The organism is Escherichia sp. WS3227_2, assembly GCF_046486495.1.
Lineage (GTDB): Bacteria > Pseudomonadota > Gammaproteobacteria > Enterobacterales > Enterobacteriaceae > Escherichia > Escherichia coli.
The window spans coordinates 1-53,783 of sequence record NZ_JBJQLG010000020.1 but is presented as its reverse complement, the minus strand read 5'-3'; the positions used below and the strand labels follow the sequence as shown (position 1 = coordinate 53,783).

Below are 53,783 nucleotides of genomic sequence, written 5' to 3'. Positions count from 1 at the left end.
TTCTTCGAGTTGTTTCTGTAGCTGTGCGCCCTGAACTTTTGCCTGTAAAAGAATATTCCGGTTTTGTTGTGCTTCAAGTTCTCCTATTGTGACAAGAGGTTGTGTTGTTGCAAATGAAAAACCAGAGAAGAAAAATATGGATGGAATAATGAGTAATTTACCTGGACGCATATATATGACCTTCTGAGGAATAACTGAAAGTACCGCCGTTTAATTCAAAATGGATATTGCTCAGACGAACGCCGGTATCCTGAAATAAAGGGAACAACTCATCAGGATTTACAGGCGTTGATAAACTGAACTGATATTCTTTCCATTTCTGAACAGGGGCTGGTTCACCATCGTTACCTGGTAATGGTTCCTGTATGGCTATTTCATTAATGGCCGGCGTTAACTGTTTTTTCTGAAACCACGTGAACACCCGCATCAGTTGTTCTGAGGGGGCAGGGACTGCCTCATCCCTGCGGGGCAGGGAAGGCAGTGGCCGGGTTACAGAAGCCAGGCGTGCACCATCTTTAAGGTTAAAGTCAGGAATAACATTAAAGATTTCTTTGCTTCTTGCCAGAAAGCCTTCAATAGTTCCTCCTGGCTGTCGTTCGTAAATCAGTGTGAATGTCTCGGGAGTACATGTTCCACCGGTAAGTTTCCAGCCTTCTAGCGCGACCGGTGATGGTTTTCGAAGGTCCGCGCAGGCTTTCAGAAAATCACTGATTACAGGTTGTGACGCCCATGGATGCGGGAGCTCCGGTGGTGGTTCGGGCTTTTTAAACTGTAATCTTGCCCGTGCAGCTATCTCCTCGGCGGTCGGTCCTACATCAGGCTCTGGCTGAGTCATCCAGAATACTGTGCCTGCGCCGGCTGCTACTAAAAACAGTACGGCAGGAAGTGTGAATTTGCTGCGATTGCCGACAGTAAGTTTGCAACGGCGGAGGTCTGCTGATGATAACCGGGTAATAATACTTTCCCAGTTATCAGGATGTTCCAGAGACGATACAACCTGCCATTTTTCGGGGGGCTCTTCGTTCATCGCCAGAAAAAGGCTGACCTTTTGGGCAACGTCGGCATCATTTCCTGATAAGTCAGCCATAACGGCAGGCTGGCCATTAATGGAAGCAAGGAATAAGAGCTCCTTATCGCTGTACCGGAAGACACCGTATCCATTTCTGACCCATGAGCAGAAAGCCAGTGCCAGGGAAAAATAATGATTGCGTTCTGGCCTGGTCAGTATTCCTGTGCCGGTAAGGCGGCTGATCTCTCCACGGGAATTTCTGCTGCCTACAGTCACTTTCAGGGAGGTAAGCCGTCTGGGTTTTACATGAGACTTGTGTTTATGATGTGAGGGGACGCGCTGTTTTTTTACGACAGGAGTCCATTTAAGACAGGCAGCCCACACGCGATGATTTACTTTAGGATCTGCGAGAAGCACTACCGGGTTGATATCTTCATCAGCCATTATTGCCTCCTGACGGGAAAGTCGGGGTAATGATGATCACAAGCGTGCTGCGTTCATTTTTCCCGGTTTGTGAACCACCAAATAATGGATTTGCTGGCGTAAACGTACCGGCTTTACTTGTCGTCGTATTGTTCTGATCGAAACCAGTAACGACAAGTGATTGCCCTTCTTTCAGATTGACCTTCTGGCTCAGTGAACGCAGTTTGGTATATGGCATTTCGATGTAACTGTTTCCGTCTTTTGACGTAAAGCTACGGATAGTTGGGGGATCAGACAGATTAAAGTTCATCTGCAACTGGAGATTGCCTGTTTTCTGAATTAAAGGCAGCAGGGTCATATTGAATCCAGTGGTGATCATGCCCGGTGTTAATGTTGTTGTTGCTCCTACATCCGTAGTCGTAGTTGTTGCTGACTGGGCGACGTAAACTGTCTGATCTGCCATCTGGATAGGTACCGGCGTCAGGTTTGTGACCGTGCTTTCTTGTGAAGTTACAACGCTGACATCGCCTTGTTCACTCAGTGCTTTAATCAGAAGGCTGGAACCGCTGAATTTGGCGGCATTCCCTGTTGCCGTATCCAGAATTGATACGCCTGCAGATGTAGCGCCTGTAAAATCTCCGCTTGCATTGTTCAACGTTGCTCCGGCGGAATGTAGCGATTTGTAAACAAGGTTCCAGTCCAGACCGAACTGCTCGTTTCTGGTATTGCTGACGCTCAGAACCTGTACGTTCAGGGCTACCTGGCGGTTCATAATACTGTTTTGTTCGTCCACATATCGTGCGACGGCTTCCTGGACAGCAGGAGTATCAGTGACTGTTAGCGTTGAGCTCGATGCAGATAACCAGTAACGGCCTTTTTCTGGTGTCAGCATCGCTTCAATAGTTTTCCGGATGTCTTCATACAGGTCGTATTCCTGACCGACGGTTGTGCTCTGAGAGGACGTAGCATCACCGGATGCTGAGTTATCCTGGCCTCCTGTTGCCCCCATTGTGCTTGTTGAGCCAGAGCTGACGCTGGAACTGCTGCTGGTTTTGGTGTTCAGCATATGAAGTGGATACGTTCTGGTTTCAGTCAGATAGAATACAATCCGACCATTATCCATGCGCCAGTACAGACCGCTTCGGCTGGCCATCAAATCCAGAAGACCATTGATATCTCCCTGCCACATGAGGTTATTCAGCGTTAATGGCTGAGTGGAGGTAGTCATTGTTGTGCTGCCCAGGCTGCTTAACGGCAGACGACCATTTTCATCAGGTGCTGGTAGTGTCCCAGTCATCTGGCGGGTAGCGCCTCCTTCAAGAGTTGAATTGGCTGCGTCAGGGGTGATGATTACGGGGATGCCGCATACGGCAGTAATACGTTGCCCCAGTTCCTGTAGAGTGATCTCTCCTTTTCTTGCCTGCGTGATGTAGCAGGCCGGAGCTGTTTGTTTTTTCTCTCTTGATACCTGAGCGACCGGAACAGGGTTTATCCATTGATTATCGAGCCAGGTAAGAGCCTGTGATTTGCGGGCAGAAAGGGCTGATACCTTTTCCCGTGCATGTGCTGAGTCCTCCTGTGCTTTTTTCTGCATTTTATTGATTTCGCTGAAAGTACATCCGGAGATGGAAAGAGCGACGGCGATCATGCAGGGGAGCACCGCCAGCTTCATTGAACGCTGGTGTGATTTTTTCATGAATATATCCAGATTAGTTAACGTAGACGACAGAACCAGCAGTAATGCCTGCCGGGGGTGTCAGACCGGTTGCAGTTCCTGATAGCCAGGTGAGTTGCCCGTTTTGGAAGATCCCTATTAGTGCAGAACCACGACTTTTTGAACGCAAAGTTTCAACAAGTCCTGGTTGTTCAGGCATCCATACCCACAGACGTCCCTGTTGTAACTGATGTTTAATTCGGGAGTCCGGAGTGACAGGGAGAGCCAGTTTATCTGAAGAAATTACTCCGTCCTGCTGGCCTGATACGTATCTGATATCATTGATTCTGTTAGCAATCATTAGTATCTGACTTGCCCATACAGACGCACTTGCATATTGCTGGGCGTTCGTGGTTTCAGACATCTGCTGATTCTGGTAGCTTCCAGTGATAATCAGAATGGTCAGGCCGACGGCCATGACCAGCCATCCCATTAGCGACCATCCCTTGTATCAGAAACTGTAATGATGCACTGCATGCGGGAGGCCTGTGCGTATAAAGGTTTTTGCGCGGTCCGATATAACTCAAATACCTGCTCCATGGCTGATTCAAATGATCCCCGGAACATCAAAGGCGCATCAAGACGGTAATCGGTTACAGAAAGTGGCCATATGACCATCCAGTGCGTTGATGCCATGCTTTCGCATTTTGTTTCTTCTGCCCACTTAATAATGTTTTCCCTTAATGTAGTGCCTGCCGGCGCACGCCACTCTTTACCCTGAGATACCGGTTTGACAGGTGTCCCGGTCATGAGTGGGATAGACTTGACTGTGGAGCCGGTCGGAGTCGGGATTGCAGCGGGCGTAGACGGAGATACGCTGTTTCCCCTGAATGGGTTTCGTGGTTTGTTCTGGCTATTTGCTGTCGTTGAAGACTCCGGGGAAGTGGATGTGGTTACCATGGCTGCTGGCGAGATAGTGGTTGCCGTGTCCTGTGCCGGTGCAGTAGCCGATGTTGTGACGGTCAACGTTTTATTATCCCAGTCCAGATGGCCCCAGAGGTGTTGTTCTTCCAGCAACCGGTTCAGAGAACGGGTCCACTGATCATTGGCAGACCATGAAACCAGTTTGGTATTCAGTTTGGGCGTGGCTGCATTCTCTTGTCTGAATTTCCATCCTTCCGGTAGTAATGTTTTTATCCACTGACTGACGGTCCGGTTACGGGCCGTCGGCGATAGTGTTACAGGGGCGCTACCAGGCTTGCCTGTAATGATTAACCGGGAGAAATTCTGACTTATTGTTGGTGAAGGTAACGGTCGGGATTCGCTTACTGGCTGTGCTGTTTTTACTGTCTCTGGCACGCTGACTCTCGGGGGCGGAGTTATTTTAGGTGGAGAAAGTCGTTGTTGCGTAAGTGCCAGGACGCCAGCACTCTCACTGATTTGTCCGTCAACAAAAACCAGAGCAGGCGTATCTGATGGTGCCACGTTATTGCCGCCGGAAATTCCGGCACAGCCGGACAATAATGACGGCAGTATAAGTGTCAGACAGTTTTTTTTCATAACGGAGACTCCGTGTTCGTATATACGAGTTTGTTAATTGATGTGAGGCGGCTGGAGAGGACGAATGACGACTGTCATTCCGTCCGAATGCAAATGCGGGAAAGACCACTGAAATAAGAGATATATAAAAGGAATTGATAATTTTTCGTACAGACTTGTTTTCCGTGGGTATGTAATAACTGAAAAACTCAAATCATAAGATTTCAGTCTCTTTATAAGTTTATTTATTCTTGCTGGAGTAAAGAGATGTGAATGCATGACAATGATTTCATCATTATTAATTGCTTTTGATATCAGAGAAAGCAATACATCCCAGTGTTTCCTCATTGACTTCGGGCAACGTGTGTCAGCATAGGGGCTAAGATGTATAGTTGATTTCTTGCTTCCCTTTTTCTTCTTCACAAAGAATGTGAAGTCGTATTTAGATGCAGACCTTACAATAAGAAGTACACATCTGAAAAGTAGTGGGAAAATGCAAATCACAACCACCACACAGAAATATAACATATAAGGCAATGATAAGTTGTCAGTGTATGGATAACGTAAGTATTGCCATGGGGTAGTGATGTACAGACAAAGCGTACACCAAAGCAACCAGAGATATAATGGTACGTTATTATTTTTCATGTTGGCTGAGGCAGGCGACTAAAATAACAGACTAAGGAGGATTAACTGTTTAATTCTTTGGAACAAAAAAATGCAGTTCCTGATCATCACACACCATTGAATAAACATTTTGCTTCGGTTGCGTTCATGATAGCCAGTCCTGTAGATGCTGATGGCGGGAGCTGCTGCCCTTGTGCCAGCGGCAGTGGCTGCCGGGAGCACGCTCCAGTCGGAACAGAAATCGGTTGTCGCGTAGTACCACCACGAGACAGTTATCCGGCGTGCAGAAACGTCGGGCAAGCTCATCGGGGTCTGTCGGTGTTTTCGTTGAAAACAGCCTGCGTTTGCAGTGTGCGTCGACGACCAGTATTTGCAGTCGTCCGGGATGTTGCTGTGGCATCAAAGACTCCTTCCGGAACGGGAAAAGAAGCAGCTGTACCGTCATAACTGCACGTACCGGTTGCGAAAAAACGGCACAAGCGAGTAGTGACAGAAAGAATGTCGGAAACGGCAGGAAGGGCGGTACAGGCTGCGAAGACTGGAAACGGGGTATGCCGGGGATTACACATCCTCAGTGTAATGTGATAGTCGTCTGCTCCTGTGTTGCACCCCAGACATCTTCTGGCAAGCTGGGCAGCCCGATAAATAGGGTGTGAAAGAGGGTTTCTCTGCGTTCGATCCCGAATTGATGTTCGTATCCTCTCACCACCTGAAATCCTTCGTCGGAGAATATTAACTCTGCCGTTTCCAGAAGCTGCATAGTTTTGCGGTGTAGTGGAGTGATCAGCTGCAACGTAACTGGTGCCCTCATATCGCCTGTCGGTAGAAAACACTCTTCGGTGCGACTTAGTTGTAGCAGATGGCGTTTCCCGGAACAGGCCCGTTCAATGGATTCATTGAACACCCTCTCAGGCCATGGGCAGACATAAGTGCGCCAGCCTGCTTTCTGTAATTTACCCAGCGCAGCCCGAAAACGAAACAACGGACATTCCCCGACAGTGGCAGAGCTGAGAAAGAGCGTATTCAGCGTTCCGATGATGGGAATATTGCGATCTTTTTCGGTCAATGCTTTTAACGCCATGATTTCGCCAGGGAGACTACTGAACTCAGGATGTCTGCTGGCACCAGAAAGCCATTCAAGCAGGTAATGCCGTAATCCGGTTTCACTGGTTATATTGTGGTTTTCCTGTGCCGTTTTCAGGGCATTCAGTGCACACCAGAGCAACTGGCGCACGGGATGTTCTGTCGTGGTCATGCGAATGTCCTACTGTGAGATGAAAAGAAGACCGGTATCCGTTCTCTCCGCCACACGTGATGGCACGGGCCGGCCTTTGATAAAACGAATCAATACTCTGGGGTGAAGCCTTTTATTTCTTTCGCCATTAAGAAATACACGGTTCCATCAAAAGACAGGGGGAGTCCATGGTGGGGATGGCTTCGTGCAGGCTTCACTCCGGAATATTCTCTTGAATTGAAAAAAGCCCGGCCCGAAGGCCGGGAAATACTGGCTATGGGATGTTTACAAGGCGCTCCATAAAGCCGTGATGTTCGGCATTTGATACCAGTTCCAGGAGCAGGGATATCCTCGACTCAGGCTGGAGAGTATTTTCCATTCTGAGGAGATACTGATATTGTGCTTTTGTCAGCCATATGCTGGAAGCCGCATTCAGCTCTTCCCTGGCTCCCGGATTTAGCACAGGGTCCGGGTAAATCTTCATTAATCCATCAACAATATCTTTATTGACGGGTTTTATTTCACCGCCAAACTTCACGAAATCAATGAAGGCGCTATGGCGACGTAATGCCGATACTGGTTGAATGTCAAAATTAGCCAGAATAAAAAAGTACCCTGGAAAAATAGCGAATATTCTTTCACGGTAACAGCACCTGGAGTCTGCCCGTCTTATCTTTCTTGTTATTAATGGAGTCCATGGTACGACGTTTTGCTCATTCAGCCATGAGAATAAAGATTCTCTGTTTTTGCCGGCTGTATTATATTGCGCAAGATACCAGTTCCGGTTATTCAGGTGTTCTATATTCACGAAGTTCAACGCTCCGCGCAAAACCGATCCATGATGGACGATTTTGCGATGTCAGGCGAATATGCTAAATCATATGTCTGAAGCAGTGTCCAGCCCATATCTGGATAAACTGCAGTTCTGACAGGCATATAACCAGCAGACTCTAGTACGTTCTGTATCGGTGATTTGGCGAACTCACAGATAAAGAACGGCTAAGCACTAATATCAGCAATACAGTGGCACAGTATTGTGATACGCGAAATAAAACATCAGCACGTCAGTTCAGAGTAAGGTCGCCATATATCGGGCATGAGCCAGATACAAATAATTGGGACACCGTCTGAAGTGATTTGCTTTATTAAAGTAACTTGTGCTTGGTGTTTATGTTTATCAATTTGGGATCGCCTGTAAAGTGCAAAATGCAATTTCCATGAAAGTGTCCCCTTTAATGGGGACACCTGTTCACATTTTTTCGTTTTCTTTAGCTGTATTGCTAATCATGAAAACGAACGTTCGCATCAGCACAGCAGAGCGAAGTGCATCATATCCTTCCAGATTTAAGTTCTTCAGGCTTCGCTTCAGGTAGGTTCGTACCGTTTCGGGAGAAAGCCGACAGTTCTGAGCAATGGCGTCGTAAGGAACACCCATTGCGTAAAAAACGCAGACTTTAAGCTGGTTTGTTGATAGCTCGGGAAACATGCCTTCCAACAGAGTGATGGCCGGGAGTTTCTGTATCAGTTGAGGTGACATAGCAAAGGTCTCCGATGACAACTAAAAACGCTATCACTGAGTTCCTACGCTCATTGGTGATAGCCCAGACGGGGGTAGGAATACCGGCGTCATCGGAAACCGGCCAGGCTAATGCCTGCCCCGCCTGAGCTACCATAGATGACGACAAGAAATACAAGTTCCTGTCTTTATGGTATGGCAAAAAACGACGCCAAATGAAGAAATTAACTTCTGCGCCGACGATGACTACGCGGGTTCCTACGCCCGATCACAGTTTTGCCTGTGACCAGTAAAGGGTACTTAGTATAACGCACCGAGTCAACTAACAGCTTAAAAAACATACAAAAAAGCGTCAAAACTTAACGCTCCGCGCCGAAGCGATCCAGGCGTGATGCTTCTGCTTTGTGGCGTTCGAACATGCTGGTCCATATGCACGAAACGGTGTCTGACCCTCGTCCAGACAATCCGCAGTTCTGACGAACATATGAACAAATATGCTCTTGTAGAGGCTGTTGTTACACAATTGGCGGGTTGTGTAACAAATGGTTTTATCATCTAAGAATTATTCTATTTACGATCGAATGATCTACAAAATGATTTTTTAAAGGTTTTTTAGATCGTTTAATTGCATTAAAACAGAATATTATTCTGTTAGGTGGATCGGTTGTAAGATAAATGATCGCGAGTAGGACAAAAGTCGATCTTTTAATCCAAAAGAAGGATCTAAAGCAGAAAAATCTGCTTTTAAAAATAGATTTTATTTTTTTGACGCAGGTCAAGATTAACTTATTAGAGGTATCAGTGAGGAGGCACTGGAAGAGAAGAGATCGTTGTAATGCTTTTCAAATTAACGTAAAGCGGGTATATTTCGGCTGTTATTAGCTGTGCAGAGGGTGGCACTCTGTGGAGCAAAGCGGCGAAAGTCGGACGGCAGAATGCGCCATAAGGCATTCAGGAGAGATGGCATGTACGGGCAGTAAGTCAGAAGACTGAAGATGTTCCGGAAGCCATAAAAGGAAAACCCCCACTATCTTTCTTACGAACTTGGCGGAACGACGAAAGATAGTGGGGGCCTCACAGAATACGGGTAAAGTATAATGAAACCGTACCAGAGATTCAACCCTGTGCAGTGTATAAATACACGGCACAATCGCTCCGCCATAAGCGACAGCTTGTGGCAGGTCTGAAGAATACTCCATATAACGCAGTACACTGGTGTCAGTTAGCACCCGAAGAGCAGATCCGTTTCTGGGAAGACTATGAAGCGGGAAGGGCGACCACTTTCCTGGTTGAACCGGAAAGGAAGCGCACGAAGCGTCGTCGTGGTGAGCACTCCACCAAACCCAAATGCGAAAATCCGTCCTGGTATCGTCCTGAGCGCTATAAGGCGCTGAGCGGGCAGCTCGGGCACGCCTACAACCGTCTGGTGAAAAAGGACCCGGTGACCGGCGAGCAGAGCCTGCGCATGCACATGTCTCTGCATCCTTTTTACGTGCAGAAACGAACGTATGCCGGTCGCAAATATGCTTTCCGTCCGGAAAAACAACGCCTCCTCGATGCCGTCTGGCCGGTTCTGGTCAGCTTCAGTGATGCGGGCACACATACCGTAGGCATGAGTGTTTCCCGTCTGGCCAGAGAAATCAGCCCGAAAGACAGCAAGGGGAAGGTTATTCCGGAACTGGAAGTGACGGTCTCCCGCCTTTCCCGTTTGCTGGCCGAACAGGTACGTTTTGGTGTGCTGGGTGTTTCAGAGGAAACCCTGTGGGACCGTGAAACCCGCCAGCGTCTGCCACGTTACGTCTGGATAACACCGGCAGGCTGGCAGATGCTGGGCGTCGACATGGTGAAACTTCACGAACAGCAGCAGAAGCGGTTGCGTGAAAGTGAAATCCGCCAGCAACTCATCCGGGAAGGCGTACTGCGTGAGGATGAAGATATCTCCGTACATGCGGCCAGAAAACGCTGGTATCTGCAGCGCAGCCAGGATGCACTGAAACACCGTCGTGCAAAAGCGGCAGCCAGTAAGCGCGCCAGACGTCTGAAGAAACTGCCTGCCGACCAGCAGATTCATGAGATGGCAGAGTATCTCAGGAAGCGTCTGCCGCCGGATGAAGCCTATTTTTGTTCCGATGACCATCTGAAGCGACTGGCCATCAGGGAGTTGCGTCAGCTTGAACTGACGCTGGCTGCGCCACCGCCGCACTAGACAGCACCATTCCTTCAGCACTGAATCATCGCCAGCCCCTCCGGGGCTTTCGGCGCTGATTCCGCTCAGCCCAAAATCTGCAGTAATCACCTTAAATCCCCTCAGAGGGGCATATCTGCCCATAAAACCACGTATCAGTCATCAGAACATGGCCACGTTGTTTCAGTTATCCACATAAATCCGCAAACAAAGAACTTTAAAAAGCTGCAAACCTGAAACAGCAAACCTGCAATATAGTCCTAACCCCTTATTTAATCCCCTGCGTTGCTTCGCCGCAGGGAAAGTCTTTATCTCTGAAACCACTGTGAACAAATACAAAGAGGCCTTCGCTTGCAGCGGCCAAGGCCTCGCCGCTCAGAATCTAAAAGCACCTCCCACGCTAACGCGCGGGCCCCGAACCTCACCGTTCTGAAACCACCGCGAAAACATCAGGAATAAAAAACACCACACAAACGCAGCACCGTGCCCACCCCTCATAACTGAAAAGCGAAGCCGCCCCCGCCCGAAGGGCGGGAACAACATCGCTTTTAATTATGAATGTTGTAACTACATTGTCATCGCTGCCAGTCTTCTGGCTGGAAGTCCTCAGTACACGCTCGTAAGCGGCCCTGACGGCCCGCTAACGCGGAGATACGCCCCGACTGCGGGTAAACCCTTGTCGGGACCACTCCGACCGCGCACAGAAGCTATTTCATGGCTGAAAGCGGGTATGGCTTAGCAGGATGGGGATGGGTAAGGTGAAATCTATCAATCAGTACCGGCTGACGCCGGGCTTCGGCGGTTTTGTTTCTGTGCCATATGTAACAACGGAGTGCCGCCTTACATGCGCTGACGCGCATTATTTGCCTTGTTTCGTTTGAAAGTAATCACTATGATTAAATATGATTAACAGCTAATCGGATATGCAAATGAAAAACAATACCGCACAGGCAACAAAAGTAATTACCGCGCATGTGCCATTACCTATGGCTGATAAAGTCGACCAGATGGCCGCCAGACTGGAACGCTCCCGGGGCTGGATTATCAAACAGGCGCTTTCTGCATGGCTTGCCCAGGAGGAGGAGCGTAATCGCCTGACGCTGGAAGCCCTGGACGATGTGACATCCGGACAGGTTATCGACCATCAGGCTGTACAGGCCTGGGCGGACAGCCTCAGTACTGACAATCCGTTACCGGTGCCACGCTGATGGAACTGAAGTGGACCAGTAAGGCGCTTTCTGATTTGGCGCGGTTATATGATTTTCTGGTGCTGGCCAGTAAACCTGCGGCCGCCAGAACGGTGCAGTCCCTGACACAGGCTCCGGTCATTCTGTTAACTCATCCACGTATGGGGGAACAGTTATTTCAGTTTGAACCCAGGGAGGTCAGACGGATTTTTGCTGGCGAGTACGAAATCCGTTACGAACTTACTGGCCAGACTATTTATGTATTGCGCCTGTGGCACACACGAGAAAACAGGTAGATTGTGTGTGGGGACAACTTAACATAGCCTGCAGATATTAATTCTGGAACATTATTATCAGGCCAGATATTTTGCATTCCATTAAATAATCTTGTAGGAGATAAAATGAATTACGATGAAATAACGAAAATTACCGCTGAACGTATTAGCGACTACATGACTGAAGCAGTTAATACAGACTCTATAGCCGTTGCGGAAATGTTTCATAACGCTGCATGGGGAGTGCGAACATTGTGGTTTGAACTCGTCACAAAAATAGATATAGATATACATAAAAAGAACAGGTATGCGAGTTATGATCTTAGAAGGAAAATCGAAATGCAGCATGAAGAGTTTCAGAAAATGACAGAGCGCGAGCAAGTGCCTTTATTGAAATCGCCAGAATAATAGAAACAGAACAAGTACATTGCTGTATTGTTTTTTCCTTGAATATTGAATCGCGGTGCCCATGTACTACGATTCCTTTCGTGTCATTTATCATTGCACACTTTCCCTGACTGAGCGTAAAACACTGACTACTTTCCCCTCAAACTCCTGGACGGCGAATGCAAAATTGGTCTGTTCCAGCCTAGAATATGTTACTTTTTCATGACCGAACCCGAAATTTTGCGCGTCAACAAGAGACGTTGTGTAAACTCAGTCCTTTTATCTGGCAGGTTAACCCCTATCAATCTTAGGATGAAACCACGCCATCCTCTGTTTGCCTTGTTATTAATTTCATAAAGACGATTGTTTTCCTCTCGTAGTTTTGTCCACTCTAAACAAAGTGTTATATAATCCAGTTCTGTGATGTGTTTCACTTTTCCATTGACAGTTACAGTGTTTATTCCATTTCCTGTGATCATCATCTTATGCCTTTTTTATCTTCATTTGGGACCGTGCTTTTCTTCGGAGTATCATTATTCGTTAACTGCTGTTTATCAATAAAATTCCTGATGTTATCAAGTGCTTCCTTTGTTTTTAGAATGCGCTTGATATCCATTTCATCCCGCCCGGTCATTCTTTTTCCGGACAAAAGACGCTCAAGAAGCTCCTGTTTCGCATCAGGAGAATCTTTGGCGAGATCCATCAGGTTAAGCAAATCTTCACGATCGAGAGGAAAGAAGTATTTTACAAAATACTTGAAAAGCGAAAGAAAGTAGTATGCTGTCCATGCAATACAGAAACCGATTCTGAGAAACTCATTGTCAACTATACAGAAATACAGGTATATAATCAGGAGAATAGGTAAAATCCATAATACTATAGCTAAAAAAATATATACGGGGATCAGGCGTCTGTATGCCCGTTCATGTTTATTTAGGATGAATAAAATCTTCTCCGCTTCTGAATCACACATAACATTCTCTTCCCATTTTTTCTGATACGTAATGTCCACCTGTTATCAGGAGTGTTTATTGCCCAGAAATATTCTCCTGCTGTGCCTGCATCCTGAGCCACTTTTGTTCTAATGTCGCCAGTCTGCGACCGGCACTCTGTGCTTCAGAGTCTGAGACCTGCCCTTTGGGGTGACCATCCAGGCCATAACGTGGGACGCCGGCGACAGCTGTCCGCTGCAGATATACGCGGCGGGATGTGATGCAGGACACTGCACAGAGCCATTCGTCCATGGTCAGTTCTGTCTCCGGGTGTTCTGCCAGAAATGCCGAAATATCATTGTTTATGCCAATTTTCAGGGGAATAAATCCACCACCTTCAGCACGAAGATGAGGAAACAGGGCCTTTATTTTTTCCACGCACTCGTGAGTATACTCACGGGTCCAGTGGGAGGGACGTGGAAAACGGTGTCTTTTCTTTTTCTTCTTCCTGGCTGGCGCTTCGGGGATATGTGTTTCGACGGCAGATGAATTTATTCCGGCGGGGGCTGATTCTGCCGTCTGTTCAGTAAATACAGGTGCGATAATATCTGTTTTTTCGGATAAGGACGGTGGCGAAAAAGTTCGACGTTTTTTCACCACAATGACGGGAGTTTTCCTTTCTTCCTGATTTTTTCCCATAAATACCTCGGCTGGCTGGTTTTACTCTTTAATAATATCACAATCCATAAATTAGTAAATTTCCCATCAGGTGATTTTTCATGGCTAATAAGTCCATTCTCTGAATATTTATACTCGAGGTAGTTACAGTTATGGCGTGACAGTCGAATTGATATTCTACTGAACCCTGACAGAAACATGGTTGATATATTCTCTCACTTTAATGTTGTCATGATATAAATAAAAACAATTCATTTGAAAGGATATCAGAAGAAGATATCGGGGCGCACAGTTCATCTCTGCCTTTGTTTCATGGGGGGTTCTTTGTATATTTTACTTACTGTTTAAGCATGTACATAAGGAGTGCTTTCATTATGCCAATGATACTTGTAAAGAAGAATCCCCGGGGCAAAGTGATTCGGGAGCTTAGCAGTGAGGAAGAGACTGCAGTAAAGACGGTCTGTGGACTGAAAAGGCCAGCAACCATGGCACAACATAACCTGGCCAATGATCTTCTCCGGGAAATGCGTGAGTATGATGCATGGTTACAGTGTGACTGTATTCCGGGAGATTCGCCGGCCATGAATTTTGCTGCTCTTAAAAACAATACGGGTACTCTTTATCTGTCCAGTTTTAATCATGAGCATGCACCTGAATGCCCCATGTATCGTCAGTTATCCGGAAATGAAGAGGAAACATCCTTCGGAGCAAGCCGGCATCCCGTTAGCACCCGTATAAATTACAGAAACTTTTTACCACCTGATGACAGTAATTCTGTTATCAGACTGCAGGCCCGCTCTGCTTACCATAATGGTGAGCGCTCCTCCGTTCGCAAGAAACGTCCGCGCCTTGGCCGTTTACTCCTGTCGCTTATTGAAGATGCAGGGCTGAATAAACTGGATTCCCTGGCTAATCCCCGTATCCGGACTAATTATCGTGAGTGTCTTGATGCCATACGGCAGGTTACACTACAGCAGGAGTATATTCGGGGAAGAGCCTTATCTGAAATTATCCATTTCCGGCCAGGAATGTCTGAAAGGTCTCAGGAGCGGTTAATGGAAACGCTGGAGAATTCAGAACGACACTGGCCTGCCAGAAGAAAGCATATGTTCTTTCAGATTTTTATGGCGCAGCACATCTGTCGTGATGCTGTGGAAATTCACTGGGCGAACGGTAATATTCAGGTCATCAGACCTGTGCGGGGGATCAGTATTAATGGTGAAGCGCAGGGCGGAATACGTCCCCCTTACTGGGTTATTCTTGCTTTTTGCCGGAGTGCCGATGGCAGAATCATCTGCAGTGAAGGGTATGCTCATGCTCTTTATCAACTGACATGTCCGGTGCCTGTGGACAGCAAACTGGAACGAAACACGCTCACTGCTCTTCTGAATGTGGCCAGCTGGCTTAAAAGAAAGCCAGGTACGCCGGAATTAAGTCTGGAAAGGCCCCTGTTTGATACAGAAGTTTATGTTAATGGTGAAAAGAAATATGTACTGCCGGATTTCATTGTCACAGCAAGGGCTCCTGACGGAAAGACGGCCAGAGTGGTCATCGAAACGATGGGATATGAAGACAGTGATTACTGCGCGAGAAAATCCAGGCAGCATACCGGCATGAAGCAGATTGGTGTTCTGCATACCGATCCACCGAAATGGCTGGATAACGATCATCCCCCTTTTAAGAAACATATGTACGGTGTTTTTATGCATCTCAGGTACTGAGATATTTTGTGGCTCAGTTCTGTAACTTTTCCCGTAACATTGTCTGTTGTTACGGGAAAGTCCGGTTTTTGTATTGCACCAGAGAATACCCAGACTGTGATGCTGCCACAGCGTCAGCAGGCTTTCTGAACGGTGTAACATCACTTCATGTTAATGATAATCACTATCATCAAATCTTGACATGCCATTTTCTCCTTAATAAATTAATACTGTATATGTATCCATATGCGTAAGCAGTTAATTCATTTGTTTTCCTCAGAGGATGAAGGAGATACCGAATGTCTGACCCTGTACGTATTACAAATCCCGGTGCAGAATCGCTGGGGTATGATTCAGATGGCCATGAAATTATGGCCGTTGATATTTATGTAAACCCTCCACGTGTCGATGTCTTTCATGGTACCCCGCCTGCATGGAGTTCCTTCGGGAACAAAACCATCTGGGGCGGAAACGAGTGGGTTGATGATTCCCCAACCCGAAGTGATATCGAAAAAAGGGACAAGGAAATCACAGCGTACAAAAACACGCTCAGCGCGCAGCAGAAAGAGAATGAGAATAAGCGTACTGAAGCCGGAAAACGCCTCTCTGCGGCGATTGCTGCAAGGGAAAAAGATGAAAACACACTGAAAACACTCCGTGCCGGAAACGCAGATGCCGCTGATATTACACGACAGGAGTTCAGACTCCTGCAGGCAGAGCTGAGAGAATACGGATTCCGTACTGAAATCGCCGGATATGACGCCCTCCGGCTGCATACAGAGAGCCGGATGCTGTTTGCTGATGCTGATTCTCTTCGTATATCTCCCCGGGAGGCCAGGTCGTTAATCGAACAGGCTGAAAAACGGCAGAAGGATGCGCAGAACGCAGACAAGAAGGCCGCTGATATGCTTGCTGAATACGAGCGCAGAAAAGGTATTCTGGACACCCGGTTGTCAGAGCTGGAAAAAAATGGCGGGGCAGCCCTTGCCGTTCTTGATGCACAACAGGCCCGTCTGCTCGGGCAGCAGACACGGAATGACAGGGCCATTTCAGAGGCCCGGAATAAACTCAGTTCAGTGACGGAATCGCTTAACACGGCCCGTAATGCATTAACCAGAGCTGAACAACAGCTGACGCAACAGAAAAACACGCCTGACGGCAAAACGATAGTTTCCCCTGAAAAATTCCCGGGGCGTTCATCAACAAATCATTCTATTGTTGTGAGCGGTGATCCGAGATTTGCCGGTACGATAAAAATCACAACCAGCGCAGTCATCGATAACCGTGCAAACCTGAATTATCTTCTGAGCCATTCCGGTCTGGACTATAAACGCAATATTCTGAATGACCGGAATCCGGTGGTGACAGAGGATGTGGAAGGTGACAAGAAAATTTATAATGCTGAAGTTGCTGAATGGGATAAGTTACGGCAAAGATTGCTTGATGCCAGAAATAAAATCACCTCTGCTGAATCTGCGGTAAATTCGGCGAGAAATAACCTCAGTGCCAGAACAAATGAGCAAAAGCATGCAAATGACGCTCTTAATGCCCTGTTGAAGGAAAAAGAGAATATCCGTAACCAGCTTTCCGGCATCAATCAGAAGATAGCGGAAGAGAAAAGAAAACAGGATGAACTGAAGGCAACGAAAGACGCAATTAATTTCACAACAGAGTTCCTGAAATCAGTTTCAGAAAAATATGGTGCAAAAGCTGAGCAGTTAGCCAGAGAGATGGCCGGGCAGGCTAAAGGGAAGAAAATACGTAATGTTGAAGAGGCATTAAAAACGTATGAAAAGTACCGGGCTGACATTAACAAAAAAATTAATGCAAAAGATCGTGCAGCGATTGCCGCAGCCCTTGAGTCTGTGAAGCTGTCTGATATATCGTCTAATCTGAACAGATTCAGTCGGGGACTGGGATATGCAGGAAAATTTACAAGTCTTGCTGACTGGATCACTGAGTTTGGTAAGGCTGTCCGGACAGAGAACTGGCGTCCTCTTTTTGTTAAAACAGAAACCATCATAGCAGGCAATGCCGCAACGGCTCTTGTGGCACTGGTCTTCAGTATTCTTACCGGAAGCGCTTTAGGCATTATCGGGTATGGTTTACTGATGGCTGTCACCGGTGCGCTGATTGATGAATCGCTTGTGGAAAAAGCGAATAAGTTCTGGGGTATTTAAATAAAATATAAGACAGGCTGTCTATCTTACAGACAGCCTTTTTATAATAACAGAAAGAATATATATCATACTTAACGGAAGAGATAATATGAAAACAGTACCCGTATAAACCGCAAGCAACCCCATTTTTCCAGGTGTATCAGCAAAAAAACCGCTGTTCCAGAAATCAGGCCGGGTAAATTTCAGAGCTGTATCTTCAATATACCATTTTGCAACCGGATACAAAACCATTCCGCAGAGAGAAATACACCAGAACAGTAATCTGTATTTAAACTCATAATCCCATGACATATACAGCATATATCCCCCCGTCACCCATCCCCACCACATATTATTAAAATAATATTTTCTGTTCATCTGCCAGTTTTCCTTTCTTTTGCACTTTTGTCAGTGTACTGATGCATGACAACATAACCACAGCATGATAATAATAATCAATAACAATAAGCTGTGTCACGTTTACATCATGGAACGGAGGTGCTCCTGTGACCTTTGAGCAGAAAAAAGCCCGGGCCATTGCCCTGATGGACAGCAAAAAGATGTGGCGGAGCAATTATGCCCCTCCTCTTCTGCGTATTCTATGGCGGCTGGGTATCCGGCTTCCGCCATTACCCTTTATGCCGTTCTGGCAGGTCACGGTGCTGACGGGGGGCTTATGGGGCATTTCCTGGGGATGTGTAATGTGGTTTACCTACTGGGGGCCGTCAGGAATGGTGGCAGGTGAGGCCATTATTATAAGTATCACGGGTGGTTTTTTGTTCGGACTGTGCATGGCCTCTTTCCACTGGTGGCGCAGGAAAGTTAACCGGCTGCCACCATGGGATGATGTGTAAACCGTGCACAGGCGTGTTCTTACGGAGCGGCACTTTCATTTATCTGTACGCGAACCTCTATTCCTGCGTCATGACAGGCCTGCAGCCACTGCGCCACTTCCAGCGGATCGCCCTCCCGGCGTACCACCCTGCCTTCTTTATTCCATAACTGCAGACAGGTGCTGCCGTCGAGACGCACCACAAAATCCCCGCGGCAGGCCTGATACGTTATGCCGTTCAGCTCCACCGCCAGATCAGTGGCAGAAGTGCCGTCTGCGGGCAGACCTGCTGCCGGGACCAGCGGCAGTACGACGACTTCTGCCGCACGCTGTTCTGCCCGGAGGCGGTCCTGTTCTGCCAGCAGCAGAGGCTGTGCCACGGCCCGGCCGGCGTCCGTCAGCTCCACTGCCAGCTGCAGGTTCGGGGCGCGCAGGGTACGCAGCCAGCCGGCATCCTCCAGACGACGGCAGGAGGCGCGCAGGTTTGGCCCGTAGACCGGGGCTTCCCCGCTTCGCTCCAGCACCCGTTCCAGGTCCCGCGTCAGCACGGGGCCCGGCCGTTTTTCATCAAGCGCAGCCAGCACAATCAGCACTCTCCGCTGCAGTGGCGACGGTCGGCGGCTCTGAGTCATTAACTGTCACCCTCCGACCAGATGAGTTTTTTGAGGCGCTGATAATCGGTATCGATGCGTTCCCGGGCCTGTGCGTGATTGTTCTGTGGCGCACCATGAATGGCCAGTTCATACCACAACCACAGCAGAGCTGAGGCCTTCAGTTCACTGATACACCTGGCGCTCTGGTTGTCCAGCCCACATTCACGGATATTTTTTTCCGCTATTCGGGTTAGTTGCTCATAGCTGAGTGAAAACACCCTTTCTTCATCCATCCTGCACGCTCCATCTGATAATGTTCTGACAGGTAAAAATAATATCCCGCATGATTTGTGTGCTCCTGATTTCTGATAATATCATATATGGTTTTATCATCAATGATGAAAATCATATCTGATATGATTTTGTGTGTATTGCTCAATTATCATATCACTTGCCCGTTTCCCGTCGCGCAGATCCGGTTTCCGGCGGAGACGGATCTTCCTCTTCCCCCACATAACGCCACCTCCTGTCAGCACAACATGTAGTGCTGAATTCAGCTGCTGATGACACTATATGTTGTGTCATCTCCCTGACCTGTGATGCGCCGCGCAGGGGCGGAAAACAGCGATATGATGATTTTCTCAGCGTGGTACACTTCCGGAAAGTTGTGATATTTCGGAAAGTCGGATCTGACGGAAACGGCTCTCCGGTAATTTAACGGCGTGGTTATATGGATGCTTGTTATCATGGTGATGATGATAACGGCATGATGTTATCTGACGGCGTGACGGTAAGGGCAGTGATGATGGATGACGTTATCGCATGACCGTCCCTGCCCGGAAAAGAAAAAAGGAGTCACCCATGTTTTTTATTGAGAATGAAGGTCAGGCTGTCGCCAGAACGGATTACTGGCAGTCTGTACAGGCGCAGGCCGGATATGTCTACCTCAGCTGGAATGCCGGCGCAGCCAGGCTGCTTGTCCCGGATGCGGCAAAACATTTACTCAGGGAGATGCGGGGGGCTGAGTACGTCATCATCAGTAAGGGAACGCTGAATGGCCGCGATGCGCTGGAACTGGTATTTGAAGACGGCAGCGATGCGCCGTTTGTGATCCACATGCTGAGTGAGCAGTGCGATCGCCTGCTCCCCGAAAACAACCAGGGAGGGGGTTTTGTTGTCACCGTCTGGACGCGTGGCGGTAACCAGCTCCGTTATCCGGGAAAGTACCGTGTTGTGGAAAAACTGCCCGACGTTTCCCCGTGGAGTGAACACTGATATGCAGCACCTGCCGTCACCGATCCACCATGCCCGGGATGCCGCTCAGCTTCCTGTTGCCATCGATTATCCGGCAGCGCTGGCACTCCGCCAGATGTCGATGGTTCATGATGAACTGCCAAAATACCTGCTGGCCCCTGAAGTGAGCGCCCTGCTCCATTACGTGCCGGATCTGCGCCGCAAAATGCTGCTGGCCACACTGTGGAACACCGGTGCGCGCATTAATGAAGCACTGGCGCTGACGCGGGGGGATTTTTCGCTCACGTCTCCGTATCCGTTTGTGCAACTGGCCACTCTGAAGCAGCGGACAGAAAAAGCCGCCAGGACGGCAGGAAGGATGCCCGCCGGTCAGCAGACTCACCGTCTGGTTCCGCTCTCCGACGCCTGGTACGTCAGCCAGCTGCAGACGATGGTGGCCACACTGAAAATCCCCATGGAACGGCGTAATAAACGAACAGGCAGGACAGAGAAAGCGCGGATCTGGGAAGTGACGGACAGAACGGTCAGGACCTGGATTGGGGAGGCGGTTGCCGCCGCTGCCGCTGATGGTGTGACGTTCTCTGTCCCGGTCACGCCACATACGTTCCGCCATTCCTATGCGATGCATATGCTGTATGCCGGTATACCGCTGAAGGTCCTGCAGAGTCTGATGGGGCATAAGTCCATCAGCTCAACGGAGGTCTACACGAAGGTGTTTGCACTGGATGTGGCTGCACGGCACCGGGTGCAGTTTTCGATGCCTGAGTCCGATGCGGTGTCTATGCTCAAAAGAATTCCATAAGCTCTGACTTTTTTAAATCCCTTTCGGATATCTCATGGATATATTATCGGTATTTCATATTCTGTTGACATGCAGGACCGGTATAGAGTAAAAAAACATCTATTGAGTACCTCTTGGATATCCGAAAGGTGTCTTATGGGGTCTTTATGGGTATTACATGTGGATTCTGGAGATACACTATGCCTGTTATTGCTAATACGCATCCCAAAGGTGGTGTGGGTAAGACAACTTCATCCGTAAACATTGTTGGTGAAATGAAGTCTGATACAGTTGATCTGGATACTCATACCGGGCTTTCTATCATTCTGGGGCTGAGACCTGAAGGAAAAGAAATTTCCGTGAAAGTACCCAAAACAGTGGATGAGTTAATCGAAATTATGACTCCCTACAAGAACAGCGATAAGACGTTACTTATTGACTGTGGGGGATTTGACTCAGATCTTACCCGTACTGCGATTGCCTTTGCAGACTGCGTTATTGTTCCTTCAAAAGACTCCCTGACTGAACGTATTGGTCTGATGCATTTTGATGGAGTACTGGACGAAATCAGCTCTATCATGGGGACCGATATAACTGCTCACCTGTATCTCTGTAAAGTTAATCCTAACAAGAAGAAATTCCCTAAGCTTGATGCAATCCTGCCATCGTTCAAACATCTGAAGCTGATGAAGAGCCGCATTTCTGCTCGTGCAGAATTTGAGGATGTCATTGAGACTGGGATGGGAATCACAGAGTCTGTTCATGGGCGCTATTCGGCAGGAGGTAAGGAAGTTATTGCCCTGATCGAAGAAATCAATCATCTGATTGAAAATAACAAACAGTAAGGTGTGTCTATTGGGTATCCATATAGTATCCTTTGGGCTTTTAATGGATATCTTTTAAGTATCTAACAAACATCCTGGGTTATCTCATGAGCAAAGCGAAATTTAGTGCACAGGCTGAAAAACTGAAAAACCTGGTGGATTCTGCCAGATTACAAACTTCTTCTTCTGCCGTAACAGCAACAGCCCCGTCTCAGCCAAATGAAGGTGCAGAGGAAGTTTCAGGTCGTCCCGTGGCTGCCAGGACGAAGGCTAAGAATCTTAAGGCCATACCGCTGTCGTATTTTGAAGCTCATGCGGAACTTAAAGCGACCAGTAAAACATCTCTGGATTTTAGCTCATATATTATTGAGGCTATAAGAGAGAAGCTTGAACGTGATGGTGCAATAGGTCAATAAACTATCGGATACCTTAAGGGTATCTGATGTGTGTCTTTTAAATGCGTTATGGGGATTCTTCACGTACCTAAAGAGTCCCCATTAGACATCTTTCTGTTTATGGTGACATGATTCGTCACCGCTTTCCTTTCCTCTCAGTTTCACCATTTCATTCCTTTTCCCCTAACCTGAACCATGATGTCCACGATGTTTTTATATTGCATTTATGTATCACATATAACCTTCATAATGTTTTTGTATCTATGATTTCCTCTGGTCTTAAAGTTGTGTGTACAATGTACATGCAATTTATCGTGTTTTTATGTTGCATTTGTCCTTTCAGAAAGACCGTTTTTTCATTATAATTGAATATACATTGCATGTATGAAGCATGTTTGTTTTTTCTATTTGTTTATGAGCAACGGAGACTGGTTATGAAAATCTTTATTGATGATGGTTCTACCAACATTAAACTTGCCTGGTTGGAGGATGGTGACGTGAAAACGTTAATCAGCCCTAACAGCTTTAAACCGGAATGGTCTTTTAGTTTACTGGATGATGCTGCCCCGGCTAATTACGAGATCGACGGCGAGAAGTTTTCATTTGATCCATTAAGTGCTGATGCTGTCGTAACGACTGAAACACGCTATCAGTACAGTGATGTGAATGTTGTGGCCATTCAGCATGCGCTACAGCAGACCGGCCTGAAAGCGCAGCCTGTTGATGTCATCGTCACATTGCCGATCTCTGAATACCTTGACGCCAACAATCAGAAAAATAAGCAAAACATTGAAAGAAAGAAAAAAAATGTGATGCGTGAAGTACGGGTGCAGGGGAGTGATGCATTTGTTATTCGCAGTGTTTCCGTTCTTCCTGAAAGTATTCCCGCTGGTTTCAGTGTTCTTGCGGGGCTTGAGGATGATGAATCCCTTTTGATCGTAGATCTCGGTGGTACAACTCTTGATGTGTCGCATGTTCGTAGCAAAATGACAGGGATTACAAAAACCTGGTGTGATCCAAATATCGGCGTGTCCCTGATTACATCCGGGGTTAAGGAACAGATGGCTGTACATGCTAATACAAGAGTGAGCTCATTCCAGGCTGACAATATCATTGTGCACCGTAATGAACCTGACTACCTTTCCCGTCGCATTTATAATGCTGAACAGCGTGAGTCTATCATTAATGTTATCAATGAACGGCAGAAGTTGCTTATTAAACGAGTTAATGATGTCATCAGCCGTTTCACCGACTATACACATGTAATGTGTGTTGGTGGTGGGGCTGAAATTGTGGCCGAGGCTGTGAAGAACCTGACTAAGGTTCCTGATGAGCGCTTTTATCTGAGCTCATCCCCGCAGTTTGATTTAGTCATGGGAATGATAAAAATGAAAGGTGGTGTGACTAATGAGTGATGAAAATAAATCCAGACGCTGCTCATTTGAACTTTTCCCGGATGAACGGACAGGAGATAAGATAGCAGATGAGCTCATTGCAAATGAAAAACTGAAGGAGCGGGGACGTTTCATGCGCGCGATGTTAGTTACTGGTGCGGCGTTTGCAGCTATAGATAAACGTCTTCCTTTGCTGATATCGGAGTTACTGACAGAAAATACGACTCTGGATGATATTAATAAGGTGATTTCCAGCGTGATACCAGGTGCTTTTTCGGTTGAAAAGAAATTGCTTGAATTACTGGAAAAACAATCTGGTCTCCATACGTCTGTGGATTGCAGTACTCCTCTTACAGAGCAGAGTCTGTCGAGAAATGACGGTGAAGACCAGACCAGAAGAAACGCTGAAAATATGTTCGGAGATGACTGAACTAACCCAGCCTGGCCAGGGGAATATCTCGCCATTTAGTTGTATAACACTGACTCAACATTTCCCGTTTCATTTGCCATTCAGGGGCGGTTCCTCGCCCCGCAAACCACACTTTCCCTTTTCCCGACTGGTTCAGTTCATCGAGTGTTTTCATTAACTTTTCACTGTTTTTACGGGGCTGGATTTCATCAAATAATCCCGGCTGCGCTATACCCGATGGTGTGAAATCAGCCAGCATGACTCCTGCCTTCATATAGCGGTACCCTTCACGCCAGACATGGTTTAAGGCTCTGCATGCGGCGGCAATAATGTCCCGGCTGTCCTGTGTGGGTAATGGAAGCTTTTCCACAGCGGCATTGCTGTAACAGGGTTCTTTTACTGCAAAGGGGGATGTCCGTACAAATGTCGTCACCTGCCGGCAATACTGACGCTCCCCACGTAGTTTCTCTGCGGCCCGCTCTGCATACTGAACAACAGCCTGGTGCATGGCATCTTTGTCTGTGATTCGTTCACCAAAACTGCGACTACAGACAATCTGCTGTTTTGCCGGTGGTGCTTCTTCCAGGGATATGCAGGACTCGCCGTTGAGTTCGCGTACCGTACGCTCAAGAATGACGCTGAAGTTTTTCCGGATGAATGCCGTGTTAGCCTGCGCCAGCTGCAGTGCTGTGTTAATACCCAGCGCATTCAGCTTTTCCGTCAGTCTGCGTCCTACTCCCCAGACCTCACCAACTGGCTGCAGTCCCAGTAGCTTCAAGATCCGATTACGGTTTTCTGCCGTCAGCGCGACCACACCGGAAAACTGTGGCCATTGCTTTGTTGCCCACTGTGCACTTTTAGCCAGCGTTTTTGTAGGCGCAATGCCCACCCCCATGGTGAGTCCTGTCCAGCTCTTTACCTGTTCCCTGAGCTGATGACCAAAAAACTCCGGAGAGATGCAATGATTTATCCCACGCAAATCAATAAACATTTCATCAATTGAGTAGGGCTCAACTGCGGGAGAAAGCGACTCCAGAACAGCCATGACCCGTTGGCTCATGCTGTGGTACAGCGCATAATTGCTGGAAAATACATGTATTTTCTTCTCCAGGCGCATCTGTCTCACCTGAAACCAGGGCTGCCCCATTCTGATGCCAAGGGCTTTTGCCTCCGGGCTGCGCGCGATCACACAGCCATCGTTATTGCTGAGTACGATGACCGGTTCGTTGCGAAGGTCCGGGCGGAAAACTTTTTCACATGAGGCGTAGAAACTGTTGATATCAGCCAGTGCAAACATCAGCGTAACTCCCGCGTCCTGTGTATCACGTGAGTGACAACACCAAAAATACAGATGTTTTCCGGATACAGTGTGCGGAATTCCGGGCTGTCTGAAACCGGCTCCAGTGCCGGGCGTGGGCGCAACAGCAGTCGTTTGACGGTGAACTCACCGTCGATCTCAGCGATAACGATGTCCCCGTGTTGTGGTTTTTCGGCCCTGTCCACTACCAGCAGATCACCATTCTGCACGCCAGCCTGGTTCATCGATTCACCGCTGGCGCGCAGAAAGAAGGTGGCTGCAGGTCTGCTGATGCAATAGCTGTTCAGATCCAGTTCCTGCTCAGCATAATCAGTGGCAGGCGAAGGAAAACCGGCCTGGCAACGATCGGCAAACAACGGGCGCACGTAACTGTCATCGCCTGAAGGGTCAGCCGGACGGTGATAAACGGTACTCATGCTGCAGGCAGCCAGCTGTCGTCCTGCCAGATTTCTTCCAGCAGAGACAGGATACGTTCTTTATCCTTGTCGTTGCGGGCTCCTGTGACAGATACAGACGGGGCGCTGCCCTGGTCTATACGCAGCCAGATTTCCGGGTAGTGTGGTTTCAGACGTTGTTCGATTTCATTCTGTAGCGCCTGAAGTGTGCCTGATTTGAGGTTTTTTGTGCTCTGGCGGTCGAAAAGAATTTCAATGCGGATCATGTTCTCATCTCCCTTTTCTGTTGCTGTATGCATATACAGTATTCTAATAACTGAATCCACACACAGTCAAATGTCATTATTGTGACTAAAAAGCGCTCAATTCTCTGAGTGTGTGGCTGTATGCCTGCTGTGGGCTGCTGTGTCCAGCTTATCCACAGCATTTTGTGCACGGTTCTGTGGACAAAATACCTGGTTACCCAGGCCGTGCCGGCACGTTAACCGGGCTGCATCCGATGCAAGTGTGTCGCTGTCGCCGGCCTCCTCACCCGGTCACGTTTCGTCGTTCCTCCTCCACGCGCTGCGGCTTCGGGGCCGCACCTGCATTCGTATGCGGTCGCCCGGTAACAGGTGCGGCACGGCCTGATGGAGGCCGCATGTGAGAGGAGAATTCCCATGCCAAACTGGTGCTCGAATCGTATGTATTTTTCTGGTGAACCGGCACAGATCGCTGAGATTAAACGACTGGCCAGCGGCGCAGTCACACCGTTTTATCGCCGCGCCACAAATGAAGGTATTCAGCTGTTTCTGGCCGGAAGTGCCGGACTTCTGCAGACCACTGAAGATGTGCAGTTTGAACCGTGCCCCGGACTGACGGCTGCCGGACGTGGTGTTGTATCGCCGGAGAATATCGCGTTCACACGCTGGCTGACACACCTGCAGAACGGTGTGCTACTGGATGAACAAAACTGCCTGATGCTGCATGAACTCTGGCTGCAGAGCGGTACTGAACAGCGTCGCTGGGAAGGATTACCGGACGATGTCAGGGATACCATCACCGCACTTTTCACCGCAAAGAGAGGTGACTGGTGTGGCTTCTGGAGTAACGAGGATGTATCGGTGTGGTGGAACCGTCTGTGTGACAACGTACTGCCGGAAAAAACCATGCCGTTTGACCTGCTGACGGTTTTGCCGACCCGCCTGGATATTGAAGTGAATGGCTTTAACGGCGGTGTTCTGAACGGTGTTCCTTCTGCATATCACTGGTATACAGAACGGTATGGCGTGAAGTGGCCTTGTGGGTATGACCTGAATATCAGCAGTCAGGGGGAAAACTTCATTCAGGTAGATTTCGACACGCCGTGGTGTCAGCCGGAGAGCGACGTTGTTGCAGAATTAAGCCGCCTTTTCGGCTGCACGCTGGAGCACTGGTACGCCGAACAGGGCTGTGATTTCTGTGGCTGGCAGTTGTATGAGCGCGGAGAGCTTGTTGATGTGCTGTGGGGGGAACTGGAATGGTCTTCCCCGACAGATGACGATGAGCTGCCGGAAGTCACCGGACCTGCGTGGATAGTCGACAATGTGGCGCATTATGGCGGATGAAGTATGACGGAGACGGGCGGGAAACCGCCCGCTTCTTTTCCGACAAAGGATGTCGCCGTGCTCCTCTTTTTACTGCGCCGGCTGACGCGGCGCGGCATAAACGCTGCCTGTGGTCAGTGTCCCGCGTCCGGCGGGCACGGGACGGGCGCTTTTACCGCTCCCGGCTGGCGTCGATGACAGTGTACGCCAGCCTGTCGCCCTTTTCTGATGAACGCCCTTCAAGCCGCTTTCGCGGCATATTCTCGCCGTCAAAAAGACGACGGCTGCGATATTCCACGGTCGGCCTGACCCGTTACCGGACGCGGTGAACAGCCCACAGGCAGCGGGGAACGGGCACCACAGGGGTGCCCTCCCGGTGCCCTCTGTAAGAGAAGGAGTTTCGTATGTCCCGTTTTGTCCTTGGTAACTGCATCGATGTTATGACGCGTATCCCTGATAACGCCATTGATTTCATATTAACTGACCCGCCATATCTCGTCGGTTTTCGTGACCGTTCCGGGCGCACCATCGCCGGCGATAAAACCGATGAATGGCTGCAACCGGCCTGTAATGAAATGTACCGCGTACTCAAAAAAGACGCGCTGATGGTGAGCTTCTACGGCTGGAACCGCGTCGATCGCTTTATGGCCGCCTGGAAAAATGCGGGATTCAGCGTGGTCGGACACCTGGTGTTTACCAAAAACTACACATCGAAGGCCGCATATGTGGGCTATCGCCACGAATGCGCCTACATCCTGGCAAAAGGCCGTCCACGTCTGCCACAAAACCCGCTGCCGGACGTGCTGGGCTGGAAATATTCGGGCAACCGTCATCACCCGACGGAAAAGCCCGTTACCAGCCTGCAACCGCTGATTGAGAGCTTCACACACCCGAACGCGATTGTGCTGGACCCGTTTGCAGGCAGCGGCTCAACCTGCGTCGCCGCCCTCCAGTCCGGACGCCGGTATATCGGTATCGAGCTGCTTGAGCAGTATCACCGTGCCGGACAGCAACGTCTGGCTGCCGTACAGCGGGCCATGCAGCAGGGGGCCGCGAATGATGACTGGTTTATGCCGGAGGCTGCGTAAATGAACTATGCCGGACATGAAAAACTTCGCGCCGAAGTGGCGGAGGTGGCCAATGCCATGTGCGACCTGCGTACAACCATGAATGAGATGGAGCGGCGGTACAGCTTTAATGCTGACACCCTGCCGGAACGTCTGGTGCGTCAGACGTTGTTTCGCGCAAACCGCCTCCTGATGGAGGCATATACCGAAATTCTGGAACTGGATTCCTGCTTCAAAGATTGAGGGGAGAGAGTATGTACGGAACATGCGAAATACTCTGCCGGGAGCTGGCAGCAAAGTATCAGGGAGACACGCCGCTGATGCTGGTTGTCTGGTCCCCTGAAGAGATTCAGGCCCTCGCTGACGGAATGGATATTTCCCTGTCCGATCATGAAATCAGGACCGTCCTGGCGCGCCTGGAGGACATCCCGGAAGACCAGCGGATTGAGTCCGGTATTTCTTCCGGCGTGGCGATGGAGATCATCAATAACGTGAGAGAAAACCGCCAGGTGACCGTCCCTGCTGAACTGCTGGCGTCCCTGATTCAGACCGCTGAACAGGCACTGTGGAAACGTGAGTGGGCCGCCCGTGATAACGACCTCGCCGTCCCGGAATGCGTCACCCGCCGACAGGCGGTGGTTAATCAGGCCCGCGCCCTGCTGAAAAACAACACACGCGAAACCGACTGATGTTATCGCCGCCTCCGGGCGGCGATTCAGGGAGACCATGAATCATGAACGAAACGCTGAATGCACTGATTTGTCGCCACGCCCGTAACCTGCTGCTGGCGCAGGGCTGGCCGGAAGAGACGGATGTTGACCAGCGAAATCCGAACTATCCGGGCTGGATCAGCATTTACGTGCGGCTGGATGCGCCCCGGCTGGCGACGTTACTCGTTAACCGCCACGATGGCGTGCTGCCGCCGCACCTGGCCTCCGCCATTCAGAAACTGACCGGAACCGGGGCGGAACTGGTACTGTCCGGCAGTCAGTGGCAGTCGCTGCCGGTACTTCCGGCAGACGGAACACAGGTGTCTTTTCCGTATGCCGGTGAGTGGCTGGCAGAGGACGAAATCAGGGCAGTTCTTGATGCGGTACGCGATGCAGTACGCTGTGTCAGTTACCAGGTGGCAGAAGATACGCGGCGTATCCGGGCGGCGCTGACCACAACCGGTCAGACGTTACTGACCCGCCAGACGCGCCGCTTTCGCCTGGTCGTGAAGGAAAGCGATTACCCCTGCTGGCTTGATGAAGATGACGAAAACCTGCCCGTGGTGCTCGATGCCATCCTGAACCGGGGCGCACGTTTTTCGGCGGTGGAAATGTATCTGGTCAGCGATTGTATTGAGCATATCCTGTCCAGTGGGCTGGCCTGCGATGTGCTGCGTATACCGGATGAACCGCCCCGCCGGTGGTTTGACCGTTGTGTTCTGCGGGAAGTTGTCCGGGAAGCCCGGGCCGAAATCCGTAGCGTGGCGGATGCCCTGGCAAAAATCAGGGGCTGATGATGGCGGGGAAAATCCCCGCCTTTTTCCTGCCGGTCCCGGACAGAGCACAAAGGAAGTCGCCGCCGGCTCCGCTTTACCCGGCCATGCGGGGCATGGCCTTGTGGGTTTTCAGTTATGTGGCCGCCGTGTCGTGTGCGGGCTGTGCCGTGCCTCCATCTTAGCCGGGCTGGCGGGGATGCAAGGGTAAAATGAACGCGGCGGTCACCCGGTCCCTCCTTCCCGTCTGCCGTGATTTTCCGGTCGTTCACCCGCTCAGATTTCGCGGTCTCACCCTGCAACTCCCGTCAGCCGTGTGCGTCAGGCTGCGGCTTCCCTTGCGCCCCTGCATCCCCGCCTGTTCGCCCGGCTTTTATGGAGGCACGGCACCGCCCGGTGTCGCGGAATATGTGAACAACGGAGGAAAACATCATGCAATATGCGAAACCTGTCACTCTGAATGTTGAAGAGTGCGACCGTCTCTCCTTTCTGCCGTATCTGTTTGGCAACGATTTTCTGTATGCCGAGGCGTATGTGTACGCGCTGGCGCAAAAAATGATGCCGGAATATCAGGGAGGCTTCTGGCACTTCATCCGCCTGCCGGACGGTGGCGGTTACATGATGCCGGATGGCGACCGTTTCCACATGGTGAACGGTGCAAACTGGTTTGACCGTACCGTGAGTGCTGATGCCGCAGGCATCATCCTGACCTCCCTTGTGATTAACCGCCAGTTGTGGCTGTACCACGACAGCGGGGATGCAGGACTGACCCAGCTTTACCGGATGCGCGATGCGCAGTTGTGGCGTCACATCGAATTTCACCCCGAATGCAACGCGATTTACGCGGCTCTGGACTGATTAACGGACGGGGCGGCAATGCCGCCCCTGTAAAGGAGACGAGAACATGTACTGTACTGTTAAAGAAATTATCCGCGAAGTGCTGGATACAGACGTGCCGGACAGTGAATGCGTTTTTGCCGTGGTGCTGACCCGTGGGGATGTGCGTCACATAGCCCAGGACTGGAGTCTGACAGACGATGAGCTGGAAACCGTCATGCAGCGGCTGGACGATGCCTTTGAGCATGGTGCGGATGTCAGCGTTGTTCACGACGTTGTTCGTGAACTGATGGAAGAAAAGCGCGCCAGCCGTCAGGTGACAGTCCCGGCGGTGATGCTGGAAAAAGTGTTGGCGCTGGCAGGCAGTGAAATGAAGCGCCTGTATGCCGTCGGGAGTGAGAACGGGGGCGACGGTGATGCGTTCGTCAGGGAAGAACGCGAAGCAATGGACGTTGTGTTACAGGCGCTGGACGGGGAGCACATGTCATGAATATCAGCACAGAAACCCGCGAAATTCTGCGCAATTACAAAGCCGTGATTAATGCGCGGCGTCGTGAAATGGGGCAGAAACCGCTCACCACTGCGCAGATTGTTGATGAAATCTGCGATTTTGTGGCGAATCAGCAGGCGGTTTTCCTCGGTGGTCACTATATCCTTCAGGGCAGCAGAAACAGGTGATACAGGGCAGGCGGTGGAGGCCGCCTGTCAGCCCGCGCGAAAACCCCTGGCAGGCTGACGCCTGCCGGAAATGCGGGGTGCAGCGCCTGCGGCGCTGCCGGCCCGGCTTTCCGGTCAGAAGGTAGTGTATGGCTGTATGCAGGGAACAGGTGTGATATTCCGTGACACTGTCACCGTTTCTGGCTGTCTTTTATTGCGCCCACTTCGGCTCCCGGCTGCCTGGCGGCATCCGGTCGTCAGGCCCGACTCCGACAGGCAGCTGCTGGCGCACCCGCCAGTCTCCGCCGAACCCGCTGGCGCGGTTTCGGGCTGCCGCTACGGTCCGATGCGTGAAAACCCGGCTTGCAGCGACCGTTCCGGTCGCGCCGCCCCTGTCGCGCCGTGACCTGCGCTCCCTGCACACCTGACGGTGTGTGAGGAAACTGCGCCTGATGGCGCAGCAGTCCTCCCTCCTGCCGCCACCCCTGCGGCCTGTTTCCCGCTGTGGACTTTCCGGGGGGCAGACGTAACCCCCTCCCGTTCCATCTGTCCAGGGTGAGATGCACCGGCCACAAAATTTTTAGCCATGAACCCGGCTAAAAATTTTGCGTCCGCCCCCGGACAGCTGTCCCGTGAGGCGGTAAACGGGCCCCCATCGGAAAGGTCCACTGCGGGGAGAAACCCCTGTGAAGTGGACGGCAGGAGGAGCTTTCGCTCCTCTGAAGGGGCACATGAACGTCCCGTCTCCGGTATCCGGTTTATCTCACATCTTTCAGTCAGGAGGTTCTTATGAGTGCACGTGGTATCAACAAGGTCATCCTCGTCGGGCGTCTGGGCAATGATCCGGAAGTCCGTTACATCCCCAACGGGGGCGCAGTGGCAAACCTGCAGGTGGCCACATCAGAAAGCTGGCGTGACAAACAGACGGGGGAGATGCGGGAGCAGACGGAATGGCACCGCGTGGTGCTGTTCGGCAAGCTCGCGGAAGTGGCAGGTGAATATCTGCGCAAGGGTGCGCAGGTCTACATCGAAGGTCAGCTTCGCACCCGTAGCTGGGAAGATAACGGTATCACCCGTTACGTCACTGAAATTCTTGTTAAGACCACGGGCACCGTGCAGATGCTGGGACGTGCACCACAGCAGAACGCTCAGGCGCAACCGAAGCCTCAGCAGAATGGGCAGCCACAGAGTGCTGACGCGACGAAAAAAGGTGGCGCGAAAACGAAAGGCCGTGGACGTAAGGCCGCGCAGCCAGAGCCTCAGCCGCAACCGCCGGAGGGGGAGGATTACGGGTTTTCAGACGACATCCCGTTCTGATCGGGCTGACTGTGACAACCGCCCCGCCCTGTGCGGGGCATCACCGGAGATATGAGGATGAGCGAATATTTCAGAATACTTCAGGGACTGCCGGACGGCTCCTTTACCCGCGAACAGGCGGAAGCCGTTGCCGCACAGTACCAGAACGTCTTTATCGAGGATGATCAGGGAACGCATTTTCGCCTGGTTGTCCGTCAGGATGGCACGTTGATCTGGCGCTCCTGGAATTTTGAGGACTGTGCCGGGTACTGGATGAACCAGTACATCAGGGATTTCGGGATTCTTAAGTAAGAGAGGTGCCGGACGCGCGAACGTCCGGCAGGACATAAGCAATTATAAGGGGATGATTATGCCTGTAACGAAGTGTGAACCAGAAACCACCCGCAAAGCAAGCCGTAAATCTGCAAAAACGCAGGAAACTGTCCTGTCTGCCCTGCTGGCGCAGACGGAGGAAGTGAGCGTGCCGCTGGCCTCGCTGATTAAATCACCGCTGAATGTGCGCACGGTGCCGTATTCTGCGGAGTCCGTCAGCGAACTGGCGGAGTCCATTAAGGGCGTTGGCCTGTTGCAGAATCTGGTCGTGCATACCCTGCCTGGTGACCGTTACGGTGTCGCCGCAGGTGGTCGCCGACTGGCTGCACTCAACATGCTGGCAGAGCGTGGCATCATTCCGGCTGACTGGCCTGTCCGTGTGAAGGTCATTCCGCAGGAGCTGGCGACGGCGGCATCAATGACTGAAAACGGTCATCGTCGGGATATGCACCCTGCTGAACAGATTGCCGGATTCCGCGCAATGGCGCAGGAAGGCAAAACACCTGCACAAATCGGTGATTTGCTGGGCTATTCACCCCGCCACGTTCAGCGAATGCTGAAACTGGCTGACCTTGCGCCTGTCATCCTCGATGCGCTGGCAGAAGACCGCATCACCACCGAACACTGTCAGGCGCTGGCGCTGGAGAACGACACCGCGCGTCAGGTGCAGGTGTTTGAAGCTGCCTGTCAGTCGGGATGGGGCGGTAAACCGGATGTGCGGGTTATCCGCAATCTGATTACGGAAAGTGAAGTGGCGGTGGCGGGGAACAGTAAATTCCGCTTCGTGGGGGCTGATGCCTTCTCGCCAGACGAACTGCGCACCGATTTGTTCAGCGACGACGAGGGTGGCTATGTGGACTGCGTGGCGCTCGATGCCGCCCTGCTGGAAAAACTCCAGGCTGTCGCAGAGTTCCTTCGGGAAGCCGAAGGCTGGGAATGGTGCGCCGGACGCATGGAGCCTGTCGGTGAGTGCCGTGAGGATGCCGGAACATACCGCTGTCTGCCGGAGCCGGAAGCGGTGCTGACCGAGGCGGAAGAAGAACGTCTGAACGAACTGATGGCACGTTACGACGCGCTGGAAAACCAGTGTGAGGAATCTGACCTGCTGGAAGCAGAAATGAAGCTGATGCGCTGCATGGCGAAGGTCAGAGCGTGGACGCCGGAGATGCGTGCCGAAGGTGGAGTGGTGGTGTCCTGGCGTTATGGAAACGTATGTGTCCAGCGTGGTGTGCAGTTACGCAGTGAGGATGATGCGGCTGACGACGCTGACCGCACGGAACAGGTGCAGGAAAAAGCGTCAGTGGAGGAAATCAGTCTGCCACTGCTGACGAAAATGTCTTCCGAACGCACGCTGGCAGTCCAGGCAGCACTGATGCAGCAACCGGACAAATCTCTGGCACTGTTGGCATGGACGCTCTGCCTGAATGTGTTTGACAGCGGAGCGTACAGTAAACCAGCACAAATCAGCCTGGAATGTAAACATTATTCGCTGACCAGCGATGCGCCGTCAGGGAAGGAAGGTGCCGCATTCCTGGCGCTGATGGCAGAAAAAGCCCGTCTTGCGGCCCTGTTACCGGAGGGATGGTCACGGGACATGACGACGTTCCTGTCACTCAGTCAGGAGGTGCTGTTATCCCTGCTCAGTTTCTGCACCGCATGCAGCCTTAACGGTGTCCAGACCCGCGAGTGTGGTCGCACGTCACGCAGTCCGCTTGACTCACTGGAGAGCGCCATCGGTTTTCACATGCGCGACTGGTGGCAGCCGACGAAAGCAAACTTCTTCGGACACCTGAAAAAGCCGCAGATTATCGCAGCCCTGAATGATGCCGGACTGTCCGGTGCCGCACGGGACGCAGAGAAGATGAAGAAAGGCGATGCCGCTGAACATGCAGAGTTCCATATGAAAGACAACCGCTGGGTGCCTGGCTGGATGTGTTCACCACGTCCACAGACGGATGCCACTGAACGCGCCGATAACCTGGCTGATGCCGCCTGATGAACAACCACACCGCCCCGCCGGAGACGGGGCGGCAGAGGGAGAAATATGATGATGAATACCGAACTGACACTGAATGCCCTGCAGTCCATGAATGCCCAGGAATATGAAGAAATCCGTGCTGCGGGAAGCGATATGCGCCGTAATCTCACTCACGAGGTGATGCGTGAAGTGGACGCACCGGCTAACTGGATGATGAATGGCGAGTATGGCAGTGAGTTCGGGGGCTTTTTCCCCGTCCAGGTTCGTTTCACGCCAGCCCACGAACGTTTCCACCTGGCATTATGTTCGCCGGGAGACGTCTCTCAGCTCTGGATGCTGGTTCTGGTGAATTGTGGTGGACAGCCTTTCGCCGTCGTTCAGGTGCAACATATCTTCACGCCTGTCGCTATCAGTCACACGCTGGCGCTTGCCGCGACACTTGATGCGCAGGGGTACAGTGTTAACGACATCATCCATATCCTGATGGCAGAAGGAGGTCAGGCATGAGCGCACGTTCACGGGCACTGATCCCCCTCAGCGCAGAGCAACAGGCCGCCATGCAGGCTGTGGCTGTCACCGAACAACGTCGTCGTCAGGGACGCACACTTTCAGCATGGCCTTATGCCAGCGCTTTCTTTCGCTGCCTGAATGGCAGTCGCCGGATTTCGCTGACCGATCTCCGCTTTTTTGCTCCTGCGCTGACGAAGGAGGAATTTCATGGCAACCGTCTCCTGTGGCTGGCTGCCGTGGATAAACTGATTGAAAGTTTTGGTGAAGTCTGTGTTCTTCCCCTGCCATCCGATGCGGGGCATCGTCTGTTCCCGTCCGTTCCTTTTCGTGAAGGTGAGCGGCGTCGTCAGAAAACCACGCTGACAGAGCAGAAATACAGCCGCCAGCGGGAACGTGAGGCAGAACGACGGGAACTGGAATACCAGACATGTTTTGCTCAGGCGCAGATTGACCTTGCGTTTCATACTCCCGCCACGGTCGGAAGCTGGTTGTCCCGCTGGTCTGGTGTTGTTGAGGAGCATGATCTGGAAACGATTTTCTGGGGGTGGTGCGGGCGTTTTCCATCACTGTCATCATTTGACCGGTTTTTCTGGCAGGAGGAACCACTCTGGCGGCTGATTTTTGAAGCCGGTGAGGCCGGTCGTGGTGCACCGGTACAGGTACGTGCACTTGAGCAGTGGATGATCCCGAACAAGCTGGAGAACGCAATATGATGAAATCAGACGAACAATATCAGGTTCCCGTGTGGATGCGACCTCTGTTGCCGTTGCTCTGCAATACCGGTGGTAATGATCCGGAGGAACTGCTGAATGATACAGAAACCACCGCCAGTGCGAATATTGTCCGTTATGTACTGATAGTTGCAGTGCGGTCGCAGATTGATCTGCTGCAGCTACTGTACAGGAAAGGACTGTTGCGCACAGAGATACCAGGTGGCTTTTCACCGGAAGAAGCGCAGGAACTCCTGGATAATCTGGTGCGCAGCCATATCAGCAAGGCGTTGTCGGGTGAGCGAATGGCAGCCCGTGACAGAAATGCCGATCTGACCTGGATTCGCCAGCAACTGGTCGATGCCGCCTGGTTTGTCCGTGCCACACTGGAAGCGCATGGGATGGGCGTCGGAAATGAGAGTCCCTCTGCTCCGCCGGAGACAATGCCGGACATACAGACACGGGAACTGGTTATGTTGATCAAGCGACTGGCATCATCGCTGAAAGCGGTGAAACCCGACAGTAGCGTGGTGCGTGAAGCGCAGGACTGGCTGTGCGACAGAAAACTTGTGGATATCACAGATATTCTCCGGTGAACCAGACATGTATATTTTACGCAGGGACACGCCGATCATGATCGTTTCATATCAGGGGTGGTCTGGAGGTCATGCGGCGTGTCCTCTGCACTCGCCGGAATAAGGAAGTCGCCGGCGGCTCCGCTTTTACCCGGCCATGCGGGGCATGGCCTTGTGGGTTTTCAGCTCTGTGGCCTCAGCGTCGTGTGCGGGCTGTGCCGTGCCTCCATCTTAGCCGGGCTGGCAGGGATGCAAGGGTACGCTTCGCCGCTGCGGTCACCCGGTCCCTCCTTCCCGTCTGCCGTGATTTTCCGGTCGTTCACCCGCTCAGATTTCGCGGTCTCACCCTCCAACTCCCGCCAGCCGTGTGCGTCAGGCTGCGGCTTCCCTTGCGCCCTGTGCATCCCCGCCTTATCGCCCGGCTTTTATGGAGGCACGGCACCGCCCGGTGTCGCAGAACATGTGACTATGGAGGATTCGGGAATGTCTGTTGTTGCACCTGCTGTATACGTTGGAACCTGGCACAAATACAACTGTGGAAGCATCGCTGGCCGCTGGTTTGACCTGGCCACGTTTGATGATGAACGCGACTTTTTCGCCGCCTGCCGCTCTCTTCACCAGGATGAAGCCGATCCTGAACTGATGTTTCAGGATTATGAGGGATTCCCGGGGAATATGGCCTCAGAATGCCATATCAACTGGGCCTATGTTGAAGGCTTCCGCCAGGCGCGGGATGAAGGCTGCGAAGAGGCTTATCGTCTCTGGGTGGATGATACCGGTGAGACGGATTTTGACACCTTCCGCGATGCCTGGTGGGGCGAGGCTGACAGTGAGGAGGCTTTTGCGGTTGAGTTCGCCAGTGATACCGGCCTGCTGGCTGACGTGCCGGAGACGGTGGCGCTCTATTTTGACTATGAGGCGTATGCGCGGGATTTATTCCTGGACTCCTTCACCTTTATTGACGGTCATGTGTTCCGTCGGTGATTTACTCCCCCGCTCCGGCGGGGGTATGGCCTGCCAGGCCGCCGGAAAACCCTGGCAGGCTTACGCCTGCCTGAAATGCAGGAGGGCCGCGCCTGCGGCGCTGCCCTTCCTGCCCGTCATGGTGTGAGGCATTTTTCTGTTATGTCGTTTCTGTTGTTCTGATTTCCGGAGGCGGGGACACCTTCGGCTCCCGGCTGCCTGGCGGCATCCGGTCGTCAGGCCCGACTCCGACAGGCAGCTGCTGGCGCACCCGCCAGTCTCCGCCGAACCCGCTGGCGCGGTTTCGGGCTGCCGCTACGGTCCGATGTCTGAAAAACCAGGCTTGCAGCGACCGTTCCGGTCGCGCCGCCCCTGTCGCGCCGGAAACGGCGCTCCCTGCACACCTTACGGTGTGTAAGGCAACTGCGCCTGATGGCGCAGTCAACCCTTCCGCCGCCACCCCTGCGGCCTGTTTCCCGCTGTGGACTTTCCGGGGGCTGGAGTAACCACATCCCGTTTCAGCAGTCCAGGGGAAGATATACCGTCCACAAAATTTTTAGCCATAAACCCGGCAAAAAATTTTGCGTCCGCCCCCGGACAGCTGCCCCGTGACGTGGTGACGGACGCCCCATCGGAAAGGTCCACTGCGGGGAGAAACCCCGAAGAAGTGGACGGCAGAAGGGGCTTTCGCCCCTCCGGGGAGCAACCGGTCGGCCCGGCGACCTGATTCAGCAGAAGGAGATGTTTTCATGACAGTCAGCAGCACGATTTCCGTTTTTTGCCGCGACGGGGTGTTCCGTACCGTTTACTGCCACCTGCACGGGGAGCCGACCTGGAACGGTCGCATCCTGCATACTCACTATGCCACCGGTCAGCAGGCCGAAGCCCTGGTTGAACACGGTGATATCCGTTGCCTCGGTCCCCGTTGTGACAAACCCGCCGGGCATACGCTTCAGAACCCGGTGGACGGTGTGACGGCTTATTACGGACGTGACAGTGGTTTCCGGATGGACAGTGAGGCGCGTGAGTACCGTTCTTTCAGGGAGGCTATTGCCACTGAAAGCACTGAAGAGGTGCGCTTCCATTATGTGTTCATCGACGGCTACTGGAAGGTGATGTACCGCACGCCGGAAGGCTGGAAGATGAAAGCGCTCGCGCTGGCACTGCGTCGCTGTCCGAAATGAAAAAAAGGCAGGGCGATAAACCCTGCCTCTCTCCGCCGTTACTTCCCCGCCAGGAAGAGCGGCAGTCATCAACAACATAAGGAGTAATATTGTGAGACCATCAATTATCTTCGCAACCGCCGAGTATGTAAAGCGTCTGCGTGAAGAGTGCCTGCGGGAGAATAAACCCCTGCACCGCCATACCCGCTTCAGACGTCAGGAGCTGGCACAGGATGAGATTAACCCGGACGTCCTGGCGATGAGCGGCCATATCGCCAGACGCTGCAGTGAGCAGAAGCGGGTGCGTATCCCCGCTATGAAAGTCAGCGAATGGGGCCACCTGCTCCGCGCGCTTGAAATTGAGCGGGTCTGCCACTGATTAACCCTTGCCGTCTGCCTGTGCAGGCGGCAGGATACGTTCAGACATCTCACCAGGAGGAACCGTGAGTAAGAAGAAAAACACCACAACGCCCACGCCGCATGATGCCGCGTTCCGGTCGTTCCTGGCGAATCCCGACGTCGCCAGAGATTTTCTGGAACTGCATCTTCCTGCGGAGTACCGGCAGTTGTGCGACCTGTCCACGCTGAAGCTGGAACCCGCCACCTTTGTTGAGCCGGACCTGCATCAGTACGCCAGCGATATCCTCTGGAGCGTGAAAACCACCGGGGGTGAAGATGGTTATGTTTATACGCTCATCGAGCACCAGAGCACCGAAAATCTGTACATGCCTTTTCGCATGTTACGCTACAGTGTGGCGGCGATGCAGAGACATCTGGAGCAGCACAAAACGTTGCCACTGGTCATTCCGGTGCTGTTCTATCACGGTGAGCGCAGCCCGTACCCGTACAGCATGAACTGGCTGGACTGTTTTGAGAATCCGGCGCTTGCGGCTAAAATATACACAAAGCCGTTTCCGCTGGTTGATATCACTGTCGTTGATGACAATGAAATCATGAACCATCGCCGGATGGCCGCACTGACGCTGCTGATGAAGCATATCCGTCAGCGGGATATGCTGATGTGTCTGGACAACCTGGTCAGAGCACTGCAGGACATCCAGGATGAAGAGCAGATTACAGTTCTTTTCAACTATCTGCTTAATGGCAGCGAACATGTAACGGTTGAATTTTTGCAGACGCTGGCGCAGCGACTGCCGCAGCACGAGGACAGCATTATGACACTGGCAGAACGTCTTAAGCAGGAAGGTATCCAGCAAGGTATCCAGCAGGGTATCCAGCAGGGTATCCAGCAGGGAGTTCAGCAGGGGGCGCTTCAAAAAGCACGGGAAATCGCCCGGGAGCTCCGGAACGCGGGAATGCCGGCAGCACAAATCTGTCAGCTGACCGGACTTTCTGAAGCTGAACTGAAGAACATCACTCACTGATGAGAGCCAAAAGGCCCGGCAAAATGCCGGGCCTTTTGCCAGCAGGAGCAGAGAAAACAGTATGACGATTGCAGAACGTCTTATACAGAAAGGTTTTGAAAAAGGTGCTCTTGAAGTGGCGCGGGAAATAGCCTGCCGGCTTCGGGATATGGGCTGGACGCCGGAACGGATTCAGGAGGCCACGGGACTTTCCGGTGAAGAACTGAAAAAACTGTTTCCTGATGAGCAGTAGCCTGGCATTCTGCCAGGCTGTGAACCACGCTCACACATCCTCTGCCGTTTCCCCCAGTTCATTTTCCAGACGCCTGATGATATCTGCCTTGCGCATCCCCTGCATGTGAGGCAGCAGGTCACGGACTGAAAGTGCCTGGGTGGTCCTCCAGACGGTGACATCCACCTGTTCCGCATTTTCCCAGGCGTGCCATGTTCTCTGTGTCACGCCAAATTCTCTGGCCGCTTTTTCGCGTGACCAGAGCATGCTTTTTCGCCAGATTCGCAGTTCCCAGCCGGTCATAAAACACCTTTGAAAAAGTGAAAAAACTTCACTTTATTTTATCACCATAACCACCAAATCAGCGCGAAAAATAAGTGTGAAAAAGTGAAGGAATTTCACTTTTTTTGATTGTAGGTGTCGTGCTGTTTTCTCTGTTTTCACCTGTGCGGGAGTGGTGTGCCAGTGACCACCACATGCCATTGTTGCGCCGTCGTTTTTCTTCAGTCGCGCCGGATGCGGCGCTCCCTGCACACCTTACGGTGTGTAAGGCCACTGCGCCTGATGGCGCAGCTGTCTCTGCCTGTCTGCCGCCGCACTGCGGCCTGTTCTCCGCAGATGGACTTTCCGGGGGTACATACACGACCACATCCCGTTTCAGTCGTCCAGGGGAGAGATGTACCAGCCACAAAACTTTTTGCCGCAGGCGTCAAAAACTTTTGCGTCTGCCCCCGGACAACTGCCCCGTGACGTGGTGAGCGTCCCCCGTCGGAAAGGTCCACTGCGGGGAAATCCCCGAAGACCCGGACGGCAGAAGGAGCTTCGCTCCTCCGGGAAATGACCTGGCTGACCAGGCAGTCGTGACGATGAGGAGACAATGTGATGAATCAGACTTTACCCACTGCTGACCTGAATACTGCCGGCACGACAGATGTTATTCCGTCTGTGGCCATCGACCGCATCATCGCGCAGCGTAACGAAGGTATTGCACTGTTCATGCAGGCGATGGAATGCCTGGCGACAGCGCGCAGGATTCTGCTTGATGCGTCAGGTGATATTTTTCTTTACGGGTTTGAAGACTGCGTGACTGATTCCGTTCGTCGCATGGATAAGCCGGAAGAAGCGAAAAGGAATATCACCCGTCTTGCCGACCGGAAAATCTGGGACCGCCTGATGACAGATACGGGCATGTACACCTTCATGAGTTCATGCCAGCGTGATGAGTGGAACAGCCAGCTGATGAGCGACACCTGTCCTGAAATCACCCTGGACAATGTACTGGCAACATTCCGCCATCTTAATACCAGCAAGATGCAGACGTTTGAACAGGGACTGATTGATGTCTACCGGAAATTGTCATGGGATTACAGAACCAATAATCCCTGCCGTCTGGGTAAGAAAATCATTATTGAAAACCTGCTGTACCGCTGGAGTAACGGGCGTGTGACGCTGGACTGCAGCGGACGGGAGGCACTGGATGACCTGGTACGTCCGTTTTATCTGCTGGAGGGGCGCAACGTTCCTGACTTCAGGAACAGCATCGGGGCGCAGTATGGTGAATTTCTCGGGAACGGCGACAATGTCGGTAAGCTGTTAGAAGGGGAATATTTTACGGTGCGTGGCTACCAGAAAGGGACCGTACACATTGTCTTTAAGCGTTCTGACCTTGTTGAAAAACTGAATGATATTATTGCACGGCATTATCCAGGTGTATTGCCGCCACGAGTCTGATTAAACAGAAAAGCCCTGGTATTTATGCCGGGGCTTTTTTTTCTGTAATCATCATAATCTCAGAACAAAATGTGACATTGTCACATCAATTGTTGTTCATATCGATGCCATCTTTCCTGCCTGAATCTGTCTTTTTAGGTGCTGTTTTAGAGGAAGAACGGCGGGATGGTTTTTTCGATTCTGCTTCCCGAATAATGTCACGAAGTGCCTTCTCTCCTACTTCATACCCTGCATTTTTGAGCGTGTCACGAACATCTGCCAGTGTATAACCCTTTGTCCTTACCAGGACAATAATGTCATCACGAATGGCATCAAGAAAATCACGCAATGTTTTCCGTTGAGCGGTGAGATCTGGCAATTCCGATAAAGCAGCTTTTGCCAGCTGGATGTCATCATCTGAGTAAAATTTTTTAGAAGCCATTGGCACTTTCTCTCCGTTTCATGTTGAAGCCTGATTTTATCATCAAAAACTGACTCCTGGCAGGGCTGCGCCCTGCCTCTGCCGTCTGCATAAGACTATGATGCACAAAAATAACAGGCTATAATGGCCTGAAAAACGGGACAGGATGTGTAATTGTAATACCGTCACACGCGACGCTATTACAATTACCATCTGGTCAGGGCTTCGCCCCGACACCCCGTAAGGAGCCTGAAGTGAGTGATAGTGCGGTAAGAAAGAAAAGTGAGGTACGGCAAAAGACAGTTGTCAGGACACTCAGATTCTCTCCTGTTGAGGATGAAACCATCAGGAAAAAAGCTGAAGATTCCGGACTTACTGTATCTGCTTACATCCGAAATGCAGCACTGAATAAGCGAATTAACTCCCGTACAGATGATGCTTTTCTGAAGGAGTTAATGAGACTGGGAAGGATGCAGAAGCATCTGTTTGTTCAGGGAAAAAGAACCGGTGACAAGGAATACGCAGAAGTGCTTGTTGCCATAACCGAACTTACAAATACATTGCGTAAACAGTTAATGGAAGGTTGAGGATTCTCCGGTGAATGCAGTCATTCCGAAAAAGAGAAGGGACGGCAAGTCTTCGTTCGAAGACCTGGTGTCCTACGTCTCGGTCCGGGATGACATGACCGATGAGGAACTGAATTTATCTTCTTCTTCGCAGGCTGAACAACCGCACCGGAGCCGTTTCAGTCGCCTTGTTGATTATGCGACACGCCTTCGAAATGAGTCATTCGTGGCGCTGGTTGATGTCATGAAGGACGGCTGCGAATGGGTTAACTTTTACGGTGTGACCTGTTTTCACAACTGTACATCGCTTGAAACTGCTGCTGCAGATATGGAGTACATTGCACAGCAGGCACACTATGCGAAAGATAATACTGATCCTGTTTTTCACTACATTCTTTCCTGGCAGGCCCATGAAAGCCCGCGTCCGGAACAGATTTATGACAGTGTACGCCATACCCTGAAATCCCTCGGGCTGGGTGAACATCAGTATGTTTCTGCCGTACATACCGATACTGATAACCTGCATGTTCACGTTGCGGTCAACCGGGTACATCCGGTTACAGGTTATCTGAATTGCCTTTCATGGAGTCAGGAAAAACTCAGCCGTGCCTGCCGTGAGCTTGAACTGAAGCATGGTTTTGCTCCGGATAACGGTTGCTGGGTCCATGCGCCGGGAAATCGTATCGTTCGCAAAACTGCCGTTGAACGTGATCGCCAGAACGCGTGGACACGCGGAAAAAAACAAACTTTTCGCGAGTATGTCGCGCAGACAGCGGTCGCTGGTTTACGCAGTGAACCTGTAAATGACTGGTTATCCCTGCATCGTCGTCTTGCGGAAGATGGTCTGTACCTGTCTCAGATGGAAGGAAAATTTCTGGTGATGGATGGCTGGGATCGCAACAGGGAAGGTGTACAGCTTGACTCGTTTGGTCCCTCCTGGTGTGCAGAAAAACTCATGAAAAAAATGGGTGACTACACGCCAGTACCAAAAGACATTTTCAGCCAGGTGGAAGCACCAGGACGCTATAATCCGGACTTCATTGCAGCTGATGTTCGCCCGGAAAAAATCGCTGAAACAGAAAGTCTGCAGCAGTATGCCTGTCGTCATCTTGGAGAACGTCTGCCGGAAATGGCACGGGAAGGACGGCTGGAAAACTGCCAGGCTATTCACCGCACACTGGCTGAAGCGGGATTATGGATGCGTGTTCAGCATGGTCACCTGGTTATCTGTGACGGTTATGATCATAACCAGACTCCCGTTCGTGCTGACAGCGTATGGTCACTGCTGACGCTCGACAATGTGAATCAACTCGATGGTGGCTGGCAGCCTGTACCAACAGATATTTTCCGCCAGGTTACGCCAACAGAACGCTTCCGTGGTCGTCGTATGGAGAGCTGTCCTGCGACCGATAAAGAATGGCACCGTATGCGTACAGGCACGGGGCCGCAGGGGGCTATCAAACGCGAACTGTTTTCTGACAAAGAAAGTCTGTGGGGATACAGCATCAGCCATTGTAGCCCTCAGATTGAAGAAATGATCACACAGGGTGAGTTTACCTGGCAGCGTTGTCATGAGCTGTTTGCACAACAGGGACTGATGCTACAGAAACAACATCACGGGCTTGTTGTCGTTGATGCCTTTAATCATGAGCAAACGCCGGTGAAGGCCAGCAGCATTCATCCTGATCTGACACTGGGGCGTGCAGAGCCACAGGCCGGACCTTTTGTGAGTGCCCCAGCAGATTTGTTTGACAGGGTGCAACCTGAAAGTCGCTATAACCCGGAGCTGGCTGTCAGTGACAGGTACGGGGTCAGCAGTAAACGTGACCCAATGCTGCGCCGGCAGCGACGTGAAGCCAGAGCTGAGGCCCGTGCTGACCTGCGTGCCCGCTATCTGGCATGGCGTGAACAATGGCGTAAACCAGATCTGCGTTATGGGGAACGTTGTCGGGAAATTCATCAGGCATGCCGTCTGCGGAAGTCACACATTCGTGCGCAGTACGATGATCCGGCATTACGTAAGCTGCATTATCACATTGCAGAAGTTCAGCGAATGCAGGCATTGATCAGGCTGAAAGAAGACATCAGGGATGAGCGACAGAAACTTATTGCTGATGGGAAATGGTATCCACCCTCTTACCGTCAGTGGGTCGAAATTCAGGCTGCTCAGGGAGACAGGGCTGCTGTATCGCAGCTGAGAGGCTGGGATTATCGCGATCGCCGTAAAGACAGGTCACGCACAACGACGACAGACCGCTGTGTCGTGCTTTGTGAACCGGGCGGAACGCCGGTATACGGTAATACCGGTGATCTCGAGGCCCGTCTGCAGAAGAACGGGAGTGTTCGTTTCCGTGACCGTCGGACGGGAGAGTTTGTCTGTACGGATTATGGTGACAGGGTTGTTTTCCGTAATCACCATGACCGCAATGCGCTGGCAGATAAACTGGATTTGATTGCACCGGTATTATTCGGGCGTGATCCACGCATGGGTTTTGAACCAGAAGGAAACGACAAACAATTTAACCAGGTCTTTGCTGAAATGGTTGCCTGGCATAATGTGACAGGCCGTACCGGTCACGAAGACTACAGGATTACGCGACCGGACGTGGATCATCACCGTGAAGGAAGTGAACGCTACTACCGCGATTATATCGCGGCGAACAGCAACGATGACGCATCACTGCCTCCGCCGGAGCAGGATAAACGCTGGGAACCGCCTTCTCCAGGTTAAAAAAAAGGCCGCGCCAGAATCCGGCGCGGCCACTGTTCAGTACATTCCGTCCCAGTCCGGACGGTTGGTTTTTTTATGATGAAACCCGTTTACAGGACGCCCTGTCGGGTGGTTATTGTCCTGTGGAAGCGTTAACAGGTTTATACCTGCTCTTTCTGCTCTCACTGATATCTGATTTTCCTCTTTTGTTTCAGGTAGTTCTGGTCTGTTCAGCGTGATATAGCGAATTCGTCGCTCTTCCCGTGTGGTCGTTTTAAGCGTATTCACCGCTGTTTCCCACAAGGCACTTTCACGTGCGTTGATATCTGTGTCGTACTCTTCCAGCATTGCCATAGCCGCCTGACGTCCTGCAATGCGTTGCTGGAATGTATCCACGATCGTGTGCGGCTCTGTGCGAATTTTTCGTCTTTTTCTGGAGGGTTTTGCAGTCAGGACGCCAATGATGGCACTGACATTTTCCGGTGACGGTATTCGACGTTGAGTAGTACGGGGAACAAGACGGCGGAGACGGTCCAGGCGTGGCGCATCCACGCTGATATACCTGTTTATAACAACGGGATCGCTGCTGCAGCTTTTCTCATCGTCAGGGATGAAGAATGATGCTGATGGTACGGTTTCTCCCCGGAAAATAGAAAAGAACTCGCCAGGATGAAGTTCAATCAACTCCTGAACATTTATCTTGCTTTCCATCAGGATGCTGATTTGTGGGCTGTCAATCCATGATTCACCAAATATGCCGTCCTGACGCTGCAGGTTGTTCATCCTCGCCCTGGCTTCTTCACCGGCGGCGCTTTTCAGCGTTCTGGCCGTACTACCCTCGCTGACAATCCTGCCGGCAAATTTTGTCCCCGTGTTCTGCATCAGTGTTGCAGTATTCGTGGCTGTTGTCTGTCCTTCTATACGTTCCTGGTCCTGTGCCATCAAAATCAGAGCAAAATCCAGTGAACGCACCTGAGTGGCTTCCACAGCAATACGGTCCGTATAGTATGCCCCCACTTCATCAAGGAAACACAGATAAGGGAAACGCCCCTTATATTTTTTGACTTCCAGTGCATCGGAATCAGTTCCTTCGAGGCGGTAGCCCAAATCACGGGCGAGAATCATACTTTTCTGGGTGATAAACATTCGTCCAAGAGCAGACGTTGTATGCGCTGATGTATCCAGAGCGGGGATCATTACCATCAGAATCCTGTCGCTGTGAATGCTGTCACGGATATCGATATCACCGGAATCTTCAGCAAAAATATCCCCGAATGCTTCCGTGAATGTGCTGAAAGTTTCAGAAAACTGCCCGGAGAGATAAGCATGTTGTTTTCTGGGTTCTTCCGTCCAGGCTGATGGTGTCCTGACCAGCGACAGGTCGAAACCGGGAACGTCCTGAAGGTAGTTACGTAACGGTGCGATAGCTTCTTCCGGCCACTGATCATCGAGGCCACGACAGTAAAGTTTGGCCATCCCTTCGAGAGTCATATGTTCACGGAGCATCTGCAGCGACATTGTTTTGCCTTCGCGCACACACCAGAATTTAGTACCAAATACCAGTGCCTTATTCATGGCAATGGCCCGGGACTGCCACTCGCCCCCCTGGACGTTCTGGGGCAGCATTGACTGCATTGTCTCCGCTGTGAATGCCTCAGTGCTGTAACAGAAGGGATTCCAGGTATTTGACTGAGGACGCGTTTTTTCACCACTCAGAATGATTTCACTGCGGGATTTTCCTCCGTTCATGAAGTTAATGACTTCCACATCGTCTTCACGTCCAAAGCGTCTGGCCAGATACCAGATCGTTCTTGCCGTATCATTCTGTGCCTTGCCATCGACAAGGGTGAATCCTCTTGCCCAGCAAAGTGGGTTAATCGCCCAGGCAAAGATGGTTTCCGTTTTACCGCCACCGGTGGTGGCGAAAAACATTATATGGCGGGTCAGATCGTCCATACTCAGCCATAACTCCCTGCCAATATCCCTGACGCGTTGATAACCAACATAGAATATGCCGCTGGCCGGTGATTCCAGAATGACCTCATACTGGAACAGGGTTGGCCAGAAGCTGAAAAGACTTCTTTTAATCATTCTGTCCTGTGACGGGTCAGCACATTCCAGCGTCATGGGCATACGAAGAGGGCAGCGCCATCGCTGCAGACTAAATACCAGCATTGTTATCAGTGTGAACAACAGACATGCCGGTAATGCAAGTGGCCAGATAAAACTGGCCACAAGACTTGCCACCAGGCAAAAGCCATAGATATTGAGACTCTGGAGTGCATTCCAGACAGGATTTCCCCAGGCTGTACGGTGTAAAAGCTCGGGGTTAACGCGATGTTCACTCATGGCCAGACTCGCTGTCGGTGGTTTTCAGGAATAAATTAAGCGTGCCAGTTTCCTGCAGAATTCCTGTAGGCAGATGCCAGCCGGTGTCGGACAGCACCCATGGGGTACCGGCAAATCCGAACTTACGGAAGGCGACATTGTTTACATCAATTGCAGCTCTGGCCGCTTTCAGGCATGTTTCATCTGCAGGCGTTGTTTCTTCTGGTGGCGTCATCATTCCGTTATCTGCGGAATACAGTCGGTGCCAGCCGGCAGCACGTTTCTGAGCATCTTTTTCACACAGCAGTGGTGCCACACGGTCGGTGGATTCCTCTCCACCAATAACTGAAACCGGGTAGATAACGACATTGAAGTCGCTGGCCAGGCGTTTTAAGGCCGGCTCCAGAAGTCTGCAGTTAGGACAGGCAGGATCGAGAAATGCGAACAGGGTTCGTTCATGACCGGATGACAGGTTGATGGTAAACATGCCCCGATCGGCGTTCCGCTTCAGAACAGTAGCCAGATTATGTCGCGCAGCTGCGGCTTCCGGATTTTTGCTTGTGATTGTTTTCTCCGGGACCTGGACGTCTTTTTTCGGGGGAACCGGGAGTTGAATGCCTTCATTTAATGGCACAGTGTGATTCAGGTGAGGGGGTAGCAGTCGTGGCTCACCTGCTGTCTGTACTGCTTCAGGCGTTGTATCATCCCAGAATACACGATCAACATAGCGGAACAGAGAGAAGCCAATCGTTGCCATTACGAACAGCACAACGCTGGCGATTATGCCACGGAACAAAGGTGTTCTGCTGAAGCGGCGTTCCATCAGATATTCAAGGCGCAGGCAGGAATCAATAGCTGTAAGTATCTGGTCAGCGTTATGCTCCTGTTTATCAATCAGGACGGTTTCTCTGTTACGGGTGCCCATGGCGTCAAAGGCTATATGAATCAGTTGATTATTTCGTGTTACCAGCCCTGACAGGGCATCCCGTGGAAGGACGGCAATAATTTCTGTCCTGCCATCCGGCCAGATTGCCTGCACGGAAATATGTTTTGCAATGCGTGTTGCAAAGTACTCGATTGTCATTTTCAGTTCTCCGGATAATCAGAATTCGTTGTCTGTAGCAGGTGTGCGGGGCAGGATGTCGTCGGTGAGGGACCAGTTGGTCAGGATGCGGCGTTTCCGGTCGCGATCTGGTTGTGGTTCATCCCAGATAAGACCGAGACTGAGCATATCCCGCCGTAAGCCTTCCACCGCTTCATCAACACAGGGTTCAGGGCAGGGAAGACCAAAACGCATGGCTTCGGCCTCTGCACGTGCAACGGCCACCACGCCAGCGCCTTCAATAAATCCTTTCGTGGTATTGGCGCGGTGTAATGCATAAAACAGCGTCCTGTCCACGCCTTTCAGCCAAATCCAGTTGGGTGGCGTAAGCCGCAGGTCATGTGCATACAGCCAGACCAGCCCACTGCGGACGTAGCGATGTTGTTTCAGCCATTGCTGTGCTCCGTTGCTTTTAATCACTCTCTGGAAAGCTGATTTGGCCAGTGAATAAACAGGGGTACAGAATTTCCCGCTGTCCCGTTTGCTTTTAATTCTGCATGAGAGGTTCAGTGTATCCATGAGCTTTAATGCTGCCTTACGATCATCCAGGAAATACTGAAGGCCAAATATGGCAAAGAGCGCTTTTTCATGTGGTGCCATGTCTTTCCAGGACGTTAAAGGTTTACCCAACTGGGCCATGAAACATCGTCTTGCAGCTGCAACATCGAGCTGCATATTGGTGATGAGAGTATGCTGTTCGACAAATGCTTCCGGGGTGAGAGCAACCCGCCGTTCAGGTCGTTTACCACCATGAAAGAGTTTTTCCGGATCACCATCTGCCAGTACAGGGGCGATAGCAGGGGATAACGAAGCAAAGATGTGTGGCAGTCGGGTAATATCTACTGGTCTGCGGGTGAAACGGCTTTGTCCCGGATGTTGATACCACTCCCACAAACACCAGAGTGTCACAGGTAAGAGGTACATCCACAGAATACCTATGGTCTGTTCCATGACGTTAACCCACTGGCTATAGCTTATGTTGGCGGCGTTGTTACCGGTCATGGCAAGCAGGTTGTATCGTGGTGCTGCATAGTTATGAAATGGTCCCCAGTCGACCAGTCCCCATAAGGTATGAAGAATCAGGCAGCTGGCGTAAACCACTTCCGGCAAGAATAACCATATGACGAATAGCAGCAGGATAAGAAGGACACCAACAGCGCCCCATATCTGCATAGGATCTTCTGCGACAGGCTGTCGATTGTAAGACATGACAAAGTCTCCATTTCTGGAATTTAAATCGAACGGAAAGGTTAAAAATTTATTTTCAGGTGATAAGAGCTAACCAGAGGAGTTAGCCGTGCGATAAAAGGATTGTTGCAGATACGAAAGTCGTTAGAATAGCTGCGGGCGCTTGAGGCTGTATGCCGAAAGCGTTTTGTGGACGGTATACAGCAGAAAGCCCCTGGAGATTTTTTTATCAATCAACCAAGGGCTCTACTGTAATGCCTAGACAACATTATAGTAGCCCGATAACCGCCGTAAGGCAATGGAGGGGCTATGATGCCACAGCGAACGTTTTTAATGATGTTAATCGTCATCTGTGTGACGATTCTGTGTTTTGTCTGGATGGTGAGGGATTCGCTTTGCGGATTCCGGCTCCAGCAGGGAAACACAGTGCTTGTGGCAACGTTAGCCTACGAAGTTAAACGTTAACGGGCAACACGGCGGCAGGTTTTCTGCCGCCGCTTTGTTGCGAAGGCTGACCTCATTGCGCCCTTTCTTCTTCAATGAAGCGTATCCGGTATTGTTTCATTTCCCCTGAAGCCGATTAGCTCCAGCCGAATGCCTTTGCCATCGGGGGTCACGTTCTGCATTTCGCAGATACCACGTCGGGTCATGAGTGTGAAGGCTGTCATTGCCAGCATGGCTAACGCATTTTCCTCGCTTCCGCTGCGTTTCTCGAGAGCATCGGCAATTTCTTCTATGCTCCCCACCTGAAAGCAAGAGTCGAATTCTTTACTCCACTTTTCTGACATCGGATTTTCTCTCTGTATTTATGGGTAGTTATCGAACTGAATGTGCCAGTTTTTTCAGAAGACGGCAAAGTTGAGATGGCTGGTTCAGGTTCAGAGCATGAGTTTCCCCGGTGTGACGGGCATGGCGGGGCGGATTTTGAGAAACAACAGATGTAAAAAAAACCGACTGGTGAGGTCGGTTTTTTTACTGTTCCGTTACAGAGTGGGTGGCCCTGACCGGAGGAAATCTCTTTTCAACTAACGTTCTTATAATAGCGAGCTGTTCATTTGATAGCAACCATCCTTATAATCCGCAGGTTAGCTCTGTCTGGCGACACTTCTGCCGTGATATCCATCGGGACTATGGATGCAAGATTTTAAGTCCTGGCTGAACAAACAGGTGGTGCTGTGTTCAGTGCTCTGGCAGGAGGAATGAACCGCCCCGGGTTTCCTGGAGAGTGTTTTATCTGTGAACTCAGGCTGCCAGATCATTGTTTCCGATGGAAGCATAATAAGCTTTTTCTGCTTCTGCCGGAGGAGTATGGCCCAGCCTTCCCAGCAATCGTCGATTGTTATACCAGTCCACCCACGTGAGTGTGGCCAGTTCCACTTCTGCACGGTTTTTCCAGCTCTTACGGTGTATTACCTCCGCTTTGTAAAGACCATTGATGCTCTCCGCCATCGCGTTGTCATACGAGTCGCCTGTACTTCCTGTTGATGCCAGTAATCCGGCTTCCTTAAGCCGCTGTGTGTAGGCCAGCGATACATACTGAGAACCTTTATCACTGTGATGGACCGTGCCGGACGGTCGACGGGCCCATAACGCCTGCTCCAGTGCATCCAGCACGAATGTCGTCTCCATGGACGATGAGACCCGCCACCCCACAATGTATCCGGCAAACACATCAATGATGAACGCCACATAGACGAAGCCCTGCCATGTGCTGACGTAAGTAAAATCAGCCACCCACAGCTGGTCAGGTCGTTCTGCCACGAACTGACGGTTTACGCGGTCGCCTGCGGCAACGGCTTTCCGGCTGATGGTCGTACGGACCTTTTTACCCCGGAGAACACCGGCAAGTCCCATAACCGCCATGAGACGTGCCACAGTGCATCTGGCCACTCTGATACCTTCCCGTAACAACTGACGCCAGACTTTACGCACACCGTATACCTTGTGATTTTCATCGTATACGCGCTGTATCTCTTTCTTCAGCCAGTCATCGCGCTGCGCACGGGCACTGCGTTTATCCGGATGATGTCGCTGTTGCTGACAGTGGTAATACGTTGACGGGGCAATATGTAGTTCACTGCATACCGGTCCGACCCCGTACAGCTTACGCAGCTTATCCAGCAGTGGCATCACTTTTTCCAGAGGCGGTCGAACTCCGCCTTCGCAAAATAAGCGGAAGCCTGGCGAAGGATATCGTTACTGCGGCGCAGTTCACGATTTTCACGTTCCAGCTCTTTCAGACGCTGACGTTCAGCGGTGGTGAGCCCGCCATCACCGCCTCCGGTATCCCGCTCATGCTGGCGTACCCAGACACGCAGAGTCTCCGGTGTACAGCCAATCTTTGGGGCAATGGAACAAATTGCCGCCCACTGTGAGTCATATTCGCCCTGACTTTCCAGAACCATACGAATCGCCCTCTGACGGACTTCGGGGGAAAAACGAGTATTTTTAGTCATCCTGTTTACCTCTTTCTCAGGGAGTTTAGTCTCCAGGATTCCCGGGGCGGTTCAGAAGTCTCTTTTCAACTAACACTGAAAGTGCCGTTGTGACAGGCAATGTAAGAGTAAGCAACGGTGATTTCCTCCAGTGATGGAGAAGCGGATGATTAATCTGTTAATCATCGTTCTCAGGGCAGTAGTTGCCGTTGCAAACGCGCTGATTGCTGTTCTGGAACTGATCCGGGAACTTGTCGACTGATAAGCCTGGAAACGTAACTAAGGGCAGGGAGTTACCGCTTCCTGCCCTTTAACAAAAAGAGATCTCACGTTAAAAATTTGTACCCTTCCTTAACTTCCAGTGCCTGCTCCTTTGAGTCAAACATCAGTCTAGTTTTCCCGGAAACACCCCATGAAATGTATTCAACATCTATCCACCATTTTCCATATTCTTCATTTGACATCCTCCCCCACCTTCGCACTTCGTGACTCAGGAGGGGGATTCCCATTAGTGGGTGACGGCTGATTGCTCAGCGTCTGGTTCCTGCTTCAACGGGCGGTCTGACTGCATCGTCCCTCCACAGGCAAGTACGGCGTGCCCCGCCGCTAAAATGTTACGAGCGCCATTTACATCGGCGTTCGCTGTATATCCACATACCTGGCATCTGAATTGACTTTGTGACAGGCGGTTTTCTTTCGCTGTATGACCACAGCACGCGCAACGCTGGCTTGTGTACGCTGGCGGAACAGCAAGCACCTGACCTCCACGCCAGAGCTGTTTGTACTCAAGCTGGCGGCGCATTTCATACCAGCCCTGATCCAGTATCGAACGGTTTAAACCTGATTTTGCCCGGACATTGCGCCCCGGCTGGCTGACCGTACCCGCTGCT

67 protein-coding genes, 2 pseudogenes and 1 other annotated feature (1 of these 70 running past the window's edge) are annotated in these 53,783 nt (G+C 51.2%); of the genes and pseudogenes, 39 read left to right on the top strand and 30 right to left on the bottom strand.

Annotation, left to right across the window (positions count from 1 at the left end; translation table 11 throughout):
* The 11 genes from pilP to ACJHXB_RS22035 form a co-directional block, all read right to left on the bottom strand.
* Window positions 1-171, bottom strand: the 5' portion of a protein-coding gene (pilP, locus tag ACJHXB_RS22085) for a type IV pilus biogenesis protein PilP (protein ID WP_001247333.1). The gene continues 282 nt to the left of window position 1, outside the view; only the first 171 of its 453 coding nucleotides appear in the window; its start codon is at window positions 169-171; its stop codon lies off the left edge, out of view.
* Window positions 158-1,453 (bottom strand): type 4b pilus protein PilO2, encoded by a 1,296-nt coding sequence (gene pilO2, locus ACJHXB_RS22080; RefSeq protein WP_000752776.1) that lies wholly within the window; start codon window positions 1,451-1,453, stop codon window positions 158-160. Before pilO2 ends, pilP begins: the two co-directional genes overlap by 14 nt.
* Entirely contained in the window at window positions 1,446-3,128 is a 1,683-nt protein-coding gene (locus ACJHXB_RS22075; protein WP_000748143.1) for a PilN family type IVB pilus formation outer membrane protein, read from the bottom strand. The genes pilO2 and ACJHXB_RS22075 overlap by 8 nt, the downstream gene beginning before the upstream one ends.
* 13 nt (window positions 3,129-3,141) lie before the next feature.
* Window positions 3,142-3,579 carry a type IV pilus biogenesis protein PilM gene (gene pilM, locus ACJHXB_RS22070; RefSeq protein ID WP_000539811.1) on the bottom strand — a complete coding sequence of 146 codons (438 nt, stop codon included), beginning with the start codon at window positions 3,577-3,579 and terminating at the stop codon, window positions 3,142-3,144.
* Window positions 3,579-4,646, bottom strand: coding sequence for a type IV pilus biogenesis lipoprotein PilL (gene pilL, locus ACJHXB_RS22065; protein WP_021513968.1), 1,068 nt, complete (start codon window positions 4,644-4,646; stop codon window positions 3,579-3,581). Before pilL ends, pilM begins: the two co-directional genes overlap by 1 nt.
* Window positions 4,647-4,679: 33 nt before the next feature.
* The gene (locus tag ACJHXB_RS22060) at window positions 4,680-5,273 is read right to left on the bottom strand and encodes a hypothetical protein (RefSeq protein ID WP_015058915.1); all 594 of its coding nucleotides are present in this window, start codon (window positions 5,271-5,273) and stop codon (window positions 4,680-4,682) included.
* 124 nt (window positions 5,274-5,397) lie between these two features.
* The gene (locus ACJHXB_RS22055) at window positions 5,398-5,652 is read right to left on the bottom strand and encodes a PilI type IV pilus biogenesis protein (RefSeq protein WP_001136187.1); all 255 of its coding nucleotides are present in this window, start codon (window positions 5,650-5,652) and stop codon (window positions 5,398-5,400) included.
* A gap of 171 nt (window positions 5,653-5,823) precedes the next feature.
* Window positions 5,824-6,507 carry a hypothetical protein gene (locus ACJHXB_RS22050; RefSeq protein WP_000213863.1) on the bottom strand — a complete coding sequence of 228 codons (684 nt, stop codon included), beginning with the start codon at window positions 6,505-6,507 and terminating at the stop codon, window positions 5,824-5,826.
* Between the two features lie 253 nt (window positions 6,508-6,760).
* Entirely contained in the window at window positions 6,761-7,294 is a 534-nt protein-coding gene (locus ACJHXB_RS22045) for a transcription termination/antitermination NusG family protein (RefSeq protein WP_001372168.1), read from the bottom strand.
* Window positions 7,295-7,735: 441 nt separating this feature from the next.
* On the bottom strand, window positions 7,736-8,023 hold the full coding sequence (locus tag ACJHXB_RS22040) for a helix-turn-helix transcriptional regulator (RefSeq protein WP_000074849.1): 288 nt from the start codon (window positions 8,021-8,023) through the stop codon (window positions 7,736-7,738).
* Window positions 7,941-8,204: an ash family protein gene (locus ACJHXB_RS22035; RefSeq protein WP_001324596.1), complete on the bottom strand. Its 264-nt coding sequence runs from the start codon at window positions 8,202-8,204 to the stop codon at window positions 7,941-7,943. The genes ACJHXB_RS22040 and ACJHXB_RS22035 overlap by 83 nt, the downstream gene beginning before the upstream one ends.
* Before the next feature lie 972 nt (window positions 8,205-9,176).
* Between ACJHXB_RS22035 and repA the strand changes: the two genes are divergently transcribed.
* From repA to ACJHXB_RS22015, 4 genes and pseudogenes are all read left to right on the top strand, one after another.
* Window positions 9,177-10,208 (top strand): plasmid replication initiator RepA, encoded by a 1,032-nt coding sequence (gene repA, locus ACJHXB_RS22030; RefSeq protein ID WP_000907852.1) that lies wholly within the window; start codon window positions 9,177-9,179, stop codon window positions 10,206-10,208.
* 902 nt (window positions 10,209-11,110) lie between these two features.
* Complete coding sequence (locus ACJHXB_RS22025) at window positions 11,111-11,395, top strand: CopG family ribbon-helix-helix protein (RefSeq protein WP_001178087.1); 285 nt, start codon at window positions 11,111-11,113, stop codon at window positions 11,393-11,395.
* Entirely contained in the window at window positions 11,395-11,670 is a 276-nt protein-coding gene (locus ACJHXB_RS22020) for a type II toxin-antitoxin system RelE/ParE family toxin (RefSeq protein ID WP_000421259.1), read from the top strand. The genes ACJHXB_RS22025 and ACJHXB_RS22020 overlap by 1 nt, the downstream gene beginning before the upstream one ends.
* 105 nt (window positions 11,671-11,775) lie before the next feature.
* Window positions 11,776-11,979, top strand: a pseudogene (locus tag ACJHXB_RS22015) (hypothetical protein); the annotation flags it as partial.
* Between the two features lie 269 nt (window positions 11,980-12,248).
* Here ACJHXB_RS22015 and ACJHXB_RS22010 read toward each other — a convergent pair.
* The 3 genes from ACJHXB_RS22010 to ACJHXB_RS22000 are packed head-to-tail and all read right to left on the bottom strand — an operon-like array spanning window position 12,249 to window position 13,667.
* Window positions 12,249-12,515, bottom strand: a complete 267-nt coding sequence (locus tag ACJHXB_RS22010) for a hypothetical protein (RefSeq protein WP_000627832.1) — start codon at window positions 12,513-12,515, stop codon at window positions 12,249-12,251.
* Window positions 12,515-13,009, bottom strand: a complete 495-nt coding sequence (locus tag ACJHXB_RS22005) for a hypothetical protein (RefSeq protein WP_015058884.1) — start codon at window positions 13,007-13,009, stop codon at window positions 12,515-12,517. Before ACJHXB_RS22005 ends, ACJHXB_RS22010 begins: the two co-directional genes overlap by 1 nt.
* A gap of 55 nt (window positions 13,010-13,064) precedes the next feature.
* The gene (locus ACJHXB_RS22000) at window positions 13,065-13,667 is read right to left on the bottom strand and encodes a ProQ/FINO family protein (RefSeq protein ID WP_000517694.1); all 603 of its coding nucleotides are present in this window, start codon (window positions 13,665-13,667) and stop codon (window positions 13,065-13,067) included.
* 353 nt (window positions 13,668-14,020) lie between these two features.
* Between ACJHXB_RS22000 and yagA the strand changes: the two genes are divergently transcribed.
* Both yagA and ACJHXB_RS21990 read left to right on the top strand, forming a co-directional pair.
* The gene (gene yagA / locus ACJHXB_RS21995) at window positions 14,021-15,367 is read left to right on the top strand and encodes a protein YagA (RefSeq protein ID WP_001132032.1); all 1,347 of its coding nucleotides are present in this window, start codon (window positions 14,021-14,023) and stop codon (window positions 15,365-15,367) included.
* 278 nt (window positions 15,368-15,645) lie between these two features.
* Window positions 15,646-17,526, top strand: a complete 1,881-nt coding sequence (locus ACJHXB_RS21990; RefSeq protein ID WP_001582575.1) for a colicin Ia central receptor-binding domain-containing protein — start codon at window positions 15,646-15,648, stop codon at window positions 17,524-17,526.
* Between the two features lie 21 nt (window positions 17,527-17,547).
* Here ACJHXB_RS21990 and ACJHXB_RS21985 read toward each other — a convergent pair whose 3' ends face one another.
* The gene (locus tag ACJHXB_RS21985; RefSeq protein ID WP_001080734.1) at window positions 17,548-17,883 is read right to left on the bottom strand and encodes a colicin 1A immunity protein; all 336 of its coding nucleotides are present in this window, start codon (window positions 17,881-17,883) and stop codon (window positions 17,548-17,550) included.
* 128 nt (window positions 17,884-18,011) lie between these two features.
* On the opposite strand from ACJHXB_RS21985, the gene ACJHXB_RS21980 reads away from it, so the two are divergent.
* The gene (locus tag ACJHXB_RS21980; RefSeq protein ID WP_001582578.1) at window positions 18,012-18,359 is read left to right on the top strand and encodes a DUF6404 family protein; all 348 of its coding nucleotides are present in this window, start codon (window positions 18,012-18,014) and stop codon (window positions 18,357-18,359) included.
* A gap of 19 nt (window positions 18,360-18,378) precedes the next feature.
* Here ACJHXB_RS21980 and ACJHXB_RS21975 read toward each other — a convergent pair whose 3' ends face one another.
* Together ACJHXB_RS21975 and ACJHXB_RS21970 are read right to left on the bottom strand one after the other, a co-directional pair.
* A complete protein-coding gene (locus tag ACJHXB_RS21975) occupies window positions 18,379-18,969 on the bottom strand; it encodes a hypothetical protein (protein WP_000194572.1) in 591 nt (196 codons plus the stop codon).
* Window positions 18,969-19,223, bottom strand: a complete 255-nt coding sequence (locus tag ACJHXB_RS21970) for a hypothetical protein (RefSeq protein WP_000343103.1) — start codon at window positions 19,221-19,223, stop codon at window positions 18,969-18,971. The genes ACJHXB_RS21975 and ACJHXB_RS21970 overlap by 1 nt, the downstream gene beginning before the upstream one ends.
* A 568-nt stretch (window positions 19,224-19,791) precedes the next feature.
* Between ACJHXB_RS21970 and ACJHXB_RS21965 the strand changes: the two genes are divergently transcribed.
* The 6 genes from ACJHXB_RS21965 (at window position 19,792) to ACJHXB_RS21940 (ending at window position 24,008) form a co-directional block, all read left to right on the top strand.
* Window positions 19,792-20,205, top strand: a complete 414-nt coding sequence (locus ACJHXB_RS21965; RefSeq protein WP_001401590.1) for a hypothetical protein — start codon at window positions 19,792-19,794, stop codon at window positions 20,203-20,205.
* A 1-nt stretch (window position 20,206) separates the two neighbouring features.
* Entirely contained in the window at window positions 20,207-20,986 is a 780-nt protein-coding gene (locus ACJHXB_RS21960; RefSeq protein ID WP_052971527.1) for a site-specific integrase, read from the top strand.
* Between the two features lie 179 nt (window positions 20,987-21,165).
* The gene (locus ACJHXB_RS21955) at window positions 21,166-21,810 is read left to right on the top strand and encodes a ParA family protein (protein WP_001144036.1); all 645 of its coding nucleotides are present in this window, start codon (window positions 21,166-21,168) and stop codon (window positions 21,808-21,810) included.
* An 86-nt stretch (window positions 21,811-21,896) separates the two neighbouring features.
* Window positions 21,897-22,205, top strand: coding sequence for a hypothetical protein (locus tag ACJHXB_RS21950; RefSeq protein WP_000030199.1), 309 nt, complete (start codon window positions 21,897-21,899; stop codon window positions 22,203-22,205).
* Between the two features lie 413 nt (window positions 22,206-22,618).
* On the top strand, window positions 22,619-23,599 hold the full coding sequence (locus ACJHXB_RS21945; RefSeq protein WP_000688514.1) for a plasmid segregation protein ParM: 981 nt from the start codon (window positions 22,619-22,621) through the stop codon (window positions 23,597-23,599).
* Window positions 23,592-24,008 (top strand): plasmid partitioning/stability family protein, encoded by a 417-nt coding sequence (locus ACJHXB_RS21940; RefSeq protein WP_001278818.1) that lies wholly within the window; start codon window positions 23,592-23,594, stop codon window positions 24,006-24,008. Before ACJHXB_RS21945 ends, ACJHXB_RS21940 begins: the two co-directional genes overlap by 8 nt.
* Window position 24,009: 1 nt before the next feature.
* Here the strand turns inward: ACJHXB_RS21940 and ACJHXB_RS21935 are convergent, their stop codons facing one another.
* The 3 genes from ACJHXB_RS21935 to ACJHXB_RS21925 are packed head-to-tail and all read right to left on the bottom strand — an operon-like array spanning window position 24,010 to window position 25,966.
* Complete coding sequence (locus tag ACJHXB_RS21935) at window positions 24,010-25,284, bottom strand: Y-family DNA polymerase (RefSeq protein ID WP_000457498.1); 1,275 nt, start codon at window positions 25,282-25,284, stop codon at window positions 24,010-24,012.
* Window positions 25,284-25,721 (bottom strand): translesion error-prone DNA polymerase V autoproteolytic subunit, encoded by a 438-nt coding sequence (umuD, locus tag ACJHXB_RS21930; RefSeq protein ID WP_000109071.1) that lies wholly within the window; start codon window positions 25,719-25,721, stop codon window positions 25,284-25,286. Before umuD ends, ACJHXB_RS21935 begins: the two co-directional genes overlap by 1 nt.
* Window positions 25,718-25,966 carry a DinI-like family protein gene (locus ACJHXB_RS21925; RefSeq protein ID WP_000618110.1) on the bottom strand — a complete coding sequence of 83 codons (249 nt, stop codon included), beginning with the start codon at window positions 25,964-25,966 and terminating at the stop codon, window positions 25,718-25,720. Before ACJHXB_RS21925 ends, umuD begins: the two co-directional genes overlap by 4 nt.
* A gap of 417 nt (window positions 25,967-26,383) precedes the next feature.
* Here ACJHXB_RS21925 and ACJHXB_RS21920 point away from each other — a divergent pair, with 417 nt between their 5' ends.
* From ACJHXB_RS21920 to ACJHXB_RS21820, 21 genes and pseudogenes are all read left to right on the top strand, one after another.
* On the top strand, window positions 26,384-27,286 hold the full coding sequence (locus tag ACJHXB_RS21920) for a DUF1281 domain-containing protein (protein WP_023156105.1): 903 nt from the start codon (window positions 26,384-26,386) through the stop codon (window positions 27,284-27,286).
* On the top strand, window positions 27,283-27,594 hold the full coding sequence (locus ACJHXB_RS21915) for a hypothetical protein (RefSeq protein WP_032317461.1): 312 nt from the start codon (window positions 27,283-27,285) through the stop codon (window positions 27,592-27,594). The genes ACJHXB_RS21920 and ACJHXB_RS21915 overlap by 4 nt, the downstream gene beginning before the upstream one ends.
* Before the next feature lie 75 nt (window positions 27,595-27,669).
* On the top strand, window positions 27,670-28,353 hold the full coding sequence (locus tag ACJHXB_RS21910; protein ID WP_000086185.1) for a DNA methylase: 684 nt from the start codon (window positions 27,670-27,672) through the stop codon (window positions 28,351-28,353).
* Window positions 28,354-28,575, top strand: coding sequence for a hypothetical protein (locus ACJHXB_RS21905; RefSeq protein WP_001104887.1), 222 nt, complete (start codon window positions 28,354-28,356; stop codon window positions 28,573-28,575). It begins immediately after the preceding gene.
* Window positions 28,535-29,021 (top strand): annotated as a pseudogene (locus ACJHXB_RS21900) (DUF1380 family protein). The gene ACJHXB_RS21905 and the pseudogene ACJHXB_RS21900 overlap by 41 nt, the downstream one beginning before the upstream one ends.
* A gap of 44 nt (window positions 29,022-29,065) precedes the next feature.
* Window positions 29,066-29,836: a hypothetical protein gene (locus ACJHXB_RS21895; RefSeq protein WP_001006225.1), complete on the top strand. Its 771-nt coding sequence runs from the start codon at window positions 29,066-29,068 to the stop codon at window positions 29,834-29,836.
* Between the two features lie 411 nt (window positions 29,837-30,247).
* A complete protein-coding gene (locus tag ACJHXB_RS21890; RefSeq protein WP_001198928.1) occupies window positions 30,248-30,673 on the top strand; it encodes an antirestriction protein in 426 nt (141 codons plus the stop codon).
* A gap of 46 nt (window positions 30,674-30,719) precedes the next feature.
* The gene (locus ACJHXB_RS21885) at window positions 30,720-31,142 is read left to right on the top strand and encodes a DUF1380 family protein (RefSeq protein ID WP_000271744.1); all 423 of its coding nucleotides are present in this window, start codon (window positions 30,720-30,722) and stop codon (window positions 31,140-31,142) included.
* Window positions 31,139-31,330, top strand: coding sequence for a hypothetical protein (locus tag ACJHXB_RS21880; RefSeq protein ID WP_001027495.1), 192 nt, complete (start codon window positions 31,139-31,141; stop codon window positions 31,328-31,330). The genes ACJHXB_RS21885 and ACJHXB_RS21880 overlap by 4 nt, the downstream gene beginning before the upstream one ends.
* Before the next feature lie 70 nt (window positions 31,331-31,400).
* A complete protein-coding gene (locus ACJHXB_RS21875) occupies window positions 31,401-31,715 on the top strand; it encodes a hypothetical protein (RefSeq protein ID WP_001434357.1) in 315 nt (104 codons plus the stop codon).
* Between the two features lie 383 nt (window positions 31,716-32,098).
* The gene (locus ACJHXB_RS21870; RefSeq protein ID WP_001276120.1) at window positions 32,099-32,626 is read left to right on the top strand and encodes a single-stranded DNA-binding protein; all 528 of its coding nucleotides are present in this window, start codon (window positions 32,099-32,101) and stop codon (window positions 32,624-32,626) included.
* A gap of 57 nt (window positions 32,627-32,683) precedes the next feature.
* Window positions 32,684-32,917, top strand: a complete 234-nt coding sequence (locus tag ACJHXB_RS21865) for a DUF905 domain-containing protein (protein WP_025769126.1) — start codon at window positions 32,684-32,686, stop codon at window positions 32,915-32,917.
* A 58-nt stretch (window positions 32,918-32,975) separates the two neighbouring features.
* A complete protein-coding gene (locus tag ACJHXB_RS21860; RefSeq protein ID WP_101969592.1) occupies window positions 32,976-34,934 on the top strand; it encodes a ParB/RepB/Spo0J family partition protein in 1,959 nt (652 codons plus the stop codon).
* 54 nt (window positions 34,935-34,988) lie between these two features.
* A complete protein-coding gene (gene psiB, locus ACJHXB_RS21855) occupies window positions 34,989-35,423 on the top strand; it encodes a conjugation system SOS inhibitor PsiB (protein ID WP_023166801.1) in 435 nt (144 codons plus the stop codon).
* Window positions 35,420-36,139: a plasmid SOS inhibition protein A gene (locus ACJHXB_RS21850; protein ID WP_001276261.1), complete on the top strand. Its 720-nt coding sequence runs from the start codon at window positions 35,420-35,422 to the stop codon at window positions 36,137-36,139. The genes psiB and ACJHXB_RS21850 overlap by 4 nt, the downstream gene beginning before the upstream one ends.
* Window positions 36,136-36,732 carry a hypothetical protein gene (locus ACJHXB_RS21845; RefSeq protein ID WP_000978012.1) on the top strand — a complete coding sequence of 199 codons (597 nt, stop codon included), beginning with the start codon at window positions 36,136-36,138 and terminating at the stop codon, window positions 36,730-36,732. The genes ACJHXB_RS21850 and ACJHXB_RS21845 overlap by 4 nt, the downstream gene beginning before the upstream one ends.
* Before the next feature lie 462 nt (window positions 36,733-37,194).
* Window positions 37,195-37,695 (top strand): antirestriction protein ArdA, encoded by a 501-nt coding sequence (locus tag ACJHXB_RS21840; RefSeq protein ID WP_000117609.1) that lies wholly within the window; start codon window positions 37,195-37,197, stop codon window positions 37,693-37,695.
* Window positions 37,696-38,423: 728 nt separating this feature from the next.
* Window positions 38,424-38,858: a hypothetical protein gene (locus ACJHXB_RS21835; protein ID WP_000218863.1), complete on the top strand. Its 435-nt coding sequence runs from the start codon at window positions 38,424-38,426 to the stop codon at window positions 38,856-38,858.
* Between the two features lie 91 nt (window positions 38,859-38,949).
* Complete coding sequence (locus tag ACJHXB_RS21830) at window positions 38,950-39,216, top strand: hypothetical protein (protein ID WP_001247862.1); 267 nt, start codon at window positions 38,950-38,952, stop codon at window positions 39,214-39,216.
* A 64-nt stretch (window positions 39,217-39,280) separates the two neighbouring features.
* Window positions 39,281-40,222 carry an Rpn family recombination-promoting nuclease/putative transposase gene (locus ACJHXB_RS21825; RefSeq protein ID WP_000038339.1) on the top strand — a complete coding sequence of 314 codons (942 nt, stop codon included), beginning with the start codon at window positions 39,281-39,283 and terminating at the stop codon, window positions 40,220-40,222.
* Between the two features lie 61 nt (window positions 40,223-40,283).
* Window positions 40,284-40,454 carry a hypothetical protein gene (locus tag ACJHXB_RS21820; protein ID WP_000150325.1) on the top strand — a complete coding sequence of 57 codons (171 nt, stop codon included), beginning with the start codon at window positions 40,284-40,286 and terminating at the stop codon, window positions 40,452-40,454.
* Window positions 40,455-40,484: 30 nt separating this feature from the next.
* Here ACJHXB_RS21820 and ACJHXB_RS21815 read toward each other — a convergent pair whose 3' ends face one another.
* A complete protein-coding gene (locus tag ACJHXB_RS21815; protein WP_000148285.1) occupies window positions 40,485-40,736 on the bottom strand; it encodes a helix-turn-helix transcriptional regulator in 252 nt (83 codons plus the stop codon).
* Window positions 40,737-40,769: 33 nt separating this feature from the next.
* Window positions 40,770-40,967, bottom strand: a complete 198-nt coding sequence (locus ACJHXB_RS21810; protein ID WP_001412266.1) for a hypothetical protein — start codon at window positions 40,965-40,967, stop codon at window positions 40,770-40,772.
* Window positions 40,968-41,315: 348 nt separating this feature from the next.
* Here ACJHXB_RS21810 and ACJHXB_RS21805 point away from each other — a divergent pair, with 348 nt between their 5' ends.
* On the top strand, window positions 41,316-42,164 hold the full coding sequence (locus ACJHXB_RS21805) for a DUF4942 domain-containing protein (RefSeq protein ID WP_252305333.1): 849 nt from the start codon (window positions 41,316-41,318) through the stop codon (window positions 42,162-42,164).
* Between the two features lie 85 nt (window positions 42,165-42,249).
* Here the strand turns inward: ACJHXB_RS21805 and ACJHXB_RS21800 are convergent, their stop codons facing one another.
* Window positions 42,250-42,585: a molybdopterin-guanine dinucleotide biosynthesis protein MobC gene (locus ACJHXB_RS21800; protein ID WP_000157095.1), complete on the bottom strand. Its 336-nt coding sequence runs from the start codon at window positions 42,583-42,585 to the stop codon at window positions 42,250-42,252.
* A gap of 233 nt (window positions 42,586-42,818) precedes the next feature.
* On the opposite strand from ACJHXB_RS21800, the gene nikA reads away from it, so the two are divergent.
* The gene (gene nikA, locus ACJHXB_RS21795; RefSeq protein WP_001283947.1) at window positions 42,819-43,151 is read left to right on the top strand and encodes an IncI1-type relaxosome accessory protein NikA; all 333 of its coding nucleotides are present in this window, start codon (window positions 42,819-42,821) and stop codon (window positions 43,149-43,151) included.
* 10 nt (window positions 43,152-43,161) lie between these two features.
* Window positions 43,162-45,861: an IncI1-type relaxase NikB gene (gene nikB, locus ACJHXB_RS21790; RefSeq protein WP_052971501.1), complete on the top strand. Its 2,700-nt coding sequence runs from the start codon at window positions 43,162-43,164 to the stop codon at window positions 45,859-45,861.
* 36 nt (window positions 45,862-45,897) lie between these two features.
* On the opposite strand, the gene trbC is transcribed toward nikB, so the two are convergent.
* From trbC to trbA, 3 genes are read right to left on the bottom strand one after another with little or no spacing between them, the layout of a single operon-like run.
* Window positions 45,898-48,189 (bottom strand): F-type conjugative transfer protein TrbC, encoded by a 2,292-nt coding sequence (trbC, locus tag ACJHXB_RS21785; RefSeq protein WP_001289276.1) that lies wholly within the window; start codon window positions 48,187-48,189, stop codon window positions 45,898-45,900.
* Complete coding sequence (gene trbB, locus ACJHXB_RS21780; protein ID WP_000151582.1) at window positions 48,182-49,252, bottom strand: IncI1-type conjugal transfer protein TrbB; 1,071 nt, start codon at window positions 49,250-49,252, stop codon at window positions 48,182-48,184. Before trbB ends, trbC begins: the two co-directional genes overlap by 8 nt.
* 18 nt (window positions 49,253-49,270) lie before the next feature.
* Window positions 49,271-50,479 (bottom strand): IncI1-type conjugal transfer protein TrbA, encoded by a 1,209-nt coding sequence (gene trbA, locus ACJHXB_RS21775; RefSeq protein WP_000121273.1) that lies wholly within the window; start codon window positions 50,477-50,479, stop codon window positions 49,271-49,273.
* A 291-nt stretch (window positions 50,480-50,770) separates the two neighbouring features.
* On the opposite strand from trbA, the gene ACJHXB_RS21770 reads away from it, so the two are divergent.
* Window positions 50,771-50,923: a Hok/Gef family protein gene (locus ACJHXB_RS21770; RefSeq protein WP_023156060.1), complete on the top strand. Its 153-nt coding sequence runs from the start codon at window positions 50,771-50,773 to the stop codon at window positions 50,921-50,923.
* 71 nt (window positions 50,924-50,994) lie between these two features.
* Here ACJHXB_RS21770 and ACJHXB_RS21765 read toward each other — a convergent pair whose 3' ends face one another.
* Window positions 50,995-51,246: a hypothetical protein gene (locus ACJHXB_RS21765; protein ID WP_021513960.1), complete on the bottom strand. Its 252-nt coding sequence runs from the start codon at window positions 51,244-51,246 to the stop codon at window positions 50,995-50,997.
* A 454-nt stretch (window positions 51,247-51,700) separates the two neighbouring features.
* Window positions 51,701-52,914, bottom strand: a protein-coding gene (locus tag ACJHXB_RS21760) for an IS3 family transposase (protein ID WP_370874348.1) whose coding sequence is annotated in 2 segments (ribosomal slippage) — window positions 51,701-52,626 and window positions 52,626-52,914 — 1,215 coding nt in all. Because the reading frame shifts where the segments join, the coding sequence is not laid out codon by codon here.
* Window positions 52,517-52,633: a sequence feature (AL1L pseudoknot), on the bottom strand. Its footprint overlaps the gene before it by 117 nt.
* Before the next feature lie 145 nt (window positions 52,915-53,059).
* Between ACJHXB_RS21760 and dqlB the strand changes: the two genes are divergently transcribed.
* Window positions 53,060-53,155, top strand: a complete 96-nt coding sequence (gene dqlB / locus ACJHXB_RS21755) for a DinQ-like type I toxin DqlB (RefSeq protein WP_001303310.1) — start codon at window positions 53,060-53,062, stop codon at window positions 53,153-53,155.
* A gap of 64 nt (window positions 53,156-53,219) precedes the next feature.
* On the opposite strand, the gene ACJHXB_RS21750 is transcribed toward dqlB, so the two are convergent.
* A complete protein-coding gene (locus tag ACJHXB_RS21750; RefSeq protein ID WP_047088497.1) occupies window positions 53,220-53,357 on the bottom strand; it encodes a hypothetical protein in 138 nt (45 codons plus the stop codon).
* A gap of 44 nt (window positions 53,358-53,401) precedes the next feature.
* Window positions 53,402-53,783, bottom strand: a 382-nt coding sequence (locus ACJHXB_RS21745; protein WP_227913310.1) for an RNA-guided endonuclease InsQ/TnpB family protein, incomplete at its 5' end; no start/stop codon positions are given.

What these genes read in the sequence shown, in the direction of transcription:
- pilO2 (WP_000752776.1), bottom strand. Translation starts at nt 1,453, where the DNA reads ATGGCTGATGAAGATATCAACCCGGTAGTGCTTCTCGCAGATCCTAAA.
- ACJHXB_RS22075 (WP_000748143.1), bottom strand. Translation starts at nt 3,128, where the DNA reads ATGAAAAAATCACACCAGCGTTCAATGAAGCTGGCGGTGCTCCCCTGC.
- pilM (WP_000539811.1), bottom strand. Translation starts at nt 3,579, where the DNA reads ATGGGATGGCTGGTCATGGCCGTCGGCCTGACCATTCTGATTATCACT.
- pilL (WP_021513968.1), bottom strand. Translation starts at nt 4,646, where the DNA reads ATGAAAAAAAACTGTCTGACACTTATACTGCCGTCATTATTGTCCGGC.
- ACJHXB_RS22060 (WP_015058915.1), bottom strand. Translation starts at nt 5,273, where the DNA reads ATGAAAAATAATAACGTACCATTATATCTCTGGTTGCTTTGGTGTACG.
- ACJHXB_RS22055 (WP_001136187.1), bottom strand. Translation starts at nt 5,652, where the DNA reads ATGCCACAGCAACATCCCGGACGACTGCAAATACTGGTCGTCGACGCA.
- ACJHXB_RS22050 (WP_000213863.1), bottom strand. Translation starts at nt 6,507, where the DNA reads ATGACCACGACAGAACATCCCGTGCGCCAGTTGCTCTGGTGTGCACTG.
- ACJHXB_RS22040 (WP_000074849.1), bottom strand. Translation starts at nt 8,023, where the DNA reads ATGTCACCTCAACTGATACAGAAACTCCCGGCCATCACTCTGTTGGAA.
- ACJHXB_RS22025 (WP_001178087.1), top strand. Translation starts at nt 11,111, where the DNA reads ATGCAAATGAAAAACAATACCGCACAGGCAACAAAAGTAATTACCGCG.
- ACJHXB_RS22020 (WP_000421259.1), top strand. Translation starts at nt 11,395, where the DNA reads ATGGAACTGAAGTGGACCAGTAAGGCGCTTTCTGATTTGGCGCGGTTA.
- ACJHXB_RS22010 (WP_000627832.1), bottom strand. Translation starts at nt 12,515, where the DNA reads ATGATCACAGGAAATGGAATAAACACTGTAACTGTCAATGGAAAAGTG.
- ACJHXB_RS22005 (WP_015058884.1), bottom strand. Translation starts at nt 13,009, where the DNA reads ATGTGTGATTCAGAAGCGGAGAAGATTTTATTCATCCTAAATAAACAT.
- ACJHXB_RS22000 (WP_000517694.1), bottom strand. Translation starts at nt 13,667, where the DNA reads ATGGGAAAAAATCAGGAAGAAAGGAAAACTCCCGTCATTGTGGTGAAA.
- yagA (WP_001132032.1), top strand. Translation starts at nt 14,021, where the DNA reads ATGCCAATGATACTTGTAAAGAAGAATCCCCGGGGCAAAGTGATTCGG.
- ACJHXB_RS21990 (WP_001582575.1), top strand. Translation starts at nt 15,646, where the DNA reads ATGTCTGACCCTGTACGTATTACAAATCCCGGTGCAGAATCGCTGGGG.
- ACJHXB_RS21985 (WP_001080734.1), bottom strand. Translation starts at nt 17,883, where the DNA reads ATGAACAGAAAATATTATTTTAATAATATGTGGTGGGGATGGGTGACG.
- ACJHXB_RS21975 (WP_000194572.1), bottom strand. Translation starts at nt 18,969, where the DNA reads ATGACTCAGAGCCGCCGACCGTCGCCACTGCAGCGGAGAGTGCTGATT.
- ACJHXB_RS21970 (WP_000343103.1), bottom strand. Translation starts at nt 19,223, where the DNA reads ATGGATGAAGAAAGGGTGTTTTCACTCAGCTATGAGCAACTAACCCGA.
- ACJHXB_RS21965 (WP_001401590.1), top strand. Translation starts at nt 19,792, where the DNA reads ATGTTTTTTATTGAGAATGAAGGTCAGGCTGTCGCCAGAACGGATTAC.
- ACJHXB_RS21960 (WP_052971527.1), top strand. Translation starts at nt 20,207, where the DNA reads ATGCAGCACCTGCCGTCACCGATCCACCATGCCCGGGATGCCGCTCAG.
- ACJHXB_RS21955 (WP_001144036.1), top strand. Translation starts at nt 21,166, where the DNA reads ATGCCTGTTATTGCTAATACGCATCCCAAAGGTGGTGTGGGTAAGACA.
- ACJHXB_RS21950 (WP_000030199.1), top strand. Translation starts at nt 21,897, where the DNA reads ATGAGCAAAGCGAAATTTAGTGCACAGGCTGAAAAACTGAAAAACCTG.
- ACJHXB_RS21945 (WP_000688514.1), top strand. Translation starts at nt 22,619, where the DNA reads ATGAAAATCTTTATTGATGATGGTTCTACCAACATTAAACTTGCCTGG.
- ACJHXB_RS21940 (WP_001278818.1), top strand. Translation starts at nt 23,592, where the DNA reads ATGAGTGATGAAAATAAATCCAGACGCTGCTCATTTGAACTTTTCCCG.
- ACJHXB_RS21935 (WP_000457498.1), bottom strand. Translation starts at nt 25,284, where the DNA reads ATGTTTGCACTGGCTGATATCAACAGTTTCTACGCCTCATGTGAAAAA.
- umuD (WP_000109071.1), bottom strand. Translation starts at nt 25,721, where the DNA reads ATGAGTACCGTTTATCACCGTCCGGCTGACCCTTCAGGCGATGACAGT.
- ACJHXB_RS21925 (WP_000618110.1), bottom strand. Translation starts at nt 25,966, where the DNA reads ATGATCCGCATTGAAATTCTTTTCGACCGCCAGAGCACAAAAAACCTC.
- ACJHXB_RS21920 (WP_023156105.1), top strand. Translation starts at nt 26,384, where the DNA reads ATGTATTTTTCTGGTGAACCGGCACAGATCGCTGAGATTAAACGACTG.
- ACJHXB_RS21915 (WP_032317461.1), top strand. Translation starts at nt 27,283, where the DNA reads ATGAAGTATGACGGAGACGGGCGGGAAACCGCCCGCTTCTTTTCCGAC.
- ACJHXB_RS21910 (WP_000086185.1), top strand. Translation starts at nt 27,670, where the DNA reads ATGTCCCGTTTTGTCCTTGGTAACTGCATCGATGTTATGACGCGTATC.
- ACJHXB_RS21905 (WP_001104887.1), top strand. Translation starts at nt 28,354, where the DNA reads ATGAACTATGCCGGACATGAAAAACTTCGCGCCGAAGTGGCGGAGGTG.
- ACJHXB_RS21895 (WP_001006225.1), top strand. Translation starts at nt 29,066, where the DNA reads ATGAACGAAACGCTGAATGCACTGATTTGTCGCCACGCCCGTAACCTG.
- ACJHXB_RS21890 (WP_001198928.1), top strand. Translation starts at nt 30,248, where the DNA reads ATGCAATATGCGAAACCTGTCACTCTGAATGTTGAAGAGTGCGACCGT.
- ACJHXB_RS21885 (WP_000271744.1), top strand. Translation starts at nt 30,720, where the DNA reads ATGTACTGTACTGTTAAAGAAATTATCCGCGAAGTGCTGGATACAGAC.
- ACJHXB_RS21880 (WP_001027495.1), top strand. Translation starts at nt 31,139, where the DNA reads ATGAATATCAGCACAGAAACCCGCGAAATTCTGCGCAATTACAAAGCC.
- ACJHXB_RS21875 (WP_001434357.1), top strand. Translation starts at nt 31,401, where the DNA reads ATGCGGGGTGCAGCGCCTGCGGCGCTGCCGGCCCGGCTTTCCGGTCAG.
- ACJHXB_RS21870 (WP_001276120.1), top strand. Translation starts at nt 32,099, where the DNA reads ATGAGTGCACGTGGTATCAACAAGGTCATCCTCGTCGGGCGTCTGGGC.
- ACJHXB_RS21865 (WP_025769126.1), top strand. Translation starts at nt 32,684, where the DNA reads ATGAGCGAATATTTCAGAATACTTCAGGGACTGCCGGACGGCTCCTTT.
- ACJHXB_RS21860 (WP_101969592.1), top strand. Translation starts at nt 32,976, where the DNA reads ATGCCTGTAACGAAGTGTGAACCAGAAACCACCCGCAAAGCAAGCCGT.
- psiB (WP_023166801.1), top strand. Translation starts at nt 34,989, where the DNA reads ATGAATACCGAACTGACACTGAATGCCCTGCAGTCCATGAATGCCCAG.
- ACJHXB_RS21850 (WP_001276261.1), top strand. Translation starts at nt 35,420, where the DNA reads ATGAGCGCACGTTCACGGGCACTGATCCCCCTCAGCGCAGAGCAACAG.
- ACJHXB_RS21845 (WP_000978012.1), top strand. Translation starts at nt 36,136, where the DNA reads ATGATGAAATCAGACGAACAATATCAGGTTCCCGTGTGGATGCGACCT.
- ACJHXB_RS21840 (WP_000117609.1), top strand. Translation starts at nt 37,195, where the DNA reads ATGTCTGTTGTTGCACCTGCTGTATACGTTGGAACCTGGCACAAATAC.
- ACJHXB_RS21835 (WP_000218863.1), top strand. Translation starts at nt 38,424, where the DNA reads ATGACAGTCAGCAGCACGATTTCCGTTTTTTGCCGCGACGGGGTGTTC.
- ACJHXB_RS21820 (WP_000150325.1), top strand. Translation starts at nt 40,284, where the DNA reads ATGACGATTGCAGAACGTCTTATACAGAAAGGTTTTGAAAAAGGTGCT.
- ACJHXB_RS21815 (WP_000148285.1), bottom strand. Translation starts at nt 40,736, where the DNA reads ATGACCGGCTGGGAACTGCGAATCTGGCGAAAAAGCATGCTCTGGTCA.
- ACJHXB_RS21805 (WP_252305333.1), top strand. Translation starts at nt 41,316, where the DNA reads ATGAATCAGACTTTACCCACTGCTGACCTGAATACTGCCGGCACGACA.
- ACJHXB_RS21800 (WP_000157095.1), bottom strand. Translation starts at nt 42,585, where the DNA reads ATGGCTTCTAAAAAATTTTACTCAGATGATGACATCCAGCTGGCAAAA.
- trbC (WP_001289276.1), bottom strand. Translation starts at nt 48,189, where the DNA reads ATGAGTGAACATCGCGTTAACCCCGAGCTTTTACACCGTACAGCCTGG.
- trbB (WP_000151582.1), bottom strand. Translation starts at nt 49,252, where the DNA reads ATGACAATCGAGTACTTTGCAACACGCATTGCAAAACATATTTCCGTG.
- trbA (WP_000121273.1), bottom strand. Translation starts at nt 50,479, where the DNA reads ATGTCTTACAATCGACAGCCTGTCGCAGAAGATCCTATGCAGATATGG.
- ACJHXB_RS21770 (WP_023156060.1), top strand. Translation starts at nt 50,771, where the DNA reads ATGCCACAGCGAACGTTTTTAATGATGTTAATCGTCATCTGTGTGACG.
- ACJHXB_RS21765 (WP_021513960.1), bottom strand. Translation starts at nt 51,246, where the DNA reads ATGTCAGAAAAGTGGAGTAAAGAATTCGACTCTTGCTTTCAGGTGGGG.
- dqlB (WP_001303310.1), top strand. Translation starts at nt 53,060, where the DNA reads ATGATTAATCTGTTAATCATCGTTCTCAGGGCAGTAGTTGCCGTTGCA.
- ACJHXB_RS21750 (WP_047088497.1), bottom strand. Translation starts at nt 53,357, where the DNA reads ATGTCAAATGAAGAATATGGAAAATGGTGGATAGATGTTGAATACATT.